Here is a 57,671-nt window from a genome sequence, read left to right on the forward strand (position 1 = left end):
CCGGAATTGGAGAGATTCTGATTCCGGATTTACTATCACTAAACCGAAAGCGAACCCGCCTATGACCCTATTTCTCTCAATCTACTTGTTCTTTTTAGGCTTAATAGTAGGCTCCTTTTTTAACGTTGTTGGGCTAAGGATTCCGATCAAGCTTTCGGTTGTATCGCCGCCCTCGCAATGTCCGAAATGCGGGATGCGCCTTAAGCCGCGTGATTTGATGCCCGTTGCGAGCTACCTCTTGTCCCGTGGAAGCTGCCGCCAGTGCGGCAAACGGATTTCTCCTGTATACCCGCTTGGGGAATTGGCGACCGGTCTTTTGTTTGTATGGATCTATCTTACCTTCGGAAACAGCTGGAATACGGTAATTGGACTGCTCCTTGTCAGCATGTCGGTAATCCTTACCGTCTCCGATTTGAAATATATGCTTTTGCCTAATCGTATTTTGCTCTTCTTTGCTCCGCTATTTATTGTACTTGGATGTCTGTTTCCGATAGGCTCCATCTGGCTTCATATTGCAGGAGCGTTTGCCGGCGGCGGCGTTCTGCTGGCAGTGGTTATTCTTACAAGAGGCGGCATGGGACTTGGCGATGTCAAGCTGCTTTTCCTGCTAGGCTGGATACTAGGGCTGCCGAATTTGGTACCCGCCTTTATATTGGCTTGTTTCTTCGGCAGTGCGATAGGCGGATTATTGATGCTGTTTAAGGTTGTGAAGAGAAAGCAGCCTATTCCGTTTGGACCGTTTTTACTGCTTGGCGCTTTGCTGGCCTTTGCTTATGGCGATGCAATGATAAATTTATACCGTTCAATTCTAATGTAGTGGGATGTGAGAAGGAATGCTCGACAGCAGCAAGCGTGTTGGTCTAACGATCGATCATGGCGGAGTCCGCTACGCGAGAGTAAGGAAAAGGAAAAAGGGCTGGGAAATCGAGAAGACCGGCTTCCTGCCTTTTGCCGATGGAGTCATTCTTGAGGATCAATTCACGAACATGGAAGAGCTTCGCTCCAGTCTGAAGGATTGGGTGAAAAAAGAAAGGCTTAACGGTACTTCGATTACCTTATCCATTCCGACATCGCAAATCATTATCCGGAAGCTTCAGATCGGGACCGTTAATTCAAAAGAGCTGGACCAGCTGATTAATCTTGAAGTCGAGACGGCGCTTCATCTTCCGTTTGAAGACCCGGTCTATGATTATATCGCTGCCGGTTCGGAAGAGCAGTCTACCAATATACTCGTATATGCCTCGCCGCAAAGATGGATCAAGCAATGCATCGAGCTGCTTGAGAGCACCGGGCTGAAGGTGAAATACGCCGAGCTGGCCTCAACGGCTTTTGCCAGAGCGATTCAAGCAAGATACATAGACTCGCTTGACAATACGATGCTGATTCATCTGGATAAGGCGAATGTTGAAGTGTACATGTTCCATGAGGGGCATCCGGTCTTTATGCGGGTCATTAATGAATATGATTACAGCGGCTCCATAGACGGGACTTTTACCCCGGAGCTGATCTCCAGCATTAATGCCGAGATTTCCAGGCTTCTCAGCTTCTATCAATACAGTATTCATGACGGCAAGTCGCGGATAAATCAGGCAATTATTGCCGGCGAGCTGGCCGGGCGTACTCAGCTGGCGGCCGAGCTTCAGCAGGCACAACCGGATATGCGGGTCGAGACCGTCGAGCTGGAATCGCCTCTTCGCAAGCGGGTTCGCAGGAAGCTTGATGAATATATGATCCCGTTTGGTCTTGCCATTCGCGAGAAAACGACCCCAGGCATTAATCTGATGCCGGAGAAAGCCAGAAAGACCAAGCCGATTCCGGCCAAACTGCTGGCTGCAGGCATTCTATGGCTGCTTTGCCTTGGCGCTATACTGGCTCTAAACACGAATAACAGACTTCAAATCTCGGATTACGAGCACACCGTGCAGGTGATCAAAGATAAAACGGCTTTGCTTCAGCAGCAAATGTCGACGCAAAAAACGGAGGCGCAAGCGGATGCGGATCCGCAGGCTGTCGTGAAGTTTATTACCGATAACAGGCAGGATGCCGTTGCCGTTCTGGACGAGCTAACGAATCATTTGCCCTATGCATCCCGGCTAACTACGATTGAATATAACAAGCCCGGAACGCTTTCCCTTACTTTCAAAAGCACGGATTTAACCGCGTTGTCCACGTACTTGACGAGTCTTCGGGCCATGCCGTTTACTCAGAAGGTTCATCTGCAGTCTTTTGCCGATAATAACGGACAGTGGGTAGCAAGCTACGAGATTGCATGGAAAACAGCTTCATCTTCAGACAACAAGCAGGCAGGCGCAGGAGGGACGGACAATAATGGATAATACCAAAAACCGCTCGCTTGGCCTCATCGTGATGATGCTGCTTTTTCTGGTGCTTCTACTCTTGTACGTCGTTTTGCTTCAGCCTTCAAGCAGTAAGCTGTCGGATCAGAAGAAGCTTGCGGAACAATCCCAGCTGCAATTAAATGCTCTTCAGGCTAGCGTGACTAAACAAGAGGAAGGGAGCGGCCTGGCGGAGCAGGATATACAGGCGGCGCTTCCTCTATGGGATAACTCGGAACAGCTTGTTGTTATGCTCAAAAGCTTAAGTCTTCAGACGGGGGCCAAAATAAACAGCGCAACCGTTGATCTTCCGGGTGAAAATAAGCTTAACACTTTATCGGGCAGCGCCGATCCGTTATACCCAACCGTGAAGGAAGTTAACGTGCATGTGTCTTTGCTTGGTACATACGCGCAGGTGAAAAGCTGGATGGCTCAGCTTCAGCAGCAAAAGCGTCTGATTGTTATCAACGACTTTACCCTGCAGCAGACCGACAGCGGAATGAATACGACGGAGCTGTCTTTTACCGCGTATTTTGACCCGTCCTACAAGTCGTTATTAAAGGATCCGATCTTGCCGGCGACGGCCGAATAAGAGAAATCGCACAGCAGTGGAGGTACCCTGAACGATAGGGAAAGCCTTGCTGCTGTCTTCTTTTTTGACGGCTAATATTCATCGGTTCTTCATGCAGGAAAGTTTGATTGTCATACTATTGTCATAGGAAGCAAGGCGAGAACGGTTGTTAGGGGTAACGAAAACGGGCATAATGGAAATTAGTGAAAAATTAAAGAAAAGAGGAACGGCAACATGAGCTATAACGACCGTTTCATTCGGGCATGCCGGAAGGAACTTGTAGACACTGTACCGGTCTGGTATATGCGTCAGGCAGGACGATATGATCCTGAATACCGCAAGATTAAAGAGAAATATTCTCTACTTGAAATTTGCAAGCAGCCAGAGCTTGCGGCAGAAGTTACAATGATGCCGGTACGCAAGCTAGGCGTAGATGCGGCTATTTTATATTCGGATATTATGAACCCGGTCGCTTCGATCGGGATTGATTTCGACATCGTTGCCAATATAGGACCGGTTATCCACAATCCGATTCGCACGGCAGCGGATGTGGAGCGGTTAACGCCAATTGACGTGGAAGGCGATCTGGGCCATGTGCTCGAGACAATCCGAATATTGGACAAAGAGTTGGAAGTGCCGCTAATTACGTTCGCTGGCGCTCCGTTTACAATCGCAAGCTATTTGATCGAGGGCAAACCTTCGAAAAACTATTTGCGTACCAAAGCGCTTATGTATAGCGAGCCGAAGGTCTGGTTCAGCCTTATGGACAAGCTTGGCGATATGGTTATCGCGTATCTTCGCGCCCATATGGCAAACGGCGGCAAGGCATTCCAGCTGTTCGACAGCTGGGTAGGGGCCCTTACGCCAGCCGATTTCAGCAAGTTTGTACTTCCTACGATCGAGCGGATATTTGCCGAGCTGTCGGATCTGCCGCAGCCGAAAATCTACTTCCCGGGCGTAAGTTCGGGAGAACTTCTGCCGGAGCTGCGCAATCTGAAGGCAGACGTCATCGGTCTGGACTGGCGCGTATCGATTCCGGAAGGCCGCCGTCGTCTGGACGGTAAGTACGCGGTACAGGGCAATCTGGATCCGGTTATTCTGACTGCGCCAATGAGCGTTATCGAACAGTATGCGGCAGAGATTATTGACCAAGGAATTCAGCAGCCGGGCTTTGTGTTTAATCTGGGCCACGGTCTGTTCCCGGAAGCTTCGCTTGAGAAATTGACAGAGTTAACGGCATTCATTCACTCCTATTCGGAGAAAGCTATTGTAGCGCGAGAGGGGAAGGAAACGAGCCATGTCTGAGACGAATAACAAGATTGGCGTTCTGGTGATGTCCTATGGCACACCGCAAAGCCTGGATGACGTTGAAGCTTATTACACCCATATCCGCCGAGGTCACGCGCCTACGCCAGAGCAATTGAAAGAGCTGACCGACCGCTACGAAGCAATCGTTGGCGGCGTATTCCCGCTGCGCGAGAATACAAACGGACAAGTGGCAGGCCTGCAGGATAAGCTGGAGCAGCTTGCGCCGGGCCGTTATGTCTGCTACCAGGGATTAAAGCATGCCGTTCCTTATATCGAAGACGGCGTGGAGCAAATGGCACGCGACGGTATCAAGGAAGCGGTAGGGATTGTGCTTGCGCCGCATTATTCGATCATGAGCGTAGGTTCGTATAACAAACGCGCGCAGGAAAAGGCAGCCGAGCTTGGCATTAAGATGTCGTTCGTCAAAGAATACCATCTTCACCCGAAGCTGCTGCAAGCCCTTAGCGAGCGCGTAACGGAAGGTTTGCAGCGTCTGGCGGAATCGTCCGGCAATGCAGCGCCGGTGAAAGTATTGTTCAGCGCGCATAGCCTTCCGGAAAAAATCCGCGAGATGGGCGATCCGTACGAGCATCAGCTGCTCGCTACCTCGGATGCGGTTGCGAAGCTGGCGAACGTAGACGCGCAGGATTGGCAGTTCACTTGGCAAAGCGCAGGCCGTACAAGAGAGCCTTGGCTTGGCCCGGACATTCTGGATACGTTGAAGGTTCTTGCGGATGAAGGGATTAAAGCCGTCTTGGTTGCTCCGGTCGGATTCGTATCCGATCATCTGGAGGTCCTGTACGATCTGGATCTTGAAGCCAAGCAGGCTGCAGCCGAGCTGGGAATTACGCTTGAACGGATTACCATGCTGAATAAAGACCCTTTATATATGGAAACTTTAGCAGAATCGGTTATGGACGCCGGTTCTTTGGAATAGCGAAAGGATGAAGAACATGCGGAGAATCGGAATGGTTGATCGAATTGTCGTAATCGGCGGGGGGATCAGCGGACTGAGCTCCGCTTTTTATTTGCAGCGGGAAGCGGAGCGGCAAGGCAAACAGGTGAAGCTGACGATTGTGGACGGCGCGCCTGTTCTTGGCGGAAAAATTAATACGCTGCAGCGTGACGGGTTCGTCATCGAGAAGGGGCCGGATTCTTTCCTGTCGCGCAAGCTGCCGATTATTGAACTGGCGAAGGAGCTTGGCATCGAGAACGAGCTGACGGCGCAAAACGAAAACGGCAAAACCGCTTATATCATGCGGGACGGCAAGCTTCATGCGATGCCGAAGGGCATGGTGCTTGGCATCCCGACGAATCTCGATACGTTTATGCAGACGACTTTGTTGTCGGAGGAAGGCAAAGCACGTTCGCTTGCGGATTTGGAGATGCCGTCAGAGGCACCGGACGGAGATGAGTCGCTTGGCGATTTTCTATCCCGCAGAATTGGATCCGAGATTGTAAAGCATATTTCGGAGCCGCTTCTGGCCGGCATCTATGCGGGGGATCTCAGCAAGCTGAGCATTCAGGCGACATTCCCGCAGTTTGCGGAGGCGGAACGCCAGTACGGCAGCCTGATTCGCGGAACGCAAATACAGCAAAAGAACAAAGCGCCGCATCAAGCGCCGGATTATTTGCCGGAAGAAATAAAAAACAGCGTGTTCTTGAGCTTTAAAGAAGGTTTGTCTACGATGGTGCATGCCCTTGATAAAGCTCTGCAAAGCGTAGAGCGTCGTCTTGGTGATACCGTTGTGGCAATTAATCCTCTTAATGGCGAGGATGCAGCTTCTAATTACGAGGTTGTTTTAGAGTCCGGCGAGATAGTGCCTGCCGATCATGTGCTGGTTACCGTACCGGCTTTCCATGCGGCAGATTTGCTGGAGCCGCTAGTGGACGTAGCCGAGCTGCGAGCAATCAACTATGTATCCGTCGCGAACGTGGTTATGGCATTTGAAAAATCGACGTTTGACAGAGCCTTTGACGGGTCGGGTTTCCTTGTACCGCGCTCGGAGGGACTTCGCATCACAGCCTGCACCTGGACGTCGAACAAATGGCTGCATACCAGTCCGGGCGATAAAGTGCTGCTTAGGTGCTATGTCGGCCGTGCAGGAGATGAAGAGGTGGCTATGCTTCCGGATGACGAGTTGAAAAAAGCCGTGCTTGAAGATATCCAGAAGGTGCTGGGTATCGATGCCATGCCGATTTTTACGGAAATTACACGAATGCCGCGATCGATGCCGCAATATCCTGTAGGGCATCTGGAGAATACGGCAGCCCTTCGCAATCGTCTGGCGGCAGAGCTTCCGGGCGTATATGTAACAGGCGCAGCCTTCGGCGGAGTAGGATTGCCTGACTGCATCAGATCGGGGAAAGAAGCGGCGCTCGAAATTCTAGCGACTCTATGAAACCTTCGCAATCTAGAACTAACCTTGCTATAATGGAAGGGATATTCTGGCTGGAAGGAGCCGATCCATGTATTCATCCCGTTCTGAAGCACATCAGCATGAAAAACGAAGACGCAAAAAAAGATTTCGCCTTCTGTTAACCGTGAATTTGATGATTGTTGGCCTGATTGTCGTTCTAATCGCGGTTTGGGCCTCTGTCCAGGACGGTGGCCTATTCAATAAGAATAATAAGCCACAGACGGAAGAATCAGCAGCTGCTGGTCATTCCCCAGACCCGACTAACTCTTCCGCAGGCGGTAATTCTTCTGCTGAAGCAAGCCCTGAGGCAAGTGCAGCACCAGTTGAAACGTCCGCAGCCGACAATGGAAATAGCGAGGCGGATAATGGCGGTACGAAAGAAGACAGTTCAAGCGGACAAAGTGACCCAAGCACGTCACCGTCAGGGGGCAGCTCCTCAAGCGGCGGAGCGTCTGGCGATACGGTTAGTCTGGCCTTTGTAGGAGATATTTTGCTGGCGGAAAGCGTCGGCGATATGATGAAGCAATACGGTGACGACTATCCGTACAAGGAAGCTTTATTTCACCTAAGCGAGCCCGATCTGACGGCTGCGAACCTCGAATATCCGGTTACAAACCGCGGAGTCCCTGCCGAAGACAAGCAATTTGTTTTTAAAGGCGATGCGGGCGCGCTGCCGGCACTGAAGGATTCGGGGATCGACATCGTGACGTTAGCGAACAACCATACGCTGGATCAAGGCGTTGAGGGCTTGCTTGATACGATGACTCATTTGAACAAAGCCGGTATTAACCATGTTGGCGCCGGCAAGAACGACACGGAAGCTTTTGCCCCGGTTATTAAGGAAGCTAACGGCATTAAGGTTGCTTATATCGGCGTCAGCCGGGTTGTGCCGACGGGCGACTGGAAAGCAGACAAGAACCGCGCGGGCGTAGCCGAGACCTATGATACAACAAGAACCAAGGCCGCGATCAAGAAGGCGAAGGAAAACGCTGATCTCGTAGTTGTTATGGTCCACTGGGGGATTGAAAAGGCGGAAACGCCGGAGCAATACCAACGTGATTTTGCGCGGGAATATATTGATTCCGGCGCGGATCTTGTAATTGGCAGCCATCCGCATGTGCTTCAAGGGTTCGAGCAGTACAAAGGCAAGTGGATCGCCTACAGCTTGGGCAATTTTATTTTTAGCGCGTATCCAAAAGGTGCTACGGCAGATACAGGAGTACTGAACGCGGTCTGCTCCAAGTCCGGTGACTGCGATCTGAAATTTGACCCGATGAACAACAATCTCGCCCAGCCGAAGCCGGTTGACGGTGACAAAGCGAAGACGCTGCTGGATCATTTAACGGCTTTGTCGTTTGGCGTGAAGGTACGCGGCGACGGCACGATTGCACCGAAATAAGGTAAGCGAAAGGATGGTCAGCGCCTAATGAGAAATGCATGCGTTGCGCATCGGGGCTGGTCCGGACGCGCTCCGGAGAATACGCTAGCAGCCATTCAATTGGCGATTGATGAGCCGGATATCGAGTGGATCGAGCTTGATGTGCAGCTGTCGAAAGACAATGTGCCTGTCGTTATCCATGATTACAAGCTGAAGCGGACAACAAACGGACGCGGCGAAGTGAAAAGCCTGACGGCGGCGGAGCTCCAGGCTTTGGATGCCGGAAGCTGGTTTTCTCCGCTGTACAAGGGCGAAGGCGTACCTTCTCTAAGTCAGGTGCTCGATAAGGCCCGCGGGCGTATCCGCCTGAATATCGAGCTGAAGACGGACGGAGTCCGTTATCCGAAGCTTGAAGATTATGTAGTTGAGTTGCTCAAAGATTACGGCATGGAGGACGAAGTGGTGTTAACGTCGTTCCATACCGGAACATTGTTTAACGTACATAAACGGACTGGTGGCAGCATCCGTACGGGTCTAATCCTGGACGGTTGGCGCAATTCGCTGCCTGTTGAGCTGCAGCAGCTTGGTGCCCAGTTCCTGTCCATCGAGCATGGCCGGCTGAACGCCTCCCGTCTGGAGCTGCTGAAGCAGGCGGGTATACAGGTGATGGCATGGACACCCAACGACGAACGCTCCATCCGCAAGCTGATCGCTTTGGATCCGGAGCTGATGATTTGCACGAATTATCCCGACCGCTGGAAAAAAGCGTTGCAGCAGGTTGGGGTGTAACATAAGCAAGCAGTGGACCCCTGTTGGGCTGAGAACAGTCTGACAGGGGTTTAATCTGACTGGATAAGCGGTTTAGTAAGGTGAAAGTTACGGAGATTTGAAAGGCTGCTGCAAAGGGGCGAGGATTATGGTTGGTTGGGTAGACGAATGGTGGCTGAGGCTGCTTGCGGGTCTTGTCGGGAGCGGTTTGATTGCTGCTGCAGCTTATCGAACACGCTCATTATCAGGCTCGGGAGCATGGTCAGCCATGATCATGGGAACGGGTTTTGTTACGTTAGGCGAGCCGGTCTGGTTCGGCTGCCTGATTGCGTTTTTTGTATCGTCGACCCTATGGTCGAAGTGGAAGAAACGCCACCGGGCCAAAGCCGCCGCGGAAGCGAATTACGAGAAGACCGGCAGGCGCGACGCCGGACAGGTCTGGGCCAATGGCGGCATAGGGCTGTTCTTATGCGCGGGCAATGCGCTTTGGCCGGACACGGCATGGCTGTTTGCGTATATCGGCGTGATGGCCGCCGTAAACGCGGATACTTGGGCCACGGAAATCGGGGCCCTAAGCCGTACCGCGCCGCGGTCGATCACGACCGGCAAGCGGGTAAAGCCGGGCACGAGCGGCGCCGTTACGCCGCTCGGCACGCTTGCAGCGCTGGCTGGCGCCGCCTTCATCGGCGGCGCGGCGGCTGCGCTGCTGGCGCTCCCGCAGCAGGCTGACGCCGCTGCGGGCAGCGCCTCTGGCGGCGCGGCGGCGGTAGTCATCGCCGCCGCTGCCGCCGGCCTGGCCGGATGCTTCGCCGACTCGCTGCTCGGCGCCACCGGCCAGGCCATGTACCGCTGCCGGGTATGCGGCAGCGAGACCGAGCGCGCCGTCCATTGCGGGACGGCGGCAGAGCGGGTGCGCGGCTTGGCCGCGCTGAACAACGACAGGGTAAATCTCCTGTCGTCGGTCTTCGCCGGCCTGCTTGGCTTGGCCATCGGCGCCCTCTTTTAAAACAATCCCCTGCGGAGGATTAGCTGAAAGACAGCTAATTCTCTGCAGGGGTCTTTTTTACTCTTTTTTATGCTTGAACCTACTGGATTTCCGAATTGTTTTCCTATAAAATGGAAATATAAATTGAAACTTTGTTTCATTATATGAAACAATAGGCGGTGAGAGGATGTCTTTCTTATTCACTGGAATTGATCATGTTCAGTTAGCGGCTCCGGAAGGCTGCGAGCGGGAAGCGCGCAGCTTTTTCGGAGATTTGCTTGGCTGGAAAGAGATTGCGAAGCCTCAAAATCTGATTAAACGCGGCGGGGTATGGTTTCAATGCGGAGCGCATCAGGTGCATATCGGGGTTCAAAACGACTTTGTCCCCGCCAAAAAAGCTCATCCTGCCTTTCGGGTGCAGAACTTAAATGCGCTTAGGGAGTATTTACTTCAAGAAGGAATTCAAGTGACGGATGATCATGCGCGGTCTGAAGAAGGGGTGCGACGATTCTATCTAAACGACCCTTTTGGAAACCGTCTCGAGTTTCTGGAGTGGCTCTAAATAATAAGGAATGGATTAGGAGATGACAATCGATGAACAGCAAGGAGCGTTTTTCCGACCGCGTCGATCAGTATGTCAAATACCGCCCGAGCTATTCGGACGAGGTCATTCAATATTTGTACGGGACAATCGGCTTTCGTCCGGAATCGGCTATTGCGGATGTGGGAGCGGGAACGGGCATATTCACCAGGCTGCTTTTGGAGCAAGGAAGCAAGGTAACCGCCGTTGAACCCAACCCTGATATGCGGCAAGCGGCCGTTGAACAATTAAGCGGATATTCCAAATTCCAAGCGGCATCGGGTTCAGCTGAAGAGACCGGTCTTGCGGACCATTCCGTAGATTTTATCGTTTGCGCCCAGTCCTTTCACTGGTTTGACCGTACCGCAGCAAAAGCGGAATTCAACCGGATCCTGAAGCCCGGCGGCAAAGCCGTGCTGATCTGGAATTCGCGTTTAACGACCGGCACGCCATTCCTGGAAGGTTACGACCGGCTGCTGCGGACTTACGGCATTGATTACGAGAAAGTGGGCCACAAAAATATTTCCCAAGACGCCCTTACGCCGTTCTTCAAAGACGGAGAGCTCCATAAGGCAACCTTCCCGTTATTAAGCCTGCTGAATTTTGAGCAATTAAGCGGACGGATGTCGTCTTCCTCTTACATGCCGCTGCCCGGCCATCCTAACCACGAGCCTTTAGTGGCTGAGCTGAAGAAGCTATTTGACTCTACCGAGAACAATGGTCTAATCTCCTTCGATTATGAGACCGAGATCTACTGGGGCGAGGTATAAATTCAATTCCCTCCACGCAAGATTTATTAACTTAATCTCTAACTAGGCGGTTGGCGGATTATGGTATAATGGGGCTTGAATCGGGAGACAAGGAGAAATACGTGATGAAAATAATCGACTTAAGCGTACCTATCAGTCCATCTATCAGAGAGCCTTTGCCTGCCAAAATTGAATATTCGAGCCATGAAGCAGGGGCGCAGCAAGCAGCTGCCATACTTGGGCTTAAGCAGGAGGATTTTCCTGAAGGAAAAGCATGGGCGACGGAAACGGTAACCCTGAATACGCATGCGGGTACTCATATAGACGCGCCATGGCATTACTGGCCTACTTCGGAAGGCAAGCCGGCCAGAACGATTGACGAGCTTCCGCTCGAATGGTTCTTTTCCGATGGTGTATTGCTCGATTTCAGCGCCAAGCCGCCAGGCTACGAGATTACTACGGAAGACTTGAAAGCCGAGTTGGTCCGGATTGGATATACGTTAAAACCATTTGATATCGTCCTGATCCGAAGCGATGCGGACAAACGTTTATACCACGAGCATTATGCCTTCCTGCATGCGGGGGTATCGGCCGAAGCTACGGTCTGGCTGCTTGAGCAAGGCATCAAAGTAGTGGGTACCGACGGATGGGGATGGGATATTCCTCTCAACCTGCAAGCGGAATCGTTCAAACAGGACCCGAGAGAAGGCGTTCTGTGGGCCGCTCATTTTGTCGGCAAGGACCGGGAATATTGCCAGATCGAGAAACTGGCCAATCTGGAACAAATCCCGCAGCCTTACGGCTTCAAAGTATGCTGCTTCCCGATCAAAGTGGAAAAAGCAAGCGGAGGCTGGTCCCGTCCAGTCGCCATTTTACAGGACTAAATGAATGAAGACAGCGGGATCAGCTCCCGCTGTCTTTTTTCATGGAGTCTTCAGGGACGGTCATAATATATCTTTTATCGCCAATTTGACATCCGGTTGCAACGTAGCGTATATTTCCTTCCTCGGTTTTCTCTTGTTCGATATTCGTGCATTCCGTTATGGAGGAGCCTGTATCGCCCCCTCCAAAAGCATCCTCGCTGTTATCGTATACATATTGCAGCTTGGTACCGTCTGTGATCAGATAGATATAGATCGGATCGCCTTCAATTGTCAGTGATGTTATTTTTACCTGATCCGCTTGGTGTTTGATAAAGCTGTTTATGAAGCTCTTCAATTTAGAGACATTATAGTATTTAAAATGTTGGACATAAATTTCATCGCCCAACAGCTTTTCAATGGAGCTTTCAATACCGGAATGGTAGTTGGTTCTCTCTCGGGGGCGTTCGCCGCTAACGTTAGGCTGGTACAGGATTAGGATGTTTTTCACGTTATAAAATAGTGGTGAATTTACGTCCATTACCTTTGTTTGCTCCGCGAAATCGAGTCTTGCTTTTTTTGTATCTTTGGCATTGTCATACACGTACACCATCATTCTCTCTTTACCCGGGAGCGCATAGATAGAAGGCTTCACTTTATTTAGTTTGAGATAGGAGTCTGAAGGGTTAGCGGTCAACTCGATATCGTTTGCCTTTAAAGCTTTAACGATATCCTCTTCTTTTAACGGAGTTTCCTTGTACGCAATACCATCGCTTGAAACAACATGCGGAGCGCTAGAATCGGGCTCGGATTTGCAACCAGCTAGTCCAACAAGCAATATTGCTATGCCAAGCATGATTAAATATCCTTTTCTCCATTTTTGAAGCATTTTATCACCCTTTCTATATCTAAATAGACGCAGGGAATAACTGGAAAGTTTCGCGCTTGTACCAACAAAAAAGACAGACTCACCGAGTCTGTCTTTTATCTTTATTCTTTCTCATCCCTCTACACGAAGGAGAGGAGCTTTTGGTGTACATCGTAAGGAAAGGGTGAAGAGAGAGGGAAAGGATCTCCTGGAGGAGCGGAGCGTTTGCCTTTGGAACTCGGGAATACACCTTTAGGTGTCATTCAAAATTCCCGATTCCAACAGCAGCCGGAAGGAGATCCTTTCCCGTCCTCGGAACCATCCCACCCTCCAAGCAAGCACCGACCGATCCGTTTACTTCGTCAACTCCTCCATCTGCTCAATCAAGCTCTCAAACACGCTCATGGCTTGCTCGATTGGCTCTGGGGAAGACATGTCAACGCCGGCTTTCTTCAGGATGTTAATCGAGAAGTCGCTGCCGCCGCTCCTTAGGAAGCCGAGGTAGCGGTCAACCGCCGGAGCGCCTTCTTCGAGAATTTGCTTCGAGAAGCTTGTTGCCGCGGAGAAGCCCGTTGCGTATTTGTACACGTAGAAGCTGTTGTAGAAATGCGGAATACGCGCCCATTCCATCTCGATATCTTTGTCCACAACCATGTCTTTGCCATAATAAAGCACGTTCAGGTCATAGTAGATCTTGCTCAGATCCTGAGGAGTCAGCGACTCGCCTTGCTCGGTTTTCTCGTGTACGATTTTCTCGAACTCGGCAAACATCGTTTGACGGAATACCGTTGTGCGGAACTGGTCTGCATAGTAGGTCAGCAGGTACATTTTTTCCTTCGGATCCGTAGACTTGTTCAGCAGATAATCCATAAGCAGCGCTTCGTTCAGCGTGGACGCAACTTCCGCAAGGAAGATCGTGTACTGCGCATCGCGGTAGTTCTGATTCGTATCCGAGTAGTACGAATGGAGCGCGTGGCCCATTTCGTGCGTCAAGGTGAACATGCTGTTCAGGTTATCCTTGTGGTTCAGCAATACGTACGGATGCGTACCGAAAGCTCCCCAGCTGTAAGCGCCGCTACGTTTGCCTTCGTTCTCGTATACGTCGATCCAGCCGTTATCGAAGCCGTCCTGCAGCACGGACAAATAATCCTCGCCAAGCGGCTTCAAGCTTTCTTTTACGATTTTTTTCGCGTCGTCATACTTGATTTCCATGTCGAACTCGTCGACAAGCGGAGCGAACAGATCGTACATATGAAGCTCGTCAACGCCAAGCAGCTTTTTGCGTAGGTTCATGTAACGGTACATAAGCGGCATATGCTTATGGATTGTATCGATCAGGTTCGTATAGACGCTCTCCGGAATGTTATCGCCATACAGCGACATGCCAAGAGCGGAAGGGTATTTGCGTGCCCGCGCGTAGAAAATGTTTTTCGTTACGTTCGCATTCAGCGTCGTTGCGAGGGTGTTTTTTAATTTGCCGTATGTATCGTACATCGTATGAAAGGCGTTCGCACGCACTTCGCGGTTTTTGCTTTCCAAGAACTGAATGTAGCGGCCTTGAGTCAGTTCGACTTCCTCGCCGGCTTCGTTTTTCACTTTAGGGAATTTCAGATCCGCATTGTTCAAAATGCTGTAGATCGAACCCGGAGCGGAACTTACGTTGCCGACCTGCGCCATCAGCGCTTCTTCCGCTTTGGACAGGACATGCGCTTTCTGGCGGCGCATTTCTTCCAGCGTATGCTTGAATACCGCAAGATCCTTGTTCTCGATCAAAGCGTCTAGCTCGGCATCGGACAGCGACAATACCTCAGGCGTAATATAGGAGAGGGCTTCTCCGGTTTCCACGCTGATTTTTTTGGCTTTGTCGGACAAAGCCTGATAAGTTGGTTCAGCCGTATCCTCGTGATGCTTCATATTGGAATATACATAAAGCCGTTCTACATGCAGGGAGAGCTCATCTTCCAGCTCGAAGCAGGCTTTTAATTGCGCAGGATCGCTCAGCTTGCCTTCGAATGCTCCGACTTTCTTGATCAAAGCTTTTGCCGCGGCAAACTCTTTGTCCCAGGCAGCCTGGTCGGCAAACAGATCCTCCAGCTTCCAACGGGCTTCTACTGCGGTTTCGGAACGCTTAGGTACGTGATTCATCGAACTCCTCCTCGGTACGGTTATAGATGATTGGTGATATGACGCAGCCTGCTTGCCGGCGTCGGCGGAAGCCGAACCGGGAGCAAGGCATAACGCTAATACGACAGGCAGCCATTTCATTCGCGGAAGATCACCTCGGCAACACAGTTTGTCCTAGTATGTCCGGGGATGCTTCCAATCATGTCCTAAGTTCCCAGTGTAAAGAAGCTGTACACAATGAGGAAAAAGGCGAAAGCGATTAAGACGATCGATACGATTGCCATCCATCTGCGCAGGTGCGGCGCCATGGAATCGCGCTTAAGAATAACAAGGCCGCCAAGCACGAAGGCGGAAATAATAAAAATTGCGTTTACGGAGCCCATCTGTTCCTCCTAAAAGAATTGCAATGCAATTCTGCTTCGAAAGCATATGCTTAAATTTGCGAGCAAATTGCTTCGGAAGCATATGCTTAAATTTGCGAAGCAAATTACGACGAAAGCATGCGCTAGTCTATTGTCTATGCACCGCGTTGTCACGATATGTGTTCGCCGTACAGGTTAAAATTTCCTGCCGGTTTATACTTCTTTCAGCGCTTTCAGAATATTTTCCCGTTCTTCTTCGCGTCCGGCGAATTGCTCGGGTTTGAACCGGTTTTCCGCCCAATGCATCATTTCGGGACGGCTGACGAAGGTATGGGTCTCTTCGCCCCATTGATCGGAAATTTCGCGGACGATCAAGGTTTTGCCTTGAACCTCCACGGTAAGCATATTGTATTTATCGGTTTTAAAAATTTCATGTTTTTTAAACATAGTTGCAAGTCCACCTTTCCTAACCTAGATATACTGTTCATCATAGCCAAATTTAGGGGTGGAAATCAATAATAGCAGATGGTAGAATTAGGCTATTCTGCAAGCAGGCGGAATAATGAGACGAGAAGAGCCGAGATGAGGAGCGTGTTTGAGATGAGTAAGCAGGTTTACGAGCAGGTTGGCGTGGCTATGACATGCCGAGGTTTTGATGAGTATGCGAGAATGTTTGAGTTAACGGAGAGTGAGCTTGCGAAAGGTAAAGTGCTGGATGTCGCCGGTGGCGGATCCTCGTTCACCGCGGATGCAGGAAGCCGCGGATATGATGCGACAGCAGCGGATCCCCGTTATGCGCAGGACACAGGAGCGTGGCTCGAGGAAGCGGCCGCCGAGATCGAGACCTCTACGGCAAAGCTTGATAAGCTGGGGGAGCATTTCGATTGGAGCTATTACGGCAGCCTGGAGCAGCATCGCGAAGGGCGTATACAATCGCTTGAGAGGTTTCGCGTGCATTTGCAATCAGCCGAAGGGCGCAGCCGGTATGTAGCCGGATCGTTGCCGGAGCTTCCGTTTGAAGACCATGCTTTTTCGCTTGTATTATGCAGTCATTTCCTTTTTCTATATGCCGAGCAATTTGGCTTTGAGTTCCACAAGCAATCCCTGCTGGAATTGATGCGGGTGTGCAAGCCGGGCGGAGAGGTAAGAGTCTATCCGCTTTATTCCTTAGGCTGGAAGCCGTACGAACGGATGGATGAACTGCTAGCTGCCGTTAGGGCAAATGGCGGGGAGCCTGAGCTGATGACATCGGGGCTTCCTTTTATTCCGGGCTCCAGTCAATTCCTTCGAATTGCAATTTGTTGATTTTTCCAAATTAGGCAGATATAATGATGTTACTCGTCGTTTCAAGCGGCGGTTATTTTAGGAGGTAGTGAAAGTTGAAGGGAACAGTTAAATGGTTTAACGCTGAGAAAGGCTACGGTTTTATCTCGGTAGAGAATGGCGAAGACGTGTTTGTCCATTATTCCTCTATTCAAGGCGACGGCTTTAAGTCGCTGGAAGAAGGTCAGTCGGTAGAATTCGAAATTACACAAGGCAATCGCGGTGCACAGGCGTCCAACGTCGTTAAATTATAAGATCAACCCCTTATAAGCACGCACGCAAGAGAGCAAAAAGAGATCCTTCTCGATACGAGAGGATCTCTTTTTTTTGCGTTATTAAGAATGATTTCGCGCGAATACATGTTGGCAGAAGAACAGAACCGCCGAGATCAGGGCAAGCACGGCACCCATTTGATAAAAGCTGCTCCGTCCAAAATGCTCGAAGAAATAACCTCCGACCGTACCGCTGATCAGGCCGGCGAGTCCCGACCATACAACGGCATAGACGGCCTGGCCCGAGGAGCGGTACTCGTCGGGGATAAGCTGAGACAAGTAACGGAGCGCCGTCGAGAAATAGATGCCGAAGCTGACGCTGTGCATAAGCTGCGTACTGAGCACGAGACGGGGATCGTCCAGCACGGAAGCCAGCCAGAACCGGAGCATATACATCAGGCAGGCGAATACGAGCAATGGCAGCTCTTTGAATTTATGCCCGTATTTGCCCATCAGGAACAATACCGGAATTTCGCTGATCGCGGAGAACAGCCAGGCCAATCCAACCTGGGAATCCGATGCGCCCATCTCCCGCAGGGCAATGGCCAGGAAGCTTTCGTTCATCCGGTGGCTGATCGAGACAAGCAATATAATGAAGAAGAAAAATAAGATTTCGGGCTTGCGAAGCAATTTGAAAAATCCCGAAAAGTCGATTTTGCGGGTATTGCCATGGTAATCCTTCAAGAAGAACGACAATAGGATCGTGACGGTTATTGTGCCTAGACCTAGCGGCAAAGTCCATTCCGTACCAATCCCTTTCAAGATTAGACCAAACAGGTAAGCCGATATGGCAAAACCAAGCGAGCCAAATATGCGGATTAGCGCATACGGTGTCTTAATGTGCTGGCTGGCAAGCAGGATCAGGCTGTCGCTGAGCGGGTTCATTGGTGTCTGAAAGAAATAAAAGGCCGTCATGACAAGACAGATGAGGGCAAAGTGATGAACCGGGAACAAGAAAGAGATCATAACCAGCTGACCGAACAACAGAACGGTAAGCAGCTTCTTGATCGTCCGGAACCTGTCGCTAGCCATGCCTAGCAAGAGATTTGCAAAGATAGAGATAAAGGGGCCGGTCGAATAAATAATGCCAATCTGATGCGCCGAGAACCCCTGATCCATAAAATATAAGGGGATATAAGAGATGAGCAGAGCCTGCGTGGAATACATCGCAAAGCTGAAGGCTCTTAGCGAAAGCGTATCCCGTTTGACCGTAGCTGCGGAAGGAGCCGCGCTGTCTGAGTGATCCATATGTTTTCCTCCTGAAAAGAATTAACGCGCGTTCTTCGCGATAATTCTTACTTCGTAAGCATGTGCTTATCAAACAACATTGTTTAACAGTATAGCATGATAGGCTGGATTATTGTTTGTCGAAATGGTACATTATTGTCTGGAGGTTCACGAATGTTGATGTATCGGTTTGAGTGGAATGAGCGGCTCTTGATCGCATTGCCGGTGCTTGAAGCGGACTGGGAGCAGTATTCTTCCGTCGAGCAGTTGGACATCGTGGAACGGTGGGAGCTCATTAGGGGAACAATACCGGATCGGGTTATGGAATTTGAGAGAGTTATTAACCGTATGCAGAATCAATTGTACGAGGAAGAGAATTTCGAAGAGTCTTGCCGATTGAATGCGGAGATTGCCGAATACGCTAGCCGGATTAACGACTTGCATATCTGGTACCGTACGAATCAGGAGCTGGATTCCCGCTGGCATACGTAAGGCTGTCTTAGAAGGAGGTGCGTTGTGAGAGTAACGACTTTGTCCGGCAATCGGATACCCGAACGCCCGTTAAAGCTCATGCACCGCGTCTACAAGTACATATTGCCTGAAGTGAATATCGAGCTGCGGAAGCTTCGCAGGCTGGCCGAGCAGATTCCGGATCCCGAGCTTCGGTCGCAGGCCCTTCAGAGCATGGACAGCAAGAAGTTTCATTGCCAAGGCGGCGCGATTTACGCCTCAATGAATTTGGACGAGCGGTACGTTCTAATCCCTCTAATAGTAGCGCTGCAGACGATCAGCGATTATCTGGACAATCTATGCGACCGGAGTACTTCACTGGACCCGGATGATTTCCGTTTGCTCCATCAATCGATGCTGGATGCGGTCGACCCGTCAGCAGCGGTAAAGGATTACTACGCTTTGCGCCAGGAGCGGAACGACGGCGGTTACTTGCATCATTTGGTAAATTTATGTCAACACTGTGTTTCAATGCTGCCTTCGTATGCTGCGGCACAGCCGTACGTTACGGAGCTTGTTGGCTTGTACACCGATCTTCAGGTGTATAAGCATATTCGCAAGGACCTTCGCGAGGATAGTCTTCTCGCTTGGTGGAAGCCGTATGCCGACAGGTATCCCGGTTTATATTGGAATGAATTTGCAGCCGCGACGGGCTCGACGCTAGGCATGTTTATGCTGTTTACGGCGGCGAGCGACAAGACGTTACGTCCGGAAGACGCGGAAGCAATTAAAAATATATATTTCCCGCATGTGTGCGGCCTTCATATCATGCTCGATTATTTGATCGATCAGGAAGAAGACCGAGCCGGCGGCGATTTGAATTTCTGTCATTATTACGACAGTCAGCAGCAGCTTGTAGAACGGATTGTCACGATTGTTAATAGGGCCAGGGAAGATGTGAAAAAACTCCCGTCAGCCGGCTTTCATCGGCTTATTATAGAGGGGCTGCTAGCCCTGTACCTATCCGATCCCAAGGTCCGGACCCAGTCGGATGTGCTGGCCGCATCCCGCAAGCTGATGAAGAACAGCCCGCTTACCCGCCTGTTTTTTTTGGTCAACAGCATCTGGATTCGAAGACAACAGGTTTAGATAAAACTACTTGGAGGAATGATTATGTCATCTGTAAAATCTATTGCTGTATTAACGAGCGGAGGCGACTCTCAAGGCATGAACGCGGCGGTCCGCGCCGTTGTCCGGAGCGCTCTGTATAATGGTCTCGATGTATATGGCGTTCAACGCGGCTATCAAGGTCTGATCAATGATGACCTCTTCAAGATGGATCTTCGCAGCGTAGGCGATATTATCCAACGCGGCGGCACGATTCTTCAAACGGCGCGCTGCAAAGAGTTTACGACGCTTGAAGGACAACAGCGCGGCGCTGAAGTTCTGCGTGCGCGCGGTATTGACGGTCTGGTCGTGATCGGCGGCGACGGTTCTTATCAAGGCGCTAATAAATTAAGCAAGCTTGGCATTAAGACGATGGGGCTTCCCGGTACAATCGACAACGATATTCCGTTTACAGACTTTACGATTGGCTTCGATACGGCTGTCAGCATCGTAGTCGACGCGATCAACAAAATCCGCGACACCATGTCTTCGCATGAACGTTCGTCGGTTGTGGAAGTTATGGGCCGCCATTGCGGCGATATCGCATTGTATGCGGGTCTTGCTAGCGGCGCCGAAACGATTATCGTTCCGGAAGTGCCAATCGACATGGCTGAAGTGTCCGAGCGTATGGAGAGCAACTTTGCGAAAGGCAAACGCCATAGTATCGTAGTTGTTGCGGAAGGCGCGGGACGTGGTGAAGACGTGGCAAGAGAAATTACGAAGGGCTGCGGACTGGAGCCTCGCGTAACGGTTCTTGGACACATTCAACGCGGCGGTACGCCAACTGCAATAGACCGGATTTTGGCAAGCCGTCTGGGCGATTTTGCCGTTCATCAGCTTATGGAAGGCGAATCGGGCAAAGCTTGCGGTATTGTCCGCGGCGAGCTGGTAACGACGGATATTGATAAAGTCGTTAACTCCAAGAAGCCGTTTAATATGGAAATGTACAACCTGGCTCTTCGCCTTTCCCAATAAGACAAGCCTATATAACGAGAATGTAACCCGCCAGAGCAATTGTTGCTCTGGCGCTTTTTTGTTTAAATTGGGTTTACAATGCCGTAGTATTCTTCGGAATGACTAGAATGTTGGCAGGGGAGGGATGAAATCAATGAGACAAGAGGAGAACAAGCGCCAAGTCGGAGGGAGCTGGCGTCCGTTTCTGAAGCTGATGCTGGACACCAAACCTTCGAAATGGCTGCTCGGAATCGCGATAGGATTAAGCGTTATTTCTACCGTTGTTGGGCTTGCGGTGCCTTTATTAACGAAAAATGTAGTGGACAGCTTTTCCATTACCGATATAAGTACTATGCAGATTATTGGGCTATGCTTGGCCTTTCTTGGGCAGGCGGCGGCATCGGGAGTTTCCATCTACTTGCTTAACCGGGTTGGGCAAAACGTTGTCGCAAGCCTGCGCGACCGGTTATGGAAGAAGCTGCTTGTCTTGACCGTGCCCTATTTCGATAAGCACCGGACAGGGGATACGGTAAGCCGGGTAATCAATGATACGGGGATCGTCAAAGGATTGATTACGGAGCATTTGACCGGATTTTTTAACGGATTGATTTCGATTATAGGCGCGGTAACGATCCTTTTGTTCCTGGATTGGAAAATGACGCTGTTGATGTTGACCGCCGTGCCGGTTGCGATGCTGATCTTTATTCCGGTAGGCCGGAAGATGACGAAGATTTCAAGAGAGCTTCAAGACGAGACGGCAGCCTTTACGACGGTGCTTGATCAGGCGTTGTCGGAAATCCGATTAGTTAAAGCATCAAATGCAGAAGACTATGAATATAACAACGGCAAGCGCTCCATCGTGAAGCTGCTTGGTCTCGGCATTCGGGAAGGCAAGCTGCAGGCGGTTATTTTCCCGATTGTAGGTCTGGTCATGATGGGGATGCTTGTTCTGATTATTGCTTACGGCGGAATGCGCGTATCGTCAGGGGAGCTGTCGGCCGGTGATTTGGTCGCTTTTATTCTATATCTGATTCAGATCGTGTTCCCGATCAACCAGATTTCGCAATTTTTCACGCAAATGCAGAAGGCAATCGGAGCGACGGAACGGATTATCGCTACCTTGTATTCGGAAGAAGAGCCTTTACGCCAAGGTCGTCCGTTGCTTGACGCAAGGCAGCCGATTGTGGCGGAGGATGTCACGTTTGCATACGGCGAGCAGGATGATGTTCTCCGGCATATCGATTTTACGCTTCAGCCGGGTACGGTGACGGCGATTGTTGGTCCAAGCGGAGGCGGGAAAACAACCCTGTTCTCGCTTCTTGAACGTTTTTATCAACCGCAGCAAGGAACCGTCCGTATCGGGCGGGAAAATATCTTTGATCTTTCGTTGCATGATTGGCGCAGCAAGATCGGCTATGTGTCGCAGGAAAGCCCGATTATTGCCGGGACGGTCCGGGATAATCTGACTTACGGCACGGGCAGAACGGTAACCGATGAGGAAATAAAGCTGGCTGCGAAAATGGCCTATGCGGATGTCTTTATTGATGAGCTTCCGGGCCGGTACGAGACGGAGGTTGGCGAACGAGGCATCAAGCTGTCCGGCGGGCAGCGTCAGCGGATTGCTATTGCTAGGGCCATCCTTCGGGATCCTCAAATTCTGATGCTGGATGAGGCGACTTCAAGCCTGGACAGCAAATCGGAGATTGTCGTGCAGCAAGCTCTCGACAATCTGATGGTTGGGCGTACAACGCTGGTCATCGCGCATCGTTTATCCACCGTTGTGGATGCCGATCAGATTTTGTTTGTCGAGAAAGGAACGATTACGGGAAGAGGCACGCATGAGCAGCTGCTGCAATCCCATGAGCTGTATCGCGAGTTTGCCAACCAGCAATTGCGATTAGAGAAAATCTCGTAAAGAAAGGGAGGATGACCATGGCTTGCATACTGGTCGTTGACGACGATTTGCATATTCGGGAATTAATCAGCCATTACTTGAAGGTTGAAGGATTTGAGGTGCTGGAAGCCTGTGACGGGCTGGATGCTTTGAAAATATTGGACTCGGCCAAAGCGGATCTCGTCATTATGGACGTGATGATGCCTAACATGGACGGTTGGGAGTTATGCGCCGAGATCCGCGATCATTATGATCTGCCGCGGCTTATGCTGACGGCGAAAGGGGAGACGGCCCAGAAGCTGAAGGGCTTTGAGCTGGGCGCCGATGATTATCTGGTTAAGCCGTTTGAGCCCCTGGAGTTAATCGCGCGGGTGAAGGCGCTGCTTAAGCGTTACCGGATTGCGTCTTCGCAAACCGTTCAAGCGGGGGATCTTACTCTTGACCGGAAAACCTATGCCGTTCAGGCCAATGGGCAGAGCATGACGCTTCCGCTTAAGGAATTCGAGCTTTTGTTCAAGCTAGCCAGCTATCCGGGGCAATCCTTCTCGCGCGGGCAGCTCATTGAAGAAATATGGGGATATGATTTCGAAGGGAACGAACGGACGCTGGATGTCCATATCAATCGACTGCGCGAAAGATTCCCGGAAGCGCAACATACGTTCCGAATTGCGACGATTCGCGGGCTAGGCTATCGTCTGGAGGTGCAGGGTTGAAGGATAAGCTTAAGCTTGTGCTTAAAGTACTCGTAAGAATAGGCCAATTCAGCCTCATGCTTTCATTTGTTACAGCATGCTGGACTGCCGTTTATTTTTTTAGCCACTGGTTATATAACCAGATCAATTGGACTCCTCATCATTATGTCGCTCAACTGTTGAATCTGCTGGGCGGTTTCTTTTTGATGGGGCTTGTGATCCAGTTAATTGGCTTTTTCTTTTTTCACAAAAGGCAGAAGGAGTTTACGAATTCGATGAGAGACGCGCTTAGACGGATTGCGCAAGGCGATTTCAAGGTGCGTCTCAACTTCGGCAGGATGGACCCAAGGTACATGGAGATTCTTGACGAGATTAACTTGATGGCAGACGGACTCGAGAAGCTGGAGGAGCTTCGGCAGGAGTTTATTTCCGACGTTTCGCATGAAATCCAGACACCGCTTACCTCCATCAGCGGATTTGCGCGTGCGCTGCAGAATCAGTCGATTGATTCTGACACCAGGATGAAATATTTGCGTATTATCGAAGGTGAAAGCTCCAGGCTGTCCAAGCTCAGCGAGAATTTGCTCCGGCTTGCCTCGCTTGATTCGGAGAAGCATCCCTTCGAGCCTAAGCGTTACCGGCTGGACCGACAGCTCGGAACGCTTATTCTTTCTTGTGAGCCCCAGTGGACGGGGAAATCCATTGAACTTAATGCGGATCTGGACGATGTTTACGTGGAAGCCGATGAAGATCTGCTCAGTCAGGTCTGGATTAATCTGATCAGCAATAGCATCAAGTTTACGCCGGAAGGCGGTCAGATCGACGTTACTTTAAGGCGAAAAGGGAGCTTTGTGGAATTCCGGATCAAGGATACCGGGATTGGCATTGCCGCCGATCAGCACGAGCTTATTTTTGATCGCTTTTTCAAATCAGACAAGGCAAGAAGCCGCAAGGTTGGGGGAAGCGGGCTTGGGCTGTCGCTGGTGAAAAAAATCGTCGAGATGCATCAGGGCACCGTTGTCGTGGAAAGCGAGCTTGGCGATGGCTCCGTCTTTATCGTAACGCTGCCTGCAACGAGGAGCCATTTGTAAGAACTTTGTAAGAAATGCTTTCGAGTTCGTTTAGAATTCACGGTTATGATAAACGATAGATTCAAAACTTCCGCAGTCAGGGTGAGTACGATTGTCCATACGAGTAAAGCTGTACATGTCGTATTTGGCCATGGTTTTTCTGCCGATGGTCTTGATCTTGGGTTTTGTCGTGTTTGTGCTTTATGCCGGAGGCATGCAGGATTTGAGGGAATATTTCCGCGTGGAGAAGGAGGAGAAGACGAACCAGTCCCTTATTTACGGTGAATTGAAATACGTTCTCGAGAATGATACCGACAAGCTGTCGTCCCCTGCGTATACGGAAAAGCTTCAGCGGAGGCTGGCTGATCAATGGGCAGGTCTAATTATGACGAAGGACGGAATCGTAACGGAGGTCCCGGTATTTTTGAAGGAACTGTCACCGCATGAGGATTGGCAAGGTTTGTTTGACAAGTCACCGGAAACGGTATCTTTCAAAGCTTTCAAGTTTCAAATCAACGATATCGCCTTTCGGTATCCGGACGGACACAACGGACAGATGCTGCTGCTTCGCCGTTACGATGTTGTGCCGCCGCTTTGGAGGCCCATTGGAACTTTGATCTTTATCGCGTTTATAGGTTTGTCCAGTCTTATACTGACCTATTATGTTTCCCGAAGCATCATTCGGCCGATTCATGCGCTGAAGACGGCTGCCCTGCAGATCAAAGACGGCGATTTATCGCAAAAGGTTGTTGTCAAGAGCAAAGGAGAGGTTGGCCAGCTCGCCGCCGCCTTCGAAGCGATGAGGATTCAGCTCAAGCAGTCCATCGATCAAAGCTTGCAGTACGAGGAAAACCGGAAGCAGCTGCTGTCCCATATCTCGCATGATTTGAAGACGCCTATCTCCGCGATTAAAGGCTATGTGGAAGGCATTATGGACGGCATCGCCAACACGGACGAGAAGCGTCAGCGCTATATGGAGACCATCTATCACAAGGCTAACGACATGGATCAATTGATTGACGAATTATTTTTATTTTCCAAGCTGGATCTGCACAAGGTAGCCTTTGATTTCAAAACGATCGATTCGGTCAAATATTTGGGGCATTACCTGGAGGAGCAGAGGTTTGATCTGGAAAAGTCGGGCGTGCAGCTCAGGTTTGAGGCTCCTCCCGGCGAGCAGCTGCTTATCGCGGCCGATCCGGACAAGCTTGGACGGGTATTGACGAATATTTTGAACAACAGCGAAAAATATATGGGCCAGCTCCCGGAATCCGCGGACAAGAGGGTTACGGTCTCGGTTCGGGAGAAAGGAAGCGATGTGCTCGTTGCCGTCGAGGACACTGGACCCGGGATTGATAAGGAAGATCTTCCGTATATCTTTGACCGGTTCTACCGGGCGGAGCAATCCCGGAACTCCGAGACGGGTGGAAGCGGGTTAGGTCTTGCTATCGTCAAACAAATTATTGAAGGGCATGGCGGTACGGTCTGGGCGGAAAATGCGGAAGGCGGAGGGGCAAGATTCTGCTTCCTTCTCCCTAGAGCCGAGCCGGTTAGAACGGTGGTGATAGAGCATGAAGAGCATACTAATCATTGAAGATGAGAAGGCCATTGCCGAGCTGGAGCGGGATTACCTGGAGAGCCACGGTTTTGCCGTCGAGATTGAAGGGCGCGGGGACGTCGGGCTGCAGAAGGCTTTGAGCGGTTCCTATGATCTGATCATTCTGGATGTCATGCTGCCGAAGCTGGACGGATTCGAAATTTGCCGCCAAATCAGGCAGACGAAGAATATACCGGTGCTGATGGTTACGGCGAAGAAGGAAGATATCGATAAGATCAGAGGACTTGGTCTAGGCGCGGATGATTACATGACGAAGCCGTTTAGTCCAAGCGAGCTGGTGGCAAGGGTTAAGGCGCATTTAGCCAGATACGAGCGACTGACTGCCGACCGGGGCGAGAGCCACGAACAGATCGGGATCCGGGGGCTTTTGATCGATAAAACATCCAGAAGGGTTACGATTCATGACCGGGAGGCCATGCTGACTTCCAAGGAATACGATCTCCTGCTGCTCCTAGCTTCCCATCCTAACCGGGTTTTTGAAAAGGAGGAGCTGTTTGAGCGGATATGGGGTCTGGACTCAAACGGCGACGCAGCTACGGTAACGGTTCATATTCGGAGGCTGCGTGAAAAAATCGAACATGATCCGTCGAACCCGCAATATATCGAGACGATATGGGGTGTCGGATACAGGTTCAAAGTGTAAGAGCAAGAGCAGATAATAGAGAAGGAGTGGGAAGATTTGAAAAGCATTATCAAGTTTTCGCTGAATAACAAGTTTGCTTTATGGATCATGACGGTTATCGTCCTGTTCGCGGGCCTGTACTCCGGCCTGAACATGAAGATGGAGACGCTGCCGGATATTACGGTGCCAATCGTTAGCGTAACCACCGTACTGCCTGGCGCTGCGCCGGAAGAAGTGATGGAGAAAGTTACGAAGCCCATCGAGCAGCAGACACGGAATATGGAAGGAGTAGACAGCGTCAGCTCGACGTCCTTCGAGAATGCATCTTCGGTCATCATTCAATATAAATTCGGTACCGATATGGATAAGGCGGAAAGCGATGTAAAAAGCCTTCTTGCCGACCTGAAATTGCCTGAAGGAGCGCAAGATCCGGATGTATCCCGGATCAGCCTGAATGCCTTCCCGGTTATTTCGCTTAGCTTCGCAAACGACAAGCAAGATCTGGCGCAGCTGACCGATCTGGTCAACTCCAGTGTTTTGCCTGAACTGCAAGGGATTTCTGGCGTAGCGGATGTTCAAATTTCCGGCCAGAACGTGATGCAAGGGCAGCTGGCATTCGATCAAGCTAAGCTTGCGCAGCTCGGCCTGACGGAAGATGCCGTGAAAGGCATCATTCAAGCCTCTGCAATGAAAGCTCCGCTTGGGATCTTCGAGTTCGGCGATACCGAGAAAGCGGTAGTTGTTGACGGCAACGTATCTACGGAAGAAGATTTGAACAATCTGATTCTGATGCCGAACGTTAAGCTTAGCGATGTAGCGAAGCTGACGGTAGAAGGCAAAGCGGAATCGGTATCCCGTACGAACGGCAAGGATTCCATCGGCATTAACATTGTAAAAGCGGCGGACGCCAACACGGTTGACGTTGTTAACAACGTGAAGGATGCCATTAAGGTTATGGAAGAGAAGAACGATGGCCTGACTATCGTTACAACGCTTGACCAAGGCAAACCGATTGAGAAATCGGTTGAAACGATGATCACGAAAGCGGTTATCGGTGCTTTGTTCGCGGTGCTCATCATCATGATCTTCCTGCGCGACATCCGTTCCACGATTATTGCTGTCGTTTCGATTCCATTGTCGATTCTGATTGCGCTGCTCATCTTGAGCCGAATGGATATTACGCTTAATATTATGACGCTTGGTGCCATGACGATCGCGATCGGGCGGGTTATCGACGACTCGATTGTCGTTATCGAGAACGTGTACCGCCGTATGGCGCTCAAAGGCGAAAGGTTGAAAGGCAAAGAATTGATTCTGGATGCGACCCGCGAAATGTTCGTTCCAATCATGTCCTCGACAATTGTAACGATTGCCGTGTTCCTTCCGCTGTCGTTCGTATCCGGCATGGTTGGCGAGATCTTCACGCCGTTTGCCTTGACTGTCGTATTCGCATTGCTCGCATCCCTGCTTGTAGCGATTACGGTTGTACCAATGCTGGCTCATATGATGTTCAAGAACGGCATCAAGGAAGGCAAGGCTGTAGACCACGACAAGCATGGCCGCCTGGCAACCTGGTACAAAGGTGTTCTGGCATGGTCCCTTAACCATAAAGTCATTACTTCCGTTATTGCGATTGTTCTGCTTGTGGGCAGTCTCTCGCTCACTCCTCTGATCGGCATGAGCTTCCTGCCGGGCGATGAGCAGAAGTCGATGATCGTAACGTACAACCCGGCTCCGGGCGAAACGAAGGAGCAGGTTGAGCAAATGGCGCTGGATGCAGAGAAAGAGCTGATGAAGCGCGAAGGCATTAATGTGGTGCAATACGCGGTTGGCGGCCAGAATCCGATGAATCCCGGCGCATCGAAGCAAGCTTTGTTTAACCTGACTTACAAAGAAGATACGAAGAACTTCTCCGAAGAAAAGGATCAGATCGTTCCGCTTCTTCAGAAGCTAGGCGGCAAAGGCGAATGGAAAGAGCAGAACTTCGGCGCAGGCGGCGGCGTAGGCGGATCGACCATCTCTATGGTCGTATACGGTCCGGATATGGATTCGCTTGATCCGGTTGTAGCCGATCTGATGAACAAGCTGAAAGAAAATAAAGATCTTGAGAAAGTGGACTCGAGCCTCTCCGAGCGTTATGAACAATACCGCATCGTAGCGGATCAAGCGAAGCTGAGCCAATACGGACTGACTGCCGGCCAAGTAGCAATGGCGCTTAGCCCGGTTAGAGATACCCCGGTATTGACTACAATCAAGAAAGACAATGAAGACGTAAATGTATACGTGAAGGTAGATGCCAAGACGTATAAGAATAAATCCGATCTGGAAAATGTAATGCTCAAATCGCCTGTAACCGGCGCGGAGGTTGCACTGAAGGATGTAGTCAACATTGAAGAAGGCAAGTCGCCGAATACGATCACCCGTCTTGACGACCGTATAAATGCGGAAGTAACGGCTGACGTGGTATCCTCCAATGTTAGCGCCGTGTCCTCGGATCTTCAGAAAACGATTGACGGCATGAAATTGCCTGCAGGCGTTGAGATCAAAATGGGCGGCGTAACGGAAGACATGCAAAAATCGTTTACACAGCTTGGCCTTGCCATGCTTGCCGCTATCGCTGTTGTTTATCTGGTCCTTGTTATCACATTCGGCGGCGGTCTTACACCGTTTGCTATCCTGTTCTCTCTTCCATTCACCGTTATCGGTGCATTGGTTGGCTTGTGGATCGCAGGGGAGACAATCAGCGTTACCGCTCTGATCGGTATGCTGATGCTTATCGGTATCGTGGTAACGAATGCGATCGTACTCGTAGACCGCGTTATTCAGAAGCAAAAAGAAGGCTTGTCCGTTCGCGAAGCGCTGCTTGAAGCAGCGGGCACTCGTCTGCGTCCAATCCTGATGACCGCTATCGCTACGGTTGGCGCGCTTCTGCCGCTGGCGTTTGGTTTCGAATCGGGCGGTCTGATCTCGAAAGGGATGGCGATCACCGTTATCGGCGGTCTGATCAGTTCGACGCTTCTGACTCTGATCTTCGTACCGATGGTATATGAATTGTTCAACCGCAAGAAAAAAGCAAAAGCAGTTGTGGAATAATTAGTAAAATTAAAACGGCTTCTTCGATCAGCAATTGGTCGAAGAAGCCTTTTTTTGTGCCGGTCAGCGGAGGTTATTTCGAGTCGTGCGTGACTTTTGCGCGTTTGTTTCAACCTATAACAAGTTGATCAAGAAACAAACCGCAAGGAACGCGCGACCGAAATAACCGGAGCGTCGGAGCGTTAATACTTAACGCCCTCAGAATAATTGTTTCCGGCGTTCCATAACAGGTATTCGTCAACTCCGGCGTCATGGAGGGCTTTGATCTGGGCTTCCACCTCGGCGCTTCCATACTTGATATAATGGCCTTTGCCCAGCCAGCTGGCAGTGAAATCCTGGATCCAAGGACGGATGATCGGCTTTTTGTCTCCGATCGGATCGAGTTTTTTATGCGTATCCTTCATTGCTCCGGCAATTGTGGCATACGGACTCTTGTCCGGGTCCTGCTGATCGAACCACCCTGCGCCGTAATGACTTGGATAGATCATAGGAGAGATAACGTGAACATCGCTTGAAATCTTTACAAAGTCTTGGCCTATGCCTTCAGCGGCAGGCACGGAGGCGGCATAGCCGAATATATCGACGGAAACCCGAACGCCAAGCGGCTCGAGCTGCTCCCGGGCGTATTTAACGAAGCCGGCTACAGCGTCAACCCGGCTTTGTTCAGTTTTCGTGAAAGTAAGCGAATCCGCTTTCTTCTCGAATCCTTCCGGGAAACGCACGTAGTCGAATTGGATTTCTTTGAAGCCTAATTTTACCGCTTCCTTGGCAACTGCGACATTATAGTCCCAAACCTCGCGCAGATAAGGATTTACGAAGCTGTCTCCTTTGCCGTTAGCCCATAAGGAGCCGTCTGCGTGACGGTAGGAGTACTCGGGATGCTTTTTCGCCAGAACCGTATCCTTGAACACGACAATCCGGGCAATCGGATAGACCTTGTGGGCCTCCAGCTTCGACATCAGGGTCTGAATGTTTGGGATGTATTTCTGCGTGGTCCCAAGCTTCAGCAGCTCGGGCGTTTGTGTCGGATAGGTTATGTATCCGTTATCATCCTTAATGTCGATAACCATGCTGTTAAGCTCTGTATCGTCCATAAGCTTCAGCAGAGAGTTCAGACGCGATCCACCGGCGCTGTAAGCCGTTACGTAGACGCCTTTGACTATTGGTGCCTCCGGCTGGGGATCAGCCTTTAAGCCGTCTCTGAACGCTTCTGGCGTTATGGTGGTCATTGCCGGTACGGCTTGGATAATCGTTTTTCCTGCGGCTGCGTTAAAAAGAGAGGCAGCAAGCTGTTTCGAGGCGGCATTTTCTTCTCCGGTTCCCGTAACAAGATGATACAAAAGCATCAGCGTCGAAAAGATAATGTCCATAATTATGCCCTCTCCCCGTTAGCGTTTTCATCCAAATTATAAAGCAGAAGAAGGAATCGTGGCATTATTTTTTTCGGTCCGGCCTCTTTCTAAGCAGGCAATTGTTTCAAGTCCCGCTGCAAACAAAAAAGCCTGCCGGCACGAAGCCGACAGGCTAATCTTTCTAGATCTTATACCCCATTTTGTCATTGCAGTAAAGCTTGTATTTGATGCTCGCAAATGCTGTGCTGTACAATTTCCCTTGCATCTTCCGGTTCCAGAACGGCTAATCCATCCCGCAGCACGATGTTAATCGCAAGCTCGCGCTTCGTGAGGAAAGAACTTAGCTCGGGCGCCAGCTTTTCCACAATCTGTGACAATGTGACTGTTTCCATATCCACCTGAGCATCACCCTTTCATCATAGGTTCAGGGCAAATCATATGGCAAGAAAACAAAATTAACGGGATAACCACATTATAACAGGATGAAATGCAAAAACATAGGGATATGTATATGATTCCATGTTTGTCTATTATACCTGGGCTAATCCTTCGACCGCCGGAAGTCGCCTATAACCCCGACGGTTTCCACGATATTAACGAAGGCGCGGTTATCGATCGAGGCAATCGTTTTTCGCAGCTCGGCAAGCTCGTATCGCGTACGGACGGTCATCAGCATATCCTGTTCGGCTGACGTGTAGGCGCCTCTGGTCTTGATGATCGTAATGCCGCGAGGATGGCTTAGCAGCTTCTTAAGCATCTCCTCCGTCTTGGTGGTTATAATAAAGGCTGTTACTTTAATATGCCGGACATGGATGATGTCGACCACTTTACCCGCTATATAGATGGACAGCAGGGAGTAGAGCGCCAGATTCCAATCCTGCGTATAGAGGACGAGTGCCGCTATGACAAGGCCGTTCAGGGTGAAAATAATGGATCCGACCGGCAAGTCCCTTTTGCGTGTTATAATGGATGCGATGATGTCGAAGCCGCCGGAAGATCCGCCGTATCTTAAGGTCATGCCTGTTCCAACGCCAAGGATAATACCGCCAAAGACGGAGGCCAAGACTAAATCTTTGGCTATGGCCGTAACCGGAATGAGCTGGAGAAATAAAGTGGAAGCCAGAACGGTGTACATGCTCCAGATGATAAACCGCCGTCCCACGATAAACCAGCCCCAGACGAGTACGGGAACATTTAGGATCAGATACAGCCAGCCGATATTTCCGCCGGTAATGTAGCCGATCATCATCGCAACGCCGGACAAGCCGCCGCTCAACAATTGGTGGGGAATGAGGAACAAATTGAACGCGCCTGCAATAAGCAAAGCGCCTATGGTCATAACTACTGCGGTAACACCGGGTTTAAAAATCCATTTGTTCATTTTTGGTAATCTCCATAATTGAATTCGCTGAAAATCAGCGGTTGTTAATCTATGGTAGTATGGCTTTTTGCCCATTGCTGGTATTCGTAAGTTGTTATGTGCTATAATGGTTTGGATATTTTTTAGTAGGCTGCAGATAAAAGGAGTATGAGAAAAGTTTGAAAACATTTGCTGAATTTGGCCTGGAACCAAAAGTGTTGCAGGCAATTACGGAGCTTGGATTTGAGGAATCTACCCCGATCCAAGACAAATCGATCCCAATTGCAATGGCGGGGAGCGATATGATTGGTCAAGCACAGACGGGTACAGGCAAAACGGCTGCATTCGGAATTCCACTTATTAACAAAATTCCGACTAGTGAAGAACGCATCGTTGCATTGATTATGACGCCAACCCGCGAGCTTGCTATCCAAGTAGCAGACGAGATCGGGAAGCTGACTAAATACAAAGGTCTTCGTTCACTGCCGATCTACGGCGGACAAGAAATCGGTCGCCAGATTCGCGCGCTGAAAAAGAAGCCGCAAATTATTATCGGTACACCGGGCCGTTTGCTCGACCATATTAACCGCAAGACCATTAAGCTTGAAGATGTACAGACCGTTGTTCTTGACGAAGCGGACGAAATGCTGGACATGGGCTTCATGGAGGATATCCAATCCATTCTGAAGCAAGTGCCGGAAGAGCGCCAAACTTTGCTGTTCTCGGCAACAATGCCTCCGAATATTCAGAAGCTGGCACAGCAATTCCTGAAAAATCCGGAGCATGTAGCGGTTATTTCAAAACAAGTTACAGCACCGACGATTCAACAAAATTATTTCGAAGTTCACGAGCGTCAGAAATTCGAAGCGCTAGCCCGCTTGCTCGACATGGAATCGCCTGAACTCGCCATTATTTTCGGTCGTACGAAACGTCGTGTTGATGAGCTCAGCGAAGGTTTGCAAAAACGCGGATATTCGGCTGATGGCTTGCATGGTGACCTGTCTCAGAACCAGCGTGATAACGTTATGCGCAAATTCCGCGACGGCAGCATCGATGTTCTCGTGGCAACCGACGTTGCGGCGCGTGGTCTCGACGTATCGGGCGTAACGCACGTTATCAACTTCGACCTTCCGCAAGACCCTGAGAGCTACGTTCACCGGATCGGCCGTACCGGTCGTGCCGGTAAAGAAGGCTCCGCTTATTCGTTCGTAACGCCTCGCGAAGTGGACCATCTTCACTTCATCGAGAAGGTTACGCGTCAACGCATCAGCAAGAAGCCTCTGCCTAGCTTGGCTGAAGCGATCGAAGGCAAGCAACGCCTGACGGCTGAGCGCGTGCTCGAAGTTGTTCAGAATGAAGACTTCACCGAGTACAAGGGCAGTGCGATCCAATTGCTCGAGCAATATGATTCCGTGCATTTGATGGCAGCGGCTCTGAAGCTGCTTACAGGCGAGAAGAAAGACGTTAGCGTTGAGCTGACGCCGGAAGAACCGCTTCGCGCTAAAAAACGCAAGCCGGATATCCGTTCGAATGGACGCCGTTTCTCCGGCGGTTCGTTTGGCGGCGGCAACCGTGGCGGTCAAGGCAACGGTGGCGGCGGATACCGTGGCCGTGACGACAGACGCGGCAATGGCGGCGGCGGATCCCGCGGCAGCTATGAAAACCGCAATCGCGACAACAACGGCGGTGGACGCGGACGCAGCGGCGAAGGCCGCAGCAGCAGCAGCAGCGAACCGCGCCGTCCGAAATATTCGTCTGAAGACTTCGTAAACAACTAAGGTATGTAGATCAGGGGAAGTCCGTGATGCCTAACGGGCATTCGGGCTTTCCCTTTTTTTCATAATTATTCATTCTATTAGGGTAGGGGCGAATCAAATGGAACCAAAAGGCCTTGTTGGCGGTTTGTATCGGATTTCCGAATGGATAATGCGTCTGGCGGTCATTAACATCTTATGGCTGGTATGTTCGATTCCGTTTGTATTTATCGCTTGGAGCGGACTTCTTGCAGCCCCGGCGAATACATCTGATTCTGCGATTACTAGTCAGGTGTATGCTACATTAATTATGATGGCGGTTATTGCGCCATTCACCTTGTTCCCGGCTACGGCAGCCATGTTTACGATTGCGCGCAAATGGGTGATGGGTGAAGTCGATGTACCTATGTTCAAAACGTTCTTCCGCGGTTACAAAGAGAACTATTTGCAGAGTATGATTGGCGGCATTTTCTACTCGCTTATACTTGGCATCATGATTATTGATTTTATTGTTTACCAGGATAAATTCAATTTGTTCTCCTATTTGTACCTGGCAATCTGCCTGCTTCTCGTTGTTTCCTTATTCAACTTCTTCTCGATGCTTGTGCACTATCATATGAAAACGTTTCAATTGCTGAAAAACGCGATTCTGATTACGATCGGACGTCCGATCCGTTCGTTCTCGACGGCGATTATGGCCGCGGCGGTTATGTACTTCAGTACGCAGTATACGTTCCTTATTCCGTTTTTCATGGGCAGTGTAATCGCTTATCTTTCGTTCTGGAATTTCCACTTGATCTACCGCAAGCTTCAAGATCAGATGGAGAACGAGAAGAAGAGGGCAGCGGAAGAACAGGAGAACGAGCTTGCGGAGCTTACGGATTCGGAGAGAGACCGGAACCAGTAATTGCAAGCAATGCGAAGTTTACTTTTGCCGGATTTACGTCTATAATAGCAATACATCCTGCGATGTTCGTTTCGGCTTTTCGTTGTTTTGAACCAATGGCTGTTTCTAGGGAGACCAACATTGAAACGCGGCTGACAAGCCCTCTAAAGGGGATCTCAAAAACGTTTCTGCGGACACCCACCTGCGAGAGCGGGTTTAAGAAGCATGTAAGTCGGACGGCATTCGCGGGTTTTTTATTGCCATTATAGTGACCGGCAGTTCCTTGGTTATCCTCGCGGGATGATCAAGGAACTGCTTTTGTATGTTGAAACAGGTTTATGGACTTTTTTCATGCATATAAACATGCTACAATTATTTTGATGTACATAGATGCTAGAGGGGGAGATCATCGTTGTTGAAGCGCACTCTAATCGGACTGCTTCGCAGTCACGAAGCGACGGGCGATAAAGCTAAAGACCCACTGCTCAAATCACATATTTACAAGCTTTCGAAGGAAAAGGCATGGGAGGAAGTTGTGTCCACCCTGAAGAAGATGCAGGGTTACAAGCTGCTCCACGAAGTGAAGTCGGTTGGAGAGATTGTCCTGGAGAAACGTACGATGACGGGACGTACAATGGATATAACGGTAACCGTTATTAGCGTGAATCCTGTTACCTCGGCAGTTGATATTTATTCCGCTTCAAAAGGCTCGCTAGGCGATCTTGGTTCCAATTACCGGGTTATTCTTGATATTTACCGGACGCTGGACAAGAAGCTCGCTGCTTTCAAGGCATAAGAAGGAATCACATAATAAATAAAAAAGCGAGGAAGGCAAGCCTTCACTCGCTTTATTTACGCGTAAATTATACGAGAGCTTTAACAGCGTTGATCGCTTGCTCGTAGTTTGGATGTTCTGTCATTTCGGACAGATATTCGACGTATTGTACTTTATCGTTTGCGTCGATTACGAAGATGGAGCGCATATCAAGACCGAATTCTTTTATGTATACGCCGTAAGCTTGACCGAAGTCATGCGATTTGAAATCCGACAGCATCACGACTTTATCTACGCCTGCCGCACCGCACCAGCGGGATTGCGCGAATGGAGTATCAACGCTTACTGTCAGCACGATTACGTTATCGCCCAGCGAAGCGGCTTCTTCGTTGAAACGGCGGGTTTGCGCATCGCATACGCCTGTATCGATCGAAGGAACAACGCTGATCAATTTTACTTTACCTGCGAAATCTTTTAAGGATACGGAGTCGACAAGCGATTTGTTGATAGTGAAATCGGGAGCTTGATCTCCCACTTTTACTTCCGGTCCGATTAATGTAATAGGATTGCCTTTAAATGCGGCAACGCCAGTGCGTTCTTGTGACATAATGGATATGTCCTCCTTCTCACGTTTAAGGTTTGTAACAGGTTATATTATAAGCTTTATGAATCGGCGTTGTCCAATGGTTGGAAGGAGTGATACGTAATGATTTTTTTAAGATACGAAAGCTTTCGGGGTTATTTGCGCGCCTTTCCGGTTACTTCCGTGATCATTGCGCTTAATCTCATTTATTTTATTGTAATCGCCGTGACGGGGGATATTAACGACAATTATCATTTAGTACGGTCAGGCGGGTTTGTCAGCTATATGCCGGACAATCCGTACGGCCTCAAGGAACCATGGCGGATTCTAACCTCGATGTTTATGCATTCAAGCTTTCAGCATATTTTCTTTAATATGTTTTCGATCCTTGTATTTGCTCCGCCTCTGGAGCGGTTATTGAAGCCGGTGAAATATGCCGTGTTTTATCTGTTATGCGGAATTATCGCGAATTTGTTAACCGGCATGGTACATGGTCTGTTTGGAGATGACCGGACTATTTATTTGTCCACCGGGGCTTCAGGAGCGATCTACGGGGTGTTTGGAGCATTTCTCTATATCGCTATCTTCCGCAAGGCATGGCTGGACCAAGGCTCGAGAAAAACGGTTTACACGATTCTTGGCTTTGGTCTGGTCTTCTCGGTTATTGTGCCTAGCGTGAGCTTGCTTGGGCATGTTGGAGGCGGGATTGCAGGATTTTTGCTTTACGGCTTATTGGACCGCGCGATGACGAAGAGACGGCGCGTGTATTAGAATCAGGATGTACGGGAGAGATTGGAGACATTATGGAACTACGACAGCTTTATTATTTTGTGAAGGTTGCCAAAAAAGAACATGTGACGCAAGCGGCTGAAGAGCTGCATGTTGCGCAATCCGCGGTCAGCCGTCAAATCCATCAGCTCGAGGAAGAGCTGGGTGTGAAGCTGTTTTTGCAGAAAGGGCGCAATCTGCAGCTCACGCCGGTGGGCCAGCTGTTTCTTAAACGCGCGGAAGTGATCCTTGACGATCTGGAGAGGGCAGTCGTGGAAATTCACGAGTTTATGGATCCGGAGAAAGGGGAAATCCGGCTAGGCTTTCCGCATAGTCTTGGGGTGTCGGTTGTTCCCCAAGTTGTCGCAGCCTTCCGCAAACTTCATCCTAATGTCAAATTTCGATTCCGTCAGGGAATGTATCCATCCTTGATTCGGGATATGGTAAAAGGCGAGATTGACCTCGCATTTATCTCGCCTTTTCCGGATGAGCATGAGCAGGTTTGCGGCGAAGTTCTGCTTACCGAAGAACTGTTTGCTATCCTGCCTCCGAATCATCGGCTAGCCGGAGAGCAGGAGATCGACCTTATTCAACTGAAGGAAGATACGTTTGTTATGTTCAGTGAAGGGTACTCGCTGCGACCAATTGTATGGGAAGCCTGCCAGGAGGCCGGATTTACCCCGAAAATCGGCTTTGAAGGGGAAGAGACCGAGACCATCCGAGGTTTGGTTGCAGCCGGTATGGGGGTAAGTCTGCTGCCGGAGATGGCCTTGTATCACGCGGGCGTGCTGCAATCGGCCAAGGTTCGGGTAAGAACCCCTAATGTAACGCGGAATATCGGCATCATTCATCGCTCTAACGAGAAGATGCCGCTAGTGGCCAAAGTATTCCATGGCTTCCTGTTGAGATATTTTAATGAGCTTGAAGGTAAGCAGGGAAACAAAGAGAAATAAACGATAGAAAAAGGGCTGTCCCATCGTCATAGCGACGATTGAGGCAGCCCTTTTATTTGTATTATCGGTTAGTCATCATTGTTTGATGATGTGAAGATCATAATGTACTTAACCAGCTCCAGCAAAGAGATCAGTGCTGCTGCCACGTAAGTGAGTGCAGCTGCGTTAAGTACTTTGGCTACGCCACGTTCTTCTTCGTTTGTAATAAAGCCTTCCGCGACCATTAAATCGCGTGCCCGGTTACTTGCGTTGAACTCGACCGGCAACGTGATCACCTGGAAGGCAACGGCAACGGAGAAGAAGATGATGCCTAGTCCAACAAGGTTCATTGCATGGAACAGGAAACCGGCGATGAGCAGGAACGGTGCAATACCGGATGCGATGTTAACGACCGGGAATATCCGGTGGCGAAGCACCAGCATTGGGTAATGTACTTTGTGCTGGATTGCATGGCCAACCTCGTGGCACGCAACCGCAACGGCGGAAATCGAGCTTTCATAGTAGACCGGCTCGGATAATCTGACAACGCGGTGGATCGGATCGTAGTGGTCCGACAAGGTGCCTCGTACGGGTTCAATAGGTATGTCATGCAAGCCGTTAGCATCCAGCATGCGTCTTGCAGCCTGGTAACCGGTCAATCCGTACGTGGTTTGTACGCCGGCCCAGCGGTTGAACGTTCCTTTTACCCGGAACTGCGCCCAAATGGATAAACCGAAGGCAATTAGGATAAGGAAGTCCATAGGGTGAAAAAACATGTGATCATACCTCCATCAGAGTGGTCAAGGATTACATCGATGGGACATATCCTTACATAAATGGTCCCTTGTTAATGAGAAGCATTAACGCCTCGATGCAAGCCGCGGTTTGCGGCATCAAGCGGGTGTACAGACGGTTTGCTTGTCTCGGCTTAAGCTGTTTGATCACCGGCTCCAGCTCTTTTACTTCGCGTTCCAGCTGGGATAGGTGATGCTGAAGGTCTGTAAGCTTCCGAGACACTTGCTCCTCTGGCGTAACCTTGCTCCAGCCGTCCAAAGCTTCCTTGATTTCGTCTAGCGTATATTTTTCGTTCTTCATTTGTTCGATACGTTCGAGACGGACTAAAGTTTCATGATGGTACAAGCGATAATTTTTGGCGGAACGTTCCGACGGTTCTAATAGGCCCATTGAGGTGTAATAATCAATTGTCCGAGGGCTGACACCCGCTAATTTCGCGAGCTCGCCTATGCGATAAAGCTTCGTATCCCCAATCCCTCCACCTTCTTTCTATAATACTGTCCTCTAATCATAATCGGAAACTAACCGTACAGTCAAACGTGTTACATGAATGTACAAATTTCGCCTCTTTAATGAAGGTTCGTAGATTCTGATTCTAAAGTCGTAGATTCAAAATGCGAAGAATGGATAGACTCTAGAACCAATTTCCCAGCTCATTTGTAAAAAAACTTAACATTCCGTTCGTTTTGAGACACGAACGTTAGATTTTTTTTCTAATTTAGAAGAATATATATTGTCAAAATAGGTGTTCCTGACTATAATGACATTAAGTCTTTCCTAACATGTTAGTAAACATCACATTAAGGGAGTGGTCGTATTGATTAAGAAAATGGTGTTAACTTTAGCTGCATTATGCTTGGTGTTCCCGGCAATGGCGTTTGCCGATGACCCAACGGCAGGAACACTAAACATGGGAATTAACTCCCTGTGGGTAATGGTTGCTTTCGTGCTTGTACTGCTCATGCAAGGCGGTTTTATTCTCTTGGAAACAGGCTCCACCCGAATGAAAAACGCAGGCCACGTAGCCGGCAAAACGATTTTCACGGCAGGCCTTGCGGCATTGATTTACTGGGCCGTTGGTTATGGCTTCGCATTTGGCGCTGACAGCTCGCTTAACGGCTTTATCGGTTATGGCGATTTTCTGTTTGATCCTTCTATTATTAGCGTAGGAGACGGACTTCCTACTACATTGTTCTTCCTGTTCCAATTGGCTTTCGCTATTGTATCGCTGTCCATCGCTTGGGGTGGCTTCGCGGAACGCGCTAAATTGTCTTCCTACTTTATCTTTACTATTATCTTTATCGGTATTATCTATCCTATCGTGGCTCACTGGATCTGGGGCGGCGGCTGGCTTGCAAAAGACGGCGCGCAAGATTTCGCGGGTTCGACGGTTGTCCACTTGTCCGGCGCTCTTGCGGCACTCGCGGCAACTATTCTGCTGAAACCACGTATCGGCAAATATAACAAAGACGGTTCCGCTAACGAAATTTCCGGTCACAACCAAGTATTTACGGCTTTGTCCGTATTGCTGCTGTGGGTTGGCTGGTTCGGCTTTAACGCTGGTTCTACTCTTGCAATCGGCGACGGCTTCTTTGGTTATGTAGGCTTTACTACCATGCTTGGTGCAGGCGCCGGCGCAGTTGCGGCTATGCTGATCTCGTGGGCTGTTAACGGTAAGGGCGATATTACAACGATGCTGAACGGTACTCTTGCCGGTCTCGTAGCGATTACAGCTTCTTGCGCATTCGTAGAGCCATGGGCTGCCGTAGTTATCGGTCTGGTTGCAGGCGTGCTTGTATTCTACAGCGCGAAGTTCTTCGAGAAAATCAAAGTGGACGATCCGATCTACGCGATGTCCGTACACGGCGCAGCAGGTATCTGGGGTACGTTGGCTAACGGTATCTTCGCAACAGACGAATTGGCGGCAAAAGTTGGCGTGGGCCAAGGCGGTCTGATCGACACAGGCAGCTGGCACCAATTGGGCGTTCAAGCGTTGTCGGTACTAGTGTGCGGCGCGTTTGTCCTGGGTGCATCGTTCCTGGTTCTTTTCCTCATTAAAATTACAATCGGATTCCGCGTTACGGAAGAGCAAGAAATTATCGGTCTTGACCTGAGTGAGCATGGCGCTTATGGTTATCCTGAGCAATTCAAAAAAGGTCAAGAAATCCAAGGTTAAGGCGAGGTTTGTTGGACTGACCTGAGGGGAGAGGCGGCGGATGGGGGATCCGGTACGTGTGCAGCTTCTGAAGCAAATCGGCAAGGCCGATAACGTGAATGTACTGCGCAGTTTGCGGGATCAAGTACACGAGCATATGAAAGGTATTCTCCAGAAGAGTCCGGTCGAACAATTCAACGAACAATTAAATGAGCTGCATGATACACTCATATGCCGCTCAATCATACTAGCGGAAGCGGAAATGGCACGGCTCGGGAGCGGTTCTCCCCCCGTGCCTTACGCATATCTATTGTTCGGCAGCGGTGGACGTCAGGAGCAGACGCTGTCGAGTGATCAGGACAGCGGTATTGTGTTTGAGGATCCTGCGGGCGATTCGGAGGATACCAGGGCTTATTTTCAGCAATTAACCTCAATCATCGTCTCGACGTTGCATCAGTCCGGTTATCCGTTATGCGAAGGGAATGTGCTAAGCAATAATCCGGAGTGGTGCATGTCGTTAACCGAATGGAAGGTCAAGCTGAATGGCTGGTTTGAAGAACCGGCCTGGGAAGCCGTTCGGTACTTGTTGATATTGGCAGACGGACGATCGGTCTTTGGCGATCATCGTCTTGCCTTCGAGCTTAGAGATCATTATTTCAATAATGTAATAGAGCATCCGAATATTACGAGGCGAATGCTTGATAATACGATGCGCCATAAGGTGCTGCTCGGATTATTCGGCCATTTGCTCAAGGAACAATACGGTACGGATGCGGGTAGTCTAGATATCAAATACGGGGCCTATATTCCCCTTGTAAACGCAATTCGGTTATTAGCTATTCAAGCGGGTATACGGGATACGTCAACGCTGTCGCGGATCCGCATGCTTGCCCTTCACGATCTATTGCCATCGGAGGAGGCTGCGGCTTATGAGCAGGCATTCCTTCTCTTTCTCCGGCTTCGGTTAATGACAACGGAGCAGAATGAGGGAGGACTATACGCCAATAACGGAAAACTCTCCGGTCGGAGCTTGTCTAGAGAAATGACCGAAGAGCTGAAGAGCGCGCTGAGAACCGGCAAGAAGCTTCAGCGTAAGGTGTTAAAACGGACAACGGGAAGGCTCATGTAAGGCGGTGATGAAAGGAAATGAAGGAACCAAAAGGCGTCGGGCGGATGTGGAACCTGTATAAAATGGGAGGCTTCACGCCTGCCTTTGCTTCAATGCTGGGCTCGCAAAATGCGCAGCAGATGGCGTTTATCCGTTCCATCAACAAAGAGCAGCGCAAACAGTCCATGCTGGATACGCCTCTGAAGGAGCTTGACATTGTTGTCTTTGATTTGGAGACAACCGGGTTCTATCCTTCTAATGGCGATGAAATTATATCGTTTGGCGCAGTCCATATGAAGGGACTTGAGCTAGACGAATCCAAGCAGTTCTATAGTCTGGTAAATCCGAAACGCCGAATTCCAAGGCAAATCATAGAGTTAACCGGTATTTCTAACGAGATGGTGCAGGATGCGCCCGATCTGATGCAGGTTCTTCATGACTTCATGGAGTTTATCGGCAGAAGGTTGCTGATCGCGCATGCGGCCGGACATGATAAGCAGTTTTTGAATGCGGCTTTGTGGCGGACATCCAAGGTCAGCTTGAATCACCGGGTATTGGACACGATGCTGGTAGCCAAGTGGCTGGAGCCGAAACGGGCATCCTATGCGCTTGACGATCTTCTGGAGGACGGTGGCATTCCGATTACCGAGCGTCACCATGCCCTGCAGGATTCCATGATGACGGCAAAGCTGTGGCAGCAGTTTCTCGTCAGGATTTTGGACCGGAACATTACGACTTTAGGGGACTTATACGCCTATTTAAGTAAGCATTAGTACAAGCGGACGAAAGGTTTGTCCATCCATCCGGAAAGGCTGGACAACTGCCGCGGGACTGCCCTGCATAGAGATAATCCAATAGGAGATCGAATCATCGGAGACCGGCAAGCCAAGCCAATCGCGCGTGGAAGGGACGGCCGATGAAGTTGGATGGGAGTGGAAAAAACCGACGAGCGACTGTCGGTTTTTTTGTATGCCGTAATACGCGGATATCCATTCCTCCGGGTGAAAACGGAATGAGCGTAGGGGCTCCTCGTGTACATTCGATATATCGTAAATATGGGTAACAACCGCAGGGCTGTCTGGCGTTGCGGCTTCTCCTGCGAGAACCCCGCATGCCTCCTGCGGCAGCGATTTTTGACAATAACCAAGCAGTTGATCGTATGCTAGACGTGTTATGGCAATGGAAAGCATGTAAGCCGGATGCCCCTTTCCTGATGGTACAGCTTATTATACAAAGCCCAGGAATGGTTTAGCTAGCCGGATTTGCCGTTTTCTCCGGATGCAGAAGACGAATTGCGAACAGTAAGGCGACAATAGCCAAAACAGCCAAAAGGATAAACAGAGCGGTAACCGAGCGGTCGGCAAGCCAACTGAACAGCGGAGGGCCTGCGGCAACGCCCAAAAACCTTAAGCTATTATAAAAGGAGGTTACAATCCCGCGGTGAGAGCTGTCGACGGAGCCTGTAATCCATGTGTTTAGGCAGGGAAGAAGCAATCCTGTGCCTACGCTGCTTATGGTGATAAAACCAATAAACAGGTAAATGAGCCAATAGCTGAACAAACAACCGATCAAGGCGGCGCTCATAAGCGATAGTCCGATCAGAATACAACGGCGCATTTTTTTGCCATCCTTTTTGATGGAGTGACCGGTCAGATAAGCCGTAATGACAAGACCAAGCAGCGGAATAGCAAGTATACAGCCTTTCAGAACGCCGTCGATGTTGTAGGGAGGCTTCTCCAGCAGATCGGACAAATAAAACAAGACCCCAAATAACAGGAATAGGCCTAATGCTCCCGTGCAGTAAGCGGTAATCAGCCAGCGGCCTTTTTCGCGGAATATTTTTTTCATGTCGGCCAAATATTGCTTGAGCTTTAAGGGCTCGGATTTGGAATCCGGTTCCTTGATGAAAAACCACACGGCAAGCAGCGATGCCGCGCAAAATACGGGAAAAGCAAAAAACGGCGCGTACCAGATAATTAGTGCGAGCAGAGAGCCAAGAATCGGACTGACCACTTTGCCTGCACCGTTGGAGGCTTCAACAATGCCTAACGCCTCGCTTTCCTGGCCATCCTTGTACATATCGCCAACCAGTGCCATTGCAATCGGAGCGGTTCCGGCCGCTGCGAGACCTTGCAAAGCCCTTGAGCTGATCAAAAGCCAGTAAGATCCCCAAATCGCGGCAAAACCCGCAACGATTCCTGCGGCCCCATATACCGCTAATGCGGGGATAATGATTGCTTTACGGCGGAAACGGTCCGACAAATACCCAATGGCTGGTATGAAAACGGCGGCGCTTACCGAGAATAAAGTGATAACAAGGCTGGACTGCAGCTCGGACAGCTTCATTTGTTTGGCGAGGTCAGGCAAAATCGGAACAAGCATGGAGTTGCCGAGCACCAGGACAAGCGGGACGGAAGCAAAAGCGATATACTGCAGCCATTTGTGTTCGGCCATAAAAAGTTGTCCTCCGATCTAGGTGACATTGACGATTTTATGGCTAATGTGCCCCCCGGCTTGAGCTTCCATTCCTCGCCGTGTTACGATAGGCATAATCTAGAAATGAAAGAGAAAGAAGGGACACCATGAAGCGCGCTACGATGCTGTTTATCGCCGCATTTGTATTTGCTGGTTTAGCGGTGTATCAATATGTATCCAAGGATGAATCCAGCGTTACGGCAGCGGCATCCGATTTCAAGCCAAAAGCCGGCTCCGAGGCGGTAACCTTTGAGCTGCCGGGGCTTGACGAGAAGAACTACGCAATCGGAGGCAAGCAGGACAAGCTGACCTTCGTAAACTTCTGGGCGTCATGGTGCGGCCCGTGCGAGCTGGAAGCGCCGGACTTGCAGAAGCTGTATGAGAAATACGGGGATAAAATCGCATTTTACGGCGTAAATGCCACAAAATTCGATAAGGAAAGAGCGGCAAGGCAATTTGTGGAAGATCACGAATTTACGTTCCCGGTTCTGATGGACCGGAAAGGGGATGTAACCAATACCTACAAGGTAGATACGTTCCCTACAACGTTCCTGATCGACTCCTCGGGTGTTATCCGCGAGAGGATCAACGGCGTTATTACGATTGACGAATGGGAGAGGCTGATTGAGCAATACAGCTGATTCAAAAAAGAAACGCCCGGCAGACCAGCTGCCGGGCGTTTTTTTATTAGTGGTTGATTACACCGATACGTTCGGTATTGTCAAAGTTTGCCGTTGTTGACTTCTCCATGTTAAGCAAAGCATAACGGATACTGTCGACAAGCGCTTCCCAGCTTGCTTCGATTACGTTGCTGGAAACGCCTACAGTGCTCCATGTGCTGTCCACATTAGAGGATTCGATGAGAACGCGTACCTTGGCGGCTGTTGCATCCTTTTCGTCAAATACACGAACTTTATAGTCGGAGAGATGAATCTCTTCGATCTTCGGATAGAACTGCACCAGAGCTTTGCGCAGGGCATTGTCGAGCGCGTTAACCGGACCGTTGCCTTCCGCTGCCGTATAAACCTGCTGGCCGTCCACGTTCAGCTTGACGATGGCTTCCGAGTTCATTTGACCTTTGGCGCCGCTCTCAACCAGAATCTTGAACGACTCAACCTTGAAGACTTCAACCGGTTCGCCAAAAGCTTGGCGGAGAAGAAGCTCAAGGGAAGCGTCTGCGGCTTCATATTGATAGCCTTGGTGTTCAAGCTCCTTGATATGATCCATGATCGCTTTAGTCTGCTCGTTGTTGGCATTCACATCCAGTCCAAGCGCCTGCGCCTTCGAAATAATATTCGATTGGCCGGCAAGCTCGGATACCAGAATGCGCTGCTTGTTGCCTACAAGCTCAGGCTGGATATGCTCGTACGTTTTGGAGTCCTTCATGATAGCCGACACGTGAATGCCGCCTTTGTGGGCAAATGCGGCATTGCCGACATAAGCTTGTCCTACCGGCATATTCACGTTCGCAATCTCGCTAACGTAACGGGCAGTGCCGGTTAGTGTCCGAAGCTTCTCTTCCGGGAGAACATCGTAACCCATCTTGAGCTGAAGATTCGGAATGATCGAACAAAGATTTGCGTTGCCGCAACGTTCGCCGTAACCGTTAATCGTACCTTGCACTTGACGCGCACCGGCCTGAATGGCTGCAAGGGAGTTGGCGACGGCCAGCTCGCAGTCATTGTGGGTATGTATGCCGATAGGCGCTGTCAGCTCTTGGCGGACGCGGCTGACGATTTCGTGAATTTCACCCGGCAAAGTACCGCCGTTCGTATCGCAGAGCACCAGCCAGTCTGCGCCGGCTTCCTGGGCTTTACGCAATACCGCTACCGCATACTCCGGATTGTTTTTGTATCCGTCGAAGAAATGCTCGGAATCAAACAATGCCTCCATGCCTCTTTGTTTCAAGAAAGCGATGGAATCGTAGACCATAGACAAATTCTCTTCCAGCGTAGTCTGCAAAGCCGTATGCACGTGGAAATCCCATGATTTGCCTACGAGCGTAGCCGCCGGTACACCGGACTCCGCAATGCGCACTAGGGAAGCATCTTGATCAGCCTGGCTGAATTTACGGCGCGTGCTTCCGAATGCCGTAATTTTCGATTGCAGATTCAAGCTCTTAACCCGTTGGAAAAACTCAATATCCTTACCGTTGCTTCCAGGATTCCCGCCTTCAATATAATGAACGCCGAGAGCGTCAAGTTTTTGAGCAATTTTGAGCTTATCATCCGCTGACAGGCTGATCCCTTCGCCTTGCGTACCGTCGCGCAGCGTAGTATCAAATATTGTTATCGATGTTGTCATAGCCGGGACGCCTCCTTTTTCACTGATCGCCTACACAAAATATAATTAACTATTATAACACTTGTTGATTAGAATGTAGAGAGGAGCATGGAATTTTTTTAACGCTTCCATATGATTTGACGCACCTTCCTGCTGGGCGGTATGCTGGGAGGAGTAGGAAGGTGAATATAGGCTATGGCTGACGTACACAAGGATTATCCGGCCAAAGGGCGCGTCATTCTTCATTTGGATATGAATGCATTCTACTGCTCCGTGCATGAAGCGGAGGAACCAGAGAAATATAAAGGAAAGCCTACGGCCGTCGCCGGAAGCGTAGAGCTCCGCAAAGGGATTATCGTCACCTGCTCTTATGCCGCGCGTAGCAAGGGAATCAAGACGGGCATGACCGTAAGGCAGGCGATGCGGATATGCCCCAATCTGACCATCATCCAGCCGGATTTTGAGCTGTACCGTAAATATTCGCGCGGGTTTATGATGATCGCAAGGGAATACACGCCCCTTGTGGAGCCGATCTCAATCGACGAATGTTACATGGATATAACGGGCTCTAAGATCTTCGGTTCGCCTCTGGAAATCGCGGAAGCGCTGCAAAAGCGGATCGCCGAAGAGTGGACGCTGCCATGCTCGATTGGCGTCGCGCCTAATAAGCTGCTCGCCAAAATGGCTTCCGATATGAAGAAGCCTAACGGATTGACGGTATTGCGGCTGAGGGATGTACCGAATATATTGTGGGATAAACCATGCGATGTGCTTCATGGTCTAGGGAAGAAAACGGCTGATAAGCTGGAGAGGCTGCGCATACGCACAATCGGTCAGCTCGCTGCGGCCGACGAGGAGCTGCTGATTCGCCAGTTCGGAATATACGGCTCGTGGATGAAATCGGCCGCCCACGGCATTGATCATTCCGAGGTGCGCGCGGACCGGGAACAAAGCAAATCGATCGGGCACACCACCACGCTGCCATATGACGTAACGGACCGGGAGGATGCCCACCGGATATTGCTCAATCTGGCCGATCAGACGGCCCGCAGGCTACGCCGGCAGAAGCTCATGGCATCAACGGTCCAGATTACGATCCGGAAGCCGGATATGGCTACCATAACCCGTTCCAGCACGCTTCGCGCCCCGACGCATTCGACGGATGTGATTTATCATGAAGCCTGCCGCCTCTTTGATGATCATTGGAAGGGAAATGATCCCGCGCGCCTCCTGGGGGTTACCCTGCAAAACCTGACGGCGGAGGAAGAGACTGCCGTTCAGCTTGATTTGTTCGATTACAAGGAGCAGCCTCGCAAGGAAGCATTGACCAAAACGATGGATGTGCTGCGGGACAAATTTGGCGAGAGTGCCGTGCTTACGGCGGGCATGCTGGGGGATGATCCGTCCGTGCTTATCCGCAATAAGCGATTGCGCGGCACTTCTCTCCAAAAGGATGAATTGTAACAATTGCATGGGCATAGCTTGTTGCCAAGGTGCTCTGTTTGTTATATATTGATGAGTGAAGGTTCACAATAATTATAGCGAGCGGTAAATACATCACGACGTTTGCAGAAGCATTTTTATGTCTATTTTTTTGTGGGAGGGAATACCAATGGCTAAATTTACATGGGTAGAGAAAGACACCTGTATCGCATGTGGAGCTTGCGGCGCTACGGCACCAGATATTTACGATTACGACGACGAGGGTATTGCTGAAGTCATCTTCGGAAACGACGGCAACCATGGTAATACAGAAATTCCTGAAGAACTGTACGACGATCTGCAAGATGCTTGCGACGGCTGCCCTACAGATTCGATCAAAATCGCTGACGATCCGTTTAATATGTAAGCTGTCATAATAAAACTCCATGCTACTTCAGCTTTCGCTGGGAGCATGGAGTTTTTTTGCGCGTCTTCGTATGACTATTGATTGAGGATGAGGAGGACGACAACGGCGGCGATAATAACAACCACGACCGAACCGATCCAGGCGAGCGCCTTGACGTTTACCTCTTCTTTTGGCTTCTGTTTCATAGCGGGAGCTTTCCGTTTGGCTGTGCTCATCGTCAATCAACCTTTCCGTGGGAAAAATGAATACCATATACCCACATTGTAAACGGTTTCTTGTTCTGCCGCAATATCCGGAAGGACTTGCCGGCCAGCGTCGCCCTTTTCTTTTTCTTATAAAAAAGATAAACTGTCAGGTAGGACAGAAACTTGAAACGGAGTGTGTAATCTTGCTTTATTCTTCTATTCTTAAACCGGTATTTTTCCAAATGGATCCCGAAAAAGCTCATCATCTCGTCATTGACGGCCTGCATACAGCCGGACGCGTTCCGGGCATGAATAACATGCTGCATGCCATGTACGGCGTGGCTGATTCGCCGGAGCTTGCGGTTGATCTGTTCGGCATTCATTTCCCTCATCCGGTTGGACTTGCTGCCGGCCTGGACAAGAATGGCGTAGCAGCGGACGGCTTCTCCAGCATCGGCTTCGGATTTGCCGAGGTAGGAACGGTAACGCCAAAAGGACAGCCGGGCAACGAGCTGCCGCGGCTCTTCCGCTTGCCTTCCGACGAAGCGCTTATTAACCGGATGGGCTTTAATAATGAAGGGGCGGAAGCGATGGCCCGCCAGCTGTCGCAGCGCAAGATTAACCGGATCCCGATTGCCGTTAACGTCGGTAAAAATAAAGCAACGCCAAATGAACGGGCTCACGAAGATTACCGTTCCTGCATACAAGTGTTATATCCGTATGGCGACTTCTTTGTCGTCAACATCAGTTCCCCGAACACGCCCGATCTGCGCGCGCTGCAGCATGGCGACGAGCTGCGCACGCTTCTTGGCGAAGTGTTGGAGGAGATCGGGCTTCAGGCGTCGAAATTAGGTAGTAAAGCAAAGCCGGTTCTGGTGAAGATTGCTCCTGATATGACGGACGAGCAGCTTGAGCTTACCGTCTCGACGATTAAAGACAGCGGCGTAGCGGGCATTATTGCTTCGAATACGACGATTTCACGGGAAGGCCTTAAGCATCCTAACGCCAAGGAAACGGGCGGACTTAGCGGAGCGCCGCTGCGCGAGCGCTCGACCGAGGTTGTAAGGCAGGTATACCGGCAGACGGAAGGCAAGCTTCCGATTATCGGTTCGGGCGGAATTTTCACGGCGGATGACGCATACGATAAAATCCGCGCCGGAGCCTCGCTCGTCGAAATTTATACCGCTTTGATCTATAAAGGTCCAGGAGTACTCCGCGAACTGACGAACGGCTTAAAAGAACGATTGCGTAAAGACGGCTACCGTAACATATCGGAGGCAGTGGGCGCAGATCATCGATAGGAACAGGAGGCGGCCGGATGGATGGAAGAGATTGGAATCTTTTTTTACAGCCTTACGAGCAAGCAGTCGAAGAATTGAAAGTGAAGTTGAAGACGATGCGGGTCGAGCTTAAGATGCGTGAGGCGTATGCTCCGATTGAGTTCGTTACCGGTCGTGTTAAGAAAGTATCAAGCATTCTGGAGAAGGCAAGACGGCTTAGCGTACCCGCGGATCAACTGGAAAAAGGCATCGAGGATATCGCGGGTATCCGGATCATGTGCCAGTTCGTAGACGATATTCACCGTGTCGCCGGATTTATCCGCATCAGGAAGGATCTAAAGCTTGTCTACGAGAAGGACTACATTACGAATTACAAGGACAGCGGCTACCGCAGCTACCATATGATTGTGGAATATCCGGTGCAAACAGCGCTTGGTCAAAAATTCGTGCTCGCCGAGATTCAGATTCGCACGCTTGCGATGAATTTCTGGGCAACGATTGAGCATTCGCTGAATTATAAATATAAGGAAAGCTTGCCGGATGACGTTCGCGTGCGGTTGAAGAAAGCAGCCGAAGCGGCTTTTCTGCTGGATACGGAAATGTCGAGCATCCGCCACGAAATTTTGGATGCGCAGCGCGACTTCGAGGAGCGCTCCAACGTTGTTTCCACCGTGCTCAGCGCCATTCAGGATTTGTATTTCTACCACCGTGTCAGAGAAGCGGCGCAATTCCAGATGAAATTCAACGAGCTGTTTGAGCAGGAGGACCTGTACGGTCTCAAGCAGCTGTCGGTTGATATTGAATCGGCGATTCTTCGCGCGAAGAAAGGCAACAATCCTGGCTGAGGCTCATCATCATGATCCCGCGGACTGCTTATATGCAGGACGCGGGATTTTTTTGCGCTGAATTTGACAAAAACTTGAGCCCGCCTTATCTTAACGATGTAAGGTTAACGATAAACATGAAGTTAAACGGCCGGGAGGCATAAGATGCAGCAAAACCATGTAACGATGAAGGATATCGCAAATAGGCTTGGCGTCAGCAGCGTAACCGTCTCGAAAGCTCTAAGCGACAAAGAAGGCGTAAGCGACGAACTCAAGCGGAAGATTAAGGAGATTGCCCAGGAAATGGGCTACCGGTTCAATACGGCGGCGAAGGCGATGAAGGAAGGGCTCTCCTACAACATTGGCGTTGTTATAGCAGAGCGGTATGCCAGCGTAACGCAGTCTTTTTATCTTCAGTTTTATCAATTTCTGTCTACCGCTCTGGAAGATGTGCAGTATTCCGGCATTCTGCATATGTTGAGCGAGGAAGATGAAGGCCAGCTCGTTTTGCCGAGAATCTACCACGACCGCAAGGTGGACGGGTTTATTATATTAGGCCAGCTAAGCAATGCTTATATTTCGGCCATTCATGAAACCGGTATCCCCCTTGTATTTCTGGATTTTTATACGGATCGGACGGAACTGGATTATGTCATTACCGATAATTTCTACGGCATGTACGAGATGACCAATTATCTGATCGCAAACGGTCACCGGGATATCGCGTTTGTCGGCAATTTGCATGCTACCAGCAGTATACAAGACCGTTTTCTTGGCTATTACAAATCGCTCCTTGAGCATCGCATACCTCTCCGGGAGGAATTCATTCTGAATGACCGGGATGAGAGCGGCAAATTGCTGGATGTCGCCATTCCGGAAGTGCTGCCAACCGCTTTTGCCTGCAATTGCGACCAAGTAGCGTATCTTCTGATGAATACGCTGCGGAGGCAAGGAGTTCGGGTACCGGAGGATTGCTCGGTTGTTGGTTTCGATAACGATATTTACGCTACCCTTGCCGAGCCGGCGCTTACGACGGTTGAAGTTGACAGACAGGAAATGGCTAAAACGGCAGTTAACAAGATTGTCGGCAAAATTAGCACCCCCGCGTTAAACAGCGGCAGGGTACTGGTCAGAGGGAAAATGATCTGCCGGGAATCGGTAAGAAGCATGAAGTGACTATAGTCGCTTCATGCTTTTTTTATTGACGGGAGCGAGCCGCCCTTTTACAATGAAGTTGTTACTTAATCGATAACTTAATTTTAATTTACTTCGGTTAATACTTAGCTAGTGATGGGGGAGCTGACACTAATGGAACAGCATGAATTAAAAAGCTGGCAGCAAGAGATTGAAAGCGATCTGCAAGATAATATTCTTTCCTTTTGGATGAAGCATTCGCTTGATGAACGGGATGGAGGGTTTGTCGGACGGATCACCAATGATTTGAAGATTCAGGAGACGGCGGATAAATCCCTCGTATTAAACGCTCGCATTTTGTGGACATACGCTTCTGCATTCCGAAAGTATAGAGAGCCGGCCTATTTGACGATGGCTGAACGGGCTTACCGTTATTTAACCTCGTATTTTTATGACCGGGAGAACGGAGGATTCTTCTGGCTGTTGAACCACGCGGGAGAGCCCTTATCGAAGAAAAAACAAATTTACGGTCAAGCCTTTGTTTTGTACGCGTTTTCGGAATTTGTGCGGGCATGCCCGAATGAAGAGGTGCTCAAGCAAGCCTTGCAGTTGTTCGAGCTGGTCGAACGATATAGCTATGATCCTTTATACAAAGGTTATATCGAAGCGCTTGGGAGTAACTGGGAAGCAACGGATGAGCTTAGCCTTAGCTCTACGGACTTGAATGAGAAGAAATCCATGAATACGCATCTGCACGTGCTTGAAGCGTATACGAATTTGTACCGGGTATGGCCTACGGAGCGCTTGAAGGAAAGACAAAAGGAGCTTATCGCGACAATGCTTGATCATATCGTGGATTCGGAGTCCGGGCATTTCAAGCTGTTCTTCGATGAAAGGTGGGATTCCAAGTCGCACGAGATCTCTTACGGACATGATATCGAGGGCAGTTGGCTGCTCATGGAAGCAGCGGAAGTGCTGGGAGATGAGGAGCTGATCCGCCGTGCGGAGGCGGTTGCGCTCGCCATGGCGCAAGCCGTCTACGAGGAAGGCGTGGATACGGACGGCGCGGTCGTTAACGAAGCGGACCCGAAGGGCTGGACGGATACCGATAAAATCTGGTGGCCGCAGGCCGAGGCGGTCGTAGGATTCCTGAATGCCTATCAGTTATCGGGCAAGGATTATTTTCTGAATGCCGCTTACCGGACCTGGCGGTTTATCGATCGTTATCTGGTAGACAAGGCAAACGGAGAATGGTTCTGGAAAGTCAATCGGGCGGGTGAGCCCGACCTGGGGGAAATGAAGGTTGATGCTTGGAAATGCCCGTATCATAATGGCCGGATGGGCTTGGAAGTGCTGGAGAGACTCGAGAAGCTGTACGTATAAACCAAATAGGCGAAGGGATGCGTAGACAATGAACGAAACCGTTTTTATGGAAAAATTAAAACGTTTGCATGCGGAGCACAAGGAGCTTCTAACTCGGCCGAACACGCCTGTTCGTGGCGGCAACGGAATATATGACCGTTATACATACCCGGTTATTACGGCAGCTCATGCGCCGGTTTATTGGAGGTATGATCTTAATCCGGAGACCAATCCCCATCTTATGGAGAGGATTGGCGTAAATGCTGCATTTAATCCCGGGGCAATCGAATTGAACGGAAAGTTTTATCTGGTTGTGCGGGTGGAAGGTCATGACCGTAAATCATTCTTTGCGGTTGCGGAGAGCGTTAACGGCATTGACGGATTCCGTTTCTGGGATTATCCCATTGCATTGCCGGAGACGGATATTCCGGATGTGAACGTGTACGACATGCGGCTGACGAAGCATGAGGACGGATGGATATACGGCGTATTCTGCACGGAACGGAAGGATCCCGAAGCGAAGCAAGGGGACACATCCAGTGCCGTCGCAAGCGCGGGCATTGCAAGAACCAAGGATCTGAAGGTATGGGAACGGCTGGATGATCTTCGGACACCTTCTCCCCAACAACGCAACGTTGTGCTTCATCCCGAATTCGTGAATGGCAAGTATGCATTCTACACGAGGCCGCAGGATGGATTTATTGAAGCCGGATCCGGCGGAGGTATCGGTTGGGGCTTGTCAACTAGCATCGAGCATGCGACTATTGAGTTGGAAACGATAGTGGATGAGAAAAAATACCATACGATCAAGGAAGTGAAAAACGGACAAGGTGCGGCGCCAATCAAGACAGATAGAGGGTGGCTGCATATTGCCCATGGCGTTCGGAATACGGCAGCAGGACTGCGTTATGTGATCTACGCGTTTATGACGGATTTGAATGATCCAAGCAAGGTGATTTATGCGCCTGGAGGCCATCTGATTGCACCGGATGGGGAAGAGCGGGTTGGCGATGTGTCGAATGTCGTCTTTACGAACGGGCTAATCGCAAGAGACAACGGCGAGGTGTACATTTATTATGCTTCCTCGGATACGCGCTGTCATGTAGCGGTTACGACCGTTCAGAAGCTTGTCGATTACGTTGTGAATACGCCTGCGGATCCGCTTCGTTCCTATGCCTGCGTGCAGCAGCGCAGCGAGTTGATCGCTAACAATCTGAAGCTTATGGAGCGTCCCGATTTCAGCTTTCTTAACGAATGAAGTCCCGAAGCAGTCGGGGCTAAAAGAAAGGGATATGATCTATGCCGCTAATTGATTTGCCTCTTGAACAGCTGTACAGCTACAAAGGACGTAATCCTCGTCCGGAAGATTTCGACGCTTATTGGGAGCGTGCGCTGGATGAAATGCGTTCGGTCGATCCGCAAATCGAGCTTGTGCCGAGCAGCTTTCAAGTGCCGTTTGCAGACTGCTTCGACCTGTATTTCACGGGTGTGCGCAGAGCGAGAATCCATGCCAAATACGTCCGTCCGAAAAATGTCCCGGAGCCGCATCCTGCCATTATTCAATTTCATGGATATACCGGGAATGCGGGAGACTGGTCCGATAAGCTGACTTATGCGGCACTGGGGTATTCCGTCTTCTCGATGGATTGCCGCGGACAAGGCGGGCTGTCGGAGGATACGGGCGGAGTGAAGGGGACTACCCATAACGGACATATAATCCGGGGTCTGAACGACCACCCTGATCATCTGCTGATGCGCCATATTTTCCTTGATACCGCGCAGCTTGCGGGGATTGCCATGGATCGACCGGAGGTTGATCCTGACCGGGTGGGGGCAAAAGGCGGATCGCAAGGCGGCGCGTTAACGATTGCCTGCGCATCGCTGGAACCGCGTATTTCGAGACTTGCGCCCGTGTATCCGTTCCTGTGTGACTACAAACGCGTGTGGGAGATGGATTTGGCGAAGGACGCGTACGGTGAGTTAAGAACCTTCTTCCGGCATTTCGACCCGCGGCATGAGCGGGAAGAGCAAATTTTCGAGAAGCTTGGTTACATCGACCTGCAGCATTTAGCCAACCGGATCAAAGGGGAAGTGTTGATGACAGTAGGACTAGCGGATACGATTTGCCCGCCTTCCACGCAATTCGCGGCGTACAATAACATTACCGCGCCGAAATCGGCCGATATTTATCCGGACTACGGTCACGAGCATATTCCGGAAGTATCGGACCGGACGATTCAGTTCATGCTTGGTCTATAAGGGAAAAAAGAGGAGGTTGCCCATTTTCGGGACAGCCTCCTCTTTTATTATGCCCGCGACCGGATTCGCTGCTCGGCCGTCTCGTTAAACTTAAGCAATAGATTGCCGAAGATCCGAATTTCCTCCTCGCTCCAATCGTTTAGAAGATTCTTGAAAAATGCTTCTCTCGAATCGCGAACCTCCGCGAGCAAGGAAGGCGCATCCTCCGTCAGCTGCAGCAGGCTGATCCTTGCGTCATAAGGATCGGTCAACCTAGAGATTAATCCTTTGGCTTCCAAGCCCGCAATCTGACGGCTTACCGTGGAGATATCCAGCTGGAAGGTGGTGGAGAGCGTTTTGATTCCGGTTGGGCCCGCTTTTTCCAGATGCTGCAGGATCAGGTAAGAGGAGCGGTCCATCTCTTTGCCCATAATGTTGGAGAGCCGGGCAGCCTCGGCGCGGCGGATGAAGAGGGAGATTTGGCTTTCGATCATGCTGAATGGCGACTTATCGTTCCTGTCCATATGGTTGCTTCCCATTCCTGTCTTAGTTTCTTAATGTTAGCTTACCTTTCGCGTTTGCATAATGCAAGCAAGTCCGTGGTAATTAATGTATGTCCCCACGATAAGTATTTGCATTCCGGAAATAAACTTGTATAATACAATGGTTATTAGTTGTATCATACAAATAAATAGTAGGAGTGCATGTCAAATGAAGGGGAACTTGTTCTGGCTTAACCTGAAGCTGATGGCTAATCACAAAACGCTTCGAATTGGCTCGATCGTTTTGTTGTTTATTCCGTTGCTCTATACAGGCTTGTTTCTGGCAGGCTATTGGGATCCGTACGGCCATATGGACAAGCTGCCCGTAGCGATTGTTAACGAGGATAAGGGGGCTGTATCGGACGGCAAAGAGCTGCATCTTGGCCAAGATATAGTGGATAATATGAAAAGCGCCCATACGCTTGATTATCATTTCGTAGAGCGGACAGAGGCGGAGAAGGGACTCTATGACGGCGATTATTATTTGACGATCGTTATTCCGGACAATTTCTCGCAAAGCGTTACGACGCTGACGGAAGATCATCCGCAGCCTGCCGATTTGATCTATATGACGAATCCGGGCAACAACTATGTATCCGGTCAGATCGGAAGCAACGTGCTGAAGGAACTGACGAATAAGGTCAGCCAAAATATCGTGAAAAGCTATACGCAGACCGTTTACGGGAAAATGCAGCAAATGGCTGACGGCTTTTCGGCTGCGAGCAGCGGCGCGGAGCAGCTGACGCAAGGAACGGAATCCGCGCAGGATGGCGTAAGCAAGCTGAATAACGCGATAGCGTCGCTGGCCAGCGGTGCAGGCAAGCTGAGCGAGAGCACGAAGCCGCTCGGGCAAGGGATTCAGCAATTAGCCGGCGGAGCTGCCGGCCTGTCTACGGGGACAGCTTCTTTGACCGATAACCTTTCCAGGCTGAAGTCGGCAGGACAACAGCTTGCTGACGGGGCAAATGCGCTGCAGAAAAATACGGCAGCATGGAATGAGGCGGCAGACTCCGCAACCAAGGCTGCTACAGGAGTGAACAATTCGGCCGAAAGCCTTCAATCACAGATTAAAGCTTATGCCGAGCAGCATCCCGAACTGAAGGATGACACTGTCTTTGCGGCGATTGTAAGCGACAGCGAGAAGCTTGCACAAGATGCTGACGGCGCCAGCAAGTCGGTTGAAGGGTTAAAGCAGCCGGCGGAAGCCGCCCGGCAATCCGGTGTTATGCTGGCTGCGGGACAGTCGGCATTGGCGGACGGCATTGCGCAGGCTTATGAGGGCAGCGGCAAGCTTGCAGCCGGCAGCGTCCAGCTGAAGGATGGTCTGGACGCTTACGGCA

General features: G+C 50.3%; 57 protein-coding genes and 1 other RNA gene (1 of these 58 running past the window's edge). 42 read left to right on the forward strand and 16 right to left on the reverse strand.

Annotation, left to right across the window (positions count from 1 at the left end):
* Positions 1-61: 61 nt before the first annotated feature.
* The 12 genes from WFJ73_RS02770 (at position 62) to WFJ73_RS02825 (ending at position 11,979) form a co-directional block, all read left to right on the forward strand.
* Positions 62-817, forward strand: a complete 756-nt coding sequence (locus tag WFJ73_RS02770; RefSeq protein ID WP_336771604.1) for a prepilin peptidase — start codon at positions 62-64, stop codon at positions 815-817.
* 16 nt (positions 818-833) lie between these two features.
* Complete coding sequence (gene pilM / locus WFJ73_RS02775) at positions 834-2,336, forward strand: pilus assembly protein PilM (protein ID WP_336771605.1); 1,503 nt, start codon at positions 834-836, stop codon at positions 2,334-2,336.
* Positions 2,329-2,928, forward strand: coding sequence for a GspMb/PilO family protein (locus tag WFJ73_RS02780; protein ID WP_336771606.1), 600 nt, complete (start codon positions 2,329-2,331; stop codon positions 2,926-2,928). Before pilM ends, WFJ73_RS02780 begins: the two co-directional genes overlap by 8 nt.
* A 213-nt stretch (positions 2,929-3,141) precedes the next feature.
* On the forward strand, positions 3,142-4,212 hold the full coding sequence (gene hemE / locus WFJ73_RS02785) for a uroporphyrinogen decarboxylase (RefSeq protein ID WP_336771607.1): 1,071 nt from the start codon (positions 3,142-3,144) through the stop codon (positions 4,210-4,212).
* Positions 4,205-5,152 (forward strand): ferrochelatase, encoded by a 948-nt coding sequence (gene hemH, locus WFJ73_RS02790; RefSeq protein WP_336771608.1) that lies wholly within the window; start codon positions 4,205-4,207, stop codon positions 5,150-5,152. Before hemE ends, hemH begins: the two co-directional genes overlap by 8 nt.
* A gap of 16 nt (positions 5,153-5,168) precedes the next feature.
* Entirely contained in the window at positions 5,169-6,617 is a 1,449-nt protein-coding gene (hemG, locus tag WFJ73_RS02795) for a protoporphyrinogen oxidase (protein WP_336771609.1), read from the forward strand.
* A gap of 67 nt (positions 6,618-6,684) precedes the next feature.
* Entirely contained in the window at positions 6,685-8,034 is a 1,350-nt protein-coding gene (locus tag WFJ73_RS02800; RefSeq protein ID WP_336771610.1) for a CapA family protein, read from the forward strand.
* 27 nt (positions 8,035-8,061) lie between these two features.
* Positions 8,062-8,802 (forward strand): glycerophosphodiester phosphodiesterase, encoded by a 741-nt coding sequence (locus tag WFJ73_RS02805; protein ID WP_336771611.1) that lies wholly within the window; start codon positions 8,062-8,064, stop codon positions 8,800-8,802.
* Between the two features lie 127 nt (positions 8,803-8,929).
* Positions 8,930-9,787: a DUF92 domain-containing protein gene (locus tag WFJ73_RS02810; protein WP_336771612.1), complete on the forward strand. Its 858-nt coding sequence runs from the start codon at positions 8,930-8,932 to the stop codon at positions 9,785-9,787.
* Between the two features lie 166 nt (positions 9,788-9,953).
* Entirely contained in the window at positions 9,954-10,328 is a 375-nt protein-coding gene (locus tag WFJ73_RS02815; protein WP_336771613.1) for a VOC family protein, read from the forward strand.
* Between the two features lie 32 nt (positions 10,329-10,360).
* Complete coding sequence (locus tag WFJ73_RS02820; RefSeq protein WP_336771614.1) at positions 10,361-11,116, forward strand: class I SAM-dependent methyltransferase; 756 nt, start codon at positions 10,361-10,363, stop codon at positions 11,114-11,116.
* A 104-nt stretch (positions 11,117-11,220) separates the two neighbouring features.
* Entirely contained in the window at positions 11,221-11,979 is a 759-nt protein-coding gene (locus tag WFJ73_RS02825) for a cyclase family protein (RefSeq protein WP_336771615.1), read from the forward strand.
* Between the two features lie 19 nt (positions 11,980-11,998).
* Here the strand turns inward: WFJ73_RS02825 and WFJ73_RS02830 are convergent, their stop codons facing one another.
* The 4 genes from WFJ73_RS02830 to WFJ73_RS02845 form a co-directional block, all read right to left on the reverse strand.
* Positions 11,999-12,811: a DUF4362 domain-containing protein gene (locus WFJ73_RS02830; protein ID WP_336771616.1), complete on the reverse strand. Its 813-nt coding sequence runs from the start codon at positions 12,809-12,811 to the stop codon at positions 11,999-12,001.
* 366 nt (positions 12,812-13,177) lie between these two features.
* Positions 13,178-14,968 (reverse strand): oligoendopeptidase F, encoded by a 1,791-nt coding sequence (gene pepF / locus WFJ73_RS02835; protein WP_336771617.1) that lies wholly within the window; start codon positions 14,966-14,968, stop codon positions 13,178-13,180.
* 185 nt (positions 14,969-15,153) lie between these two features.
* A complete protein-coding gene (locus WFJ73_RS02840; RefSeq protein ID WP_164775547.1) occupies positions 15,154-15,330 on the reverse strand; it encodes a hypothetical protein in 177 nt (58 codons plus the stop codon).
* Between the two features lie 192 nt (positions 15,331-15,522).
* A complete protein-coding gene (locus WFJ73_RS02845) occupies positions 15,523-15,756 on the reverse strand; it encodes a hypothetical protein (RefSeq protein ID WP_015843719.1) in 234 nt (77 codons plus the stop codon).
* A gap of 153 nt (positions 15,757-15,909) precedes the next feature.
* Between WFJ73_RS02845 and WFJ73_RS02850 the strand changes: the two genes are divergently transcribed.
* A complete protein-coding gene (locus WFJ73_RS02850; protein ID WP_336771618.1) occupies positions 15,910-16,614 on the forward strand; it encodes a class I SAM-dependent methyltransferase in 705 nt (234 codons plus the stop codon).
* A 74-nt stretch (positions 16,615-16,688) separates the two neighbouring features.
* Positions 16,689-16,886: a cold-shock protein gene (locus WFJ73_RS02855; RefSeq protein ID WP_336771619.1), complete on the forward strand. Its 198-nt coding sequence runs from the start codon at positions 16,689-16,691 to the stop codon at positions 16,884-16,886.
* 81 nt (positions 16,887-16,967) lie between these two features.
* Here WFJ73_RS02855 and WFJ73_RS02860 read toward each other — a convergent pair whose 3' ends face one another.
* On the reverse strand, positions 16,968-18,152 hold the full coding sequence (locus tag WFJ73_RS02860; RefSeq protein ID WP_336771620.1) for an MFS transporter: 1,185 nt from the start codon (positions 18,150-18,152) through the stop codon (positions 16,968-16,970).
* Between the two features lie 153 nt (positions 18,153-18,305).
* Between WFJ73_RS02860 and WFJ73_RS02865 the strand changes: the two genes are divergently transcribed.
* The 9 genes from WFJ73_RS02865 (at position 18,306) to WFJ73_RS02905 (ending at position 29,691) form a co-directional block, all read left to right on the forward strand.
* Positions 18,306-18,623 carry a hypothetical protein gene (locus WFJ73_RS02865; protein WP_336771621.1) on the forward strand — a complete coding sequence of 106 codons (318 nt, stop codon included), beginning with the start codon at positions 18,306-18,308 and terminating at the stop codon, positions 18,621-18,623.
* A 78-nt stretch (positions 18,624-18,701) separates the two neighbouring features.
* Complete coding sequence (locus WFJ73_RS02870) at positions 18,702-19,730, forward strand: tetraprenyl-beta-curcumene synthase family protein (RefSeq protein WP_336772119.1); 1,029 nt, start codon at positions 18,702-18,704, stop codon at positions 19,728-19,730.
* A gap of 24 nt (positions 19,731-19,754) precedes the next feature.
* A complete protein-coding gene (gene pfkA, locus WFJ73_RS02875; protein WP_336771622.1) occupies positions 19,755-20,723 on the forward strand; it encodes a 6-phosphofructokinase in 969 nt (322 codons plus the stop codon).
* Positions 20,724-20,856: 133 nt separating this feature from the next.
* Positions 20,857-22,617, forward strand: coding sequence for an ABC transporter ATP-binding protein (locus tag WFJ73_RS02880; protein WP_336771623.1), 1,761 nt, complete (start codon positions 20,857-20,859; stop codon positions 22,615-22,617).
* 17 nt (positions 22,618-22,634) lie between these two features.
* Positions 22,635-23,309, forward strand: coding sequence for a response regulator transcription factor (locus WFJ73_RS02885; protein WP_336771624.1), 675 nt, complete (start codon positions 22,635-22,637; stop codon positions 23,307-23,309).
* Positions 23,306-24,379, forward strand: coding sequence for a sensor histidine kinase (locus WFJ73_RS02890; protein ID WP_336771625.1), 1,074 nt, complete (start codon positions 23,306-23,308; stop codon positions 24,377-24,379). Before WFJ73_RS02885 ends, WFJ73_RS02890 begins: the two co-directional genes overlap by 4 nt.
* A 91-nt stretch (positions 24,380-24,470) precedes the next feature.
* Positions 24,471-25,952 carry a sensor histidine kinase gene (locus tag WFJ73_RS02895; RefSeq protein WP_336771626.1) on the forward strand — a complete coding sequence of 494 codons (1,482 nt, stop codon included), beginning with the start codon at positions 24,471-24,473 and terminating at the stop codon, positions 25,950-25,952.
* Complete coding sequence (locus tag WFJ73_RS02900) at positions 25,930-26,619, forward strand: response regulator transcription factor (RefSeq protein ID WP_336771627.1); 690 nt, start codon at positions 25,930-25,932, stop codon at positions 26,617-26,619. Before WFJ73_RS02895 ends, WFJ73_RS02900 begins: the two co-directional genes overlap by 23 nt.
* Before the next feature lie 36 nt (positions 26,620-26,655).
* On the forward strand, positions 26,656-29,691 hold the full coding sequence (locus WFJ73_RS02905; RefSeq protein ID WP_336771628.1) for an efflux RND transporter permease subunit: 3,036 nt from the start codon (positions 26,656-26,658) through the stop codon (positions 29,689-29,691).
* Between the two features lie 182 nt (positions 29,692-29,873).
* Here the strand turns inward: WFJ73_RS02905 and WFJ73_RS02910 are convergent, their stop codons facing one another.
* The 3 genes from WFJ73_RS02910 to WFJ73_RS02920 form a co-directional block, all read right to left on the reverse strand.
* The gene (locus WFJ73_RS02910; protein WP_336771629.1) at positions 29,874-31,061 is read right to left on the reverse strand and encodes a putative glycoside hydrolase; all 1,188 of its coding nucleotides are present in this window, start codon (positions 31,059-31,061) and stop codon (positions 29,874-29,876) included.
* A gap of 185 nt (positions 31,062-31,246) precedes the next feature.
* A complete protein-coding gene (locus WFJ73_RS02915) occupies positions 31,247-31,435 on the reverse strand; it encodes a hypothetical protein (RefSeq protein WP_015843733.1) in 189 nt (62 codons plus the stop codon).
* Between the two features lie 149 nt (positions 31,436-31,584).
* Positions 31,585-32,424: a YitT family protein gene (locus WFJ73_RS02920; protein WP_336771630.1), complete on the reverse strand. Its 840-nt coding sequence runs from the start codon at positions 32,422-32,424 to the stop codon at positions 31,585-31,587.
* 158 nt (positions 32,425-32,582) lie between these two features.
* On the opposite strand from WFJ73_RS02920, the gene WFJ73_RS02925 reads away from it, so the two are divergent.
* The 4 genes from WFJ73_RS02925 to WFJ73_RS02940 all read left to right on the forward strand — a co-directional run bounded on the left by WFJ73_RS02925 (position 32,583) and on the right by WFJ73_RS02940 (position 35,839).
* Complete coding sequence (locus tag WFJ73_RS02925) at positions 32,583-34,181, forward strand: DEAD/DEAH box helicase (RefSeq protein ID WP_336771631.1); 1,599 nt, start codon at positions 32,583-32,585, stop codon at positions 34,179-34,181.
* Between the two features lie 97 nt (positions 34,182-34,278).
* Positions 34,279-35,064 carry a YesL family protein gene (locus WFJ73_RS02930; protein WP_336771632.1) on the forward strand — a complete coding sequence of 262 codons (786 nt, stop codon included), beginning with the start codon at positions 34,279-34,281 and terminating at the stop codon, positions 35,062-35,064.
* Between the two features lie 51 nt (positions 35,065-35,115).
* A non-coding RNA gene (gene ssrS / locus WFJ73_RS02935) (6S RNA) lies at positions 35,116-35,299 on the forward strand.
* A gap of 156 nt (positions 35,300-35,455) precedes the next feature.
* Complete coding sequence (locus WFJ73_RS02940; RefSeq protein WP_127496562.1) at positions 35,456-35,839, forward strand: DUF1499 domain-containing protein; 384 nt, start codon at positions 35,456-35,458, stop codon at positions 35,837-35,839.
* 67 nt (positions 35,840-35,906) lie between these two features.
* Here the strand turns inward: WFJ73_RS02940 and tpx are convergent, their stop codons facing one another.
* Positions 35,907-36,425 (reverse strand): thiol peroxidase, encoded by a 519-nt coding sequence (gene tpx, locus WFJ73_RS02945; RefSeq protein ID WP_336771633.1) that lies wholly within the window; start codon positions 36,423-36,425, stop codon positions 35,907-35,909.
* A 99-nt stretch (positions 36,426-36,524) separates the two neighbouring features.
* Here tpx and WFJ73_RS02950 point away from each other — a divergent pair, with 99 nt between their 5' ends.
* Positions 36,525-37,172 (forward strand): rhomboid family intramembrane serine protease, encoded by a 648-nt coding sequence (locus WFJ73_RS02950; protein WP_336771634.1) that lies wholly within the window; start codon positions 36,525-36,527, stop codon positions 37,170-37,172.
* A gap of 32 nt (positions 37,173-37,204) precedes the next feature.
* A complete protein-coding gene (locus WFJ73_RS02955; protein WP_336771635.1) occupies positions 37,205-38,122 on the forward strand; it encodes a LysR family transcriptional regulator in 918 nt (305 codons plus the stop codon).
* A 68-nt stretch (positions 38,123-38,190) separates the two neighbouring features.
* On the opposite strand, the gene WFJ73_RS02960 is transcribed toward WFJ73_RS02955, so the two are convergent.
* Both WFJ73_RS02960 and WFJ73_RS02965 read right to left on the reverse strand, forming a co-directional pair.
* Positions 38,191-38,877: a zinc metallopeptidase gene (locus WFJ73_RS02960; RefSeq protein WP_336771636.1), complete on the reverse strand. Its 687-nt coding sequence runs from the start codon at positions 38,875-38,877 to the stop codon at positions 38,191-38,193.
* Positions 38,878-38,929: 52 nt separating this feature from the next.
* Entirely contained in the window at positions 38,930-39,370 is a 441-nt protein-coding gene (locus tag WFJ73_RS02965; protein ID WP_336772120.1) for a MerR family transcriptional regulator, read from the reverse strand.
* 343 nt (positions 39,371-39,713) lie between these two features.
* On the opposite strand from WFJ73_RS02965, the gene WFJ73_RS02970 reads away from it, so the two are divergent.
* The 3 genes from WFJ73_RS02970 to WFJ73_RS02980 are packed head-to-tail and all read left to right on the forward strand — an operon-like array spanning position 39,714 to position 42,932.
* Positions 39,714-41,072 (forward strand): ammonium transporter, encoded by a 1,359-nt coding sequence (locus tag WFJ73_RS02970; RefSeq protein ID WP_336771637.1) that lies wholly within the window; start codon positions 39,714-39,716, stop codon positions 41,070-41,072.
* A 40-nt stretch (positions 41,073-41,112) separates the two neighbouring features.
* Positions 41,113-42,180 carry a DUF294 nucleotidyltransferase-like domain-containing protein gene (locus tag WFJ73_RS02975; protein ID WP_336771638.1) on the forward strand — a complete coding sequence of 356 codons (1,068 nt, stop codon included), beginning with the start codon at positions 41,113-41,115 and terminating at the stop codon, positions 42,178-42,180.
* Positions 42,181-42,197: 17 nt separating this feature from the next.
* Positions 42,198-42,932 (forward strand): 3'-5' exonuclease, encoded by a 735-nt coding sequence (locus WFJ73_RS02980; RefSeq protein ID WP_336771639.1) that lies wholly within the window; start codon positions 42,198-42,200, stop codon positions 42,930-42,932.
* Here the strand turns inward: WFJ73_RS02980 and WFJ73_RS02985 are convergent.
* Complete coding sequence (locus WFJ73_RS02985; RefSeq protein WP_336771640.1) at positions 42,918-43,349, reverse strand: M67 family metallopeptidase; 432 nt, start codon at positions 43,347-43,349, stop codon at positions 42,918-42,920. The genes WFJ73_RS02980 and WFJ73_RS02985 overlap by 15 nt on opposite strands.
* 58 nt (positions 43,350-43,407) lie before the next feature.
* Entirely contained in the window at positions 43,408-44,613 is a 1,206-nt protein-coding gene (locus tag WFJ73_RS02990; RefSeq protein WP_336771641.1) for an MFS transporter, read from the reverse strand.
* Between the two features lie 128 nt (positions 44,614-44,741).
* On the opposite strand from WFJ73_RS02990, the gene WFJ73_RS02995 reads away from it, so the two are divergent.
* Positions 44,742-45,275, forward strand: a complete 534-nt coding sequence (locus tag WFJ73_RS02995) for a TlpA family protein disulfide reductase (protein WP_336771642.1) — start codon at positions 44,742-44,744, stop codon at positions 45,273-45,275.
* Positions 45,276-45,321: 46 nt separating this feature from the next.
* Here the strand turns inward: WFJ73_RS02995 and cimA are convergent, their stop codons facing one another.
* Positions 45,322-46,938 (reverse strand): citramalate synthase, encoded by a 1,617-nt coding sequence (gene cimA / locus WFJ73_RS03000; RefSeq protein WP_336771643.1) that lies wholly within the window; start codon positions 46,936-46,938, stop codon positions 45,322-45,324.
* Between the two features lie 174 nt (positions 46,939-47,112).
* On the opposite strand from cimA, the gene WFJ73_RS03005 reads away from it, so the two are divergent.
* Complete coding sequence (locus tag WFJ73_RS03005; protein WP_336771644.1) at positions 47,113-48,381, forward strand: DNA polymerase IV; 1,269 nt, start codon at positions 47,113-47,115, stop codon at positions 48,379-48,381.
* Between the two features lie 148 nt (positions 48,382-48,529).
* Complete coding sequence (locus tag WFJ73_RS03010; RefSeq protein ID WP_336771645.1) at positions 48,530-48,766, forward strand: ferredoxin; 237 nt, start codon at positions 48,530-48,532, stop codon at positions 48,764-48,766.
* 74 nt (positions 48,767-48,840) lie between these two features.
* Here the strand turns inward: WFJ73_RS03010 and WFJ73_RS03015 are convergent, their stop codons facing one another.
* A complete protein-coding gene (locus tag WFJ73_RS03015; protein WP_336771646.1) occupies positions 48,841-48,981 on the reverse strand; it encodes a hypothetical protein in 141 nt (46 codons plus the stop codon).
* A 173-nt stretch (positions 48,982-49,154) separates the two neighbouring features.
* On the opposite strand from WFJ73_RS03015, the gene WFJ73_RS03020 reads away from it, so the two are divergent.
* From WFJ73_RS03020 to WFJ73_RS03045, 6 genes are all read left to right on the forward strand, one after another.
* Complete coding sequence (locus tag WFJ73_RS03020) at positions 49,155-50,252, forward strand: quinone-dependent dihydroorotate dehydrogenase (protein ID WP_336771647.1); 1,098 nt, start codon at positions 49,155-49,157, stop codon at positions 50,250-50,252.
* Positions 50,253-50,269: 17 nt separating this feature from the next.
* The gene (locus WFJ73_RS03025) at positions 50,270-51,076 is read left to right on the forward strand and encodes a GTP pyrophosphokinase (RefSeq protein WP_336771648.1); all 807 of its coding nucleotides are present in this window, start codon (positions 50,270-50,272) and stop codon (positions 51,074-51,076) included.
* A gap of 144 nt (positions 51,077-51,220) precedes the next feature.
* Positions 51,221-52,231 carry a substrate-binding domain-containing protein gene (locus WFJ73_RS03030; RefSeq protein WP_336771649.1) on the forward strand — a complete coding sequence of 337 codons (1,011 nt, stop codon included), beginning with the start codon at positions 51,221-51,223 and terminating at the stop codon, positions 52,229-52,231.
* Between the two features lie 132 nt (positions 52,232-52,363).
* Positions 52,364-53,572 carry an AGE family epimerase/isomerase gene (locus tag WFJ73_RS03035; RefSeq protein ID WP_336771650.1) on the forward strand — a complete coding sequence of 403 codons (1,209 nt, stop codon included), beginning with the start codon at positions 52,364-52,366 and terminating at the stop codon, positions 53,570-53,572.
* Positions 53,573-53,600: 28 nt separating this feature from the next.
* Positions 53,601-54,809 (forward strand): glycoside hydrolase family 130 protein, encoded by a 1,209-nt coding sequence (locus tag WFJ73_RS03040; RefSeq protein WP_336771651.1) that lies wholly within the window; start codon positions 53,601-53,603, stop codon positions 54,807-54,809.
* Between the two features lie 41 nt (positions 54,810-54,850).
* Entirely contained in the window at positions 54,851-55,810 is a 960-nt protein-coding gene (locus WFJ73_RS03045) for an acetylxylan esterase (protein WP_336771652.1), read from the forward strand.
* Between the two features lie 47 nt (positions 55,811-55,857).
* Here the strand turns inward: WFJ73_RS03045 and WFJ73_RS03050 are convergent, their stop codons facing one another.
* Entirely contained in the window at positions 55,858-56,313 is a 456-nt protein-coding gene (locus WFJ73_RS03050; RefSeq protein WP_336771653.1) for a MarR family winged helix-turn-helix transcriptional regulator, read from the reverse strand.
* Positions 56,314-56,500: 187 nt separating this feature from the next.
* Here WFJ73_RS03050 and WFJ73_RS03055 point away from each other — a divergent pair, with 187 nt between their 5' ends.
* On the forward strand, positions 56,501-57,671 hold the 5' portion of the coding sequence (locus WFJ73_RS03055; RefSeq protein ID WP_336771654.1) for a YhgE/Pip domain-containing protein. Its footprint extends 830 nt past the window's final position; the window shows 1,171 of its 2,001 coding nt (coding positions 1-1,171); its start codon is at positions 56,501-56,503; its stop codon lies off the right edge, out of view.

Origin of the sequence: Paenibacillus sp. MMO-58, assembly GCF_037146255.1 — a bacterium.
GTDB lineage: Bacteria > Bacillota > Bacilli > Paenibacillales > Paenibacillaceae > Pristimantibacillus.

Bases quoted from the DNA above. Each gene is read 5' to 3' on its own strand.
- WFJ73_RS02770 (WP_336771604.1), top strand. From the start codon at position 62: ATGACCCTATTTCTCTCAATCTACTTGTTCTTTTTAGGCTTAATAGTA.
- pilM (WP_336771605.1), top strand. From the start codon at position 834: ATGCTCGACAGCAGCAAGCGTGTTGGTCTAACGATCGATCATGGCGGA.
- WFJ73_RS02780 (WP_336771606.1), top strand. From the start codon at position 2,329: ATGGATAATACCAAAAACCGCTCGCTTGGCCTCATCGTGATGATGCTG.
- hemE (WP_336771607.1), top strand. From the start codon at position 3,142: ATGAGCTATAACGACCGTTTCATTCGGGCATGCCGGAAGGAACTTGTA.
- hemH (WP_336771608.1), top strand. From the start codon at position 4,205: ATGTCTGAGACGAATAACAAGATTGGCGTTCTGGTGATGTCCTATGGC.
- hemG (WP_336771609.1), top strand. From the start codon at position 5,169: ATGCGGAGAATCGGAATGGTTGATCGAATTGTCGTAATCGGCGGGGGG.
- WFJ73_RS02800 (WP_336771610.1), top strand. From the start codon at position 6,685: ATGTATTCATCCCGTTCTGAAGCACATCAGCATGAAAAACGAAGACGC.
- WFJ73_RS02805 (WP_336771611.1), top strand. From the start codon at position 8,062: ATGAGAAATGCATGCGTTGCGCATCGGGGCTGGTCCGGACGCGCTCCG.
- WFJ73_RS02810 (WP_336771612.1), top strand. From the start codon at position 8,930: ATGGTTGGTTGGGTAGACGAATGGTGGCTGAGGCTGCTTGCGGGTCTT.
- WFJ73_RS02815 (WP_336771613.1), top strand. From the start codon at position 9,954: ATGTCTTTCTTATTCACTGGAATTGATCATGTTCAGTTAGCGGCTCCG.
- WFJ73_RS02820 (WP_336771614.1), top strand. From the start codon at position 10,361: ATGAACAGCAAGGAGCGTTTTTCCGACCGCGTCGATCAGTATGTCAAA.
- WFJ73_RS02825 (WP_336771615.1), top strand. From the start codon at position 11,221: ATGAAAATAATCGACTTAAGCGTACCTATCAGTCCATCTATCAGAGAG.
- WFJ73_RS02830 (WP_336771616.1), bottom strand. From the start codon at position 12,811: ATGCTTGGCATAGCAATATTGCTTGTTGGACTAGCTGGTTGCAAATCC.
- pepF (WP_336771617.1), bottom strand. From the start codon at position 14,968: ATGAATCACGTACCTAAGCGTTCCGAAACCGCAGTAGAAGCCCGTTGG.
- WFJ73_RS02840 (WP_164775547.1), bottom strand. From the start codon at position 15,330: ATGGGCTCCGTAAACGCAATTTTTATTATTTCCGCCTTCGTGCTTGGC.
- WFJ73_RS02845 (WP_015843719.1), bottom strand. From the start codon at position 15,756: ATGTTTAAAAAACATGAAATTTTTAAAACCGATAAATACAATATGCTT.
- WFJ73_RS02850 (WP_336771618.1), top strand. From the start codon at position 15,910: ATGAGTAAGCAGGTTTACGAGCAGGTTGGCGTGGCTATGACATGCCGA.
- WFJ73_RS02860 (WP_336771620.1), bottom strand. From the start codon at position 18,152: ATGGATCACTCAGACAGCGCGGCTCCTTCCGCAGCTACGGTCAAACGG.
- WFJ73_RS02865 (WP_336771621.1), top strand. From the start codon at position 18,306: ATGTTGATGTATCGGTTTGAGTGGAATGAGCGGCTCTTGATCGCATTG.
- WFJ73_RS02870 (WP_336772119.1), top strand. From the start codon at position 18,702: ATGCACCGCGTCTACAAGTACATATTGCCTGAAGTGAATATCGAGCTG.
- pfkA (WP_336771622.1), top strand. From the start codon at position 19,755: ATGTCATCTGTAAAATCTATTGCTGTATTAACGAGCGGAGGCGACTCT.
- WFJ73_RS02880 (WP_336771623.1), top strand. From the start codon at position 20,857: ATGAGACAAGAGGAGAACAAGCGCCAAGTCGGAGGGAGCTGGCGTCCG.
- WFJ73_RS02885 (WP_336771624.1), top strand. From the start codon at position 22,635: ATGGCTTGCATACTGGTCGTTGACGACGATTTGCATATTCGGGAATTA.
- WFJ73_RS02900 (WP_336771627.1), top strand. From the start codon at position 25,930: ATGAAGAGCATACTAATCATTGAAGATGAGAAGGCCATTGCCGAGCTG.
- WFJ73_RS02910 (WP_336771629.1), bottom strand. From the start codon at position 31,061: ATGGACATTATCTTTTCGACGCTGATGCTTTTGTATCATCTTGTTACG.
- WFJ73_RS02915 (WP_015843733.1), bottom strand. From the start codon at position 31,435: ATGGAAACAGTCACATTGTCACAGATTGTGGAAAAGCTGGCGCCCGAG.
- WFJ73_RS02920 (WP_336771630.1), bottom strand. From the start codon at position 32,424: ATGAACAAATGGATTTTTAAACCCGGTGTTACCGCAGTAGTTATGACC.
- WFJ73_RS02930 (WP_336771632.1), top strand. From the start codon at position 34,279: ATGGAACCAAAAGGCCTTGTTGGCGGTTTGTATCGGATTTCCGAATGG.
- tpx (WP_336771633.1), bottom strand. From the start codon at position 36,425: ATGTCACAAGAACGCACTGGCGTTGCCGCATTTAAAGGCAATCCTATT.
- WFJ73_RS02950 (WP_336771634.1), top strand. From the start codon at position 36,525: ATGATTTTTTTAAGATACGAAAGCTTTCGGGGTTATTTGCGCGCCTTT.
- WFJ73_RS02955 (WP_336771635.1), top strand. From the start codon at position 37,205: ATGGAACTACGACAGCTTTATTATTTTGTGAAGGTTGCCAAAAAAGAA.
- WFJ73_RS02960 (WP_336771636.1), bottom strand. From the start codon at position 38,877: ATGTTTTTTCACCCTATGGACTTCCTTATCCTAATTGCCTTCGGTTTA.
- WFJ73_RS02975 (WP_336771638.1), top strand. From the start codon at position 41,113: ATGGGGGATCCGGTACGTGTGCAGCTTCTGAAGCAAATCGGCAAGGCC.
- WFJ73_RS02980 (WP_336771639.1), top strand. From the start codon at position 42,198: ATGAAGGAACCAAAAGGCGTCGGGCGGATGTGGAACCTGTATAAAATG.
- WFJ73_RS02985 (WP_336771640.1), bottom strand. From the start codon at position 43,349: ATGCTTTCCATTGCCATAACACGTCTAGCATACGATCAACTGCTTGGT.
- WFJ73_RS02990 (WP_336771641.1), bottom strand. From the start codon at position 44,613: ATGGCCGAACACAAATGGCTGCAGTATATCGCTTTTGCTTCCGTCCCG.
- WFJ73_RS02995 (WP_336771642.1), top strand. From the start codon at position 44,742: ATGAAGCGCGCTACGATGCTGTTTATCGCCGCATTTGTATTTGCTGGT.
- cimA (WP_336771643.1), bottom strand. From the start codon at position 46,938: ATGACAACATCGATAACAATATTTGATACTACGCTGCGCGACGGTACG.
- WFJ73_RS03005 (WP_336771644.1), top strand. From the start codon at position 47,113: ATGGCTGACGTACACAAGGATTATCCGGCCAAAGGGCGCGTCATTCTT.
- WFJ73_RS03010 (WP_336771645.1), top strand. From the start codon at position 48,530: ATGGCTAAATTTACATGGGTAGAGAAAGACACCTGTATCGCATGTGGA.
- WFJ73_RS03015 (WP_336771646.1), bottom strand. From the start codon at position 48,981: ATGAGCACAGCCAAACGGAAAGCTCCCGCTATGAAACAGAAGCCAAAA.
- WFJ73_RS03025 (WP_336771648.1), top strand. From the start codon at position 50,270: ATGGATGGAAGAGATTGGAATCTTTTTTTACAGCCTTACGAGCAAGCA.
- WFJ73_RS03030 (WP_336771649.1), top strand. From the start codon at position 51,221: ATGCAGCAAAACCATGTAACGATGAAGGATATCGCAAATAGGCTTGGC.
- WFJ73_RS03035 (WP_336771650.1), top strand. From the start codon at position 52,364: ATGGAACAGCATGAATTAAAAAGCTGGCAGCAAGAGATTGAAAGCGAT.
- WFJ73_RS03040 (WP_336771651.1), top strand. From the start codon at position 53,601: ATGAACGAAACCGTTTTTATGGAAAAATTAAAACGTTTGCATGCGGAG.
- WFJ73_RS03045 (WP_336771652.1), top strand. From the start codon at position 54,851: ATGCCGCTAATTGATTTGCCTCTTGAACAGCTGTACAGCTACAAAGGA.
- WFJ73_RS03050 (WP_336771653.1), bottom strand. From the start codon at position 56,313: ATGGACAGGAACGATAAGTCGCCATTCAGCATGATCGAAAGCCAAATC.